The sequence below is a fragment of the Aeromonas sp. 603404 genome (assembly GCF_049171775.1).
GTDB classification, from domain to species: domain Bacteria; phylum Pseudomonadota; class Gammaproteobacteria; order Enterobacterales; family Aeromonadaceae; genus Aeromonas; species Aeromonas veronii_A.
The window spans coordinates 749,730-807,400 of the sequence record NZ_JAAKPE010000001.1 but is presented as its reverse complement, the minus strand read 5'-3'; the positions used below and the strand labels follow the sequence as shown (position 1 = coordinate 807,400).

Here is a 57,671-nt window from a genome sequence, read left to right as displayed (position 1 = left end):
CCCCATCAACCCGGAGCTGGCCCTCGGCCAGATCTACGGGGCGACCATGCGGGCCATCGGCCACACCATGAGCGAGGAGATCTGCTACGACAGCAAGGGCATCCCGCTGACCCGGGATCTGAAGAGCTATGGCGCGCCCAAGATTGGCGACATTCCGCGCGACTTCCGGGCCTTCCTGGTACCGAGTGATGACAAGGTTGGCCCTTACGGCGCCAAGTCCATCTCGGAGATCGGGGTGAACGGCGCGGCGCCCGCCATCGCTACCGCCATCCACGACGCCTGCGGTGTCTGGCTGCGCAAGTGGCACTTCACGCCGGAGCAGATCCTGCGCGAACTGGGCAAGCTGGAGCAAAAAGTGTCGGCATAACAAAAGAAAAGGTGAGGGGCGGGCGCCAGCTCGCCCCCAGCGCCTGACGGCGGAATGAGTACTCCGCCTACATTCTGTGTGATGGGACAAACACGATGTCTAAAACAACACGCAAGCACTCGGATCTCATTTACGAGCTGGAAGACAAACCCCCGTTTTATCAAACCCTGATGGGTGCAGTGACCCATCTGCTGGCCATTTTTGTTCCCATGGTGACCCCGGCGCTGATCGTCGGCGGCGCCCTGGGTCTCTCCACCGAGACCACCGCCTATCTGGTCTCCATGGCGATGATCGCCTCCGGTATCGGCACCTGGCTGCAGGTAAACCGTTATGGCCCCATCGGTTCGGGGCTGCTCTCCATCCAGTCGGTCAACTTCTCCTTCGTGACCGTGATGATCGCCCTGGGCGGCGCCATGAAAAAAGATGGCATCCATGAGGAGCTGATCGTCTCGACCCTGCTCGGGGTCTCTTTTGTCGGCGCCTTTCTGGTGATGGGCTCCTCCTTCGTGCTGCCCTACCTCAAGCGGGTGATCACCCCGACCGTGAGCGGGGTAGTGGTGCTGATGATTGGTCTGAGCCTTATCAAGGTAGGGATCATCGACTTTGGCGGCGGCTTCTCCGCCATGAGCAGCGGCACCTTTGGCAAATACGAGCACATCGGGCTGGGGCTCTTGGTGCTCTGCGTCATCGTCGCCTTCAACTGCAGTCGAAGCCCGCTGCTGCGGATGAGCGGGATCGCCATCGGCCTGCTGGTGGGTTACGCAGTGGCTTTGATGCTCGGCATGGTGGATTTCTCCGCCCTTGAGAACCTGCCGCTTATCACTGTGCCGATCCCGTTCAAGTACGGTTTCTCCTTCGATTTTCACGCCTTTATGTTAGCGGGCACCATCTATCTGTTGAGCGTGCTGGAGGCGGTGGGGGACATCACCGCCACCGCCATGGTCTCCCACCGGGATATTCAGGGCCCCGAGTTTCAAAAACGGCTCTCCGGCGGTGTGCTGGCGGACGGGTTGGTCTCGGTGATCGCCTCGGCCCTCGGCTCTTTGCCACTCACCACCTTTGCCCAGAACAACGGGGTGATCCAGATGACCGGGGTGGCGTCACGCCATGTGGGCAAGTTTATTGCCGTCATTCTGGTGCTGCTGGGGCTCTTCCCGGTTGTGGGGCGCTTCTTTACCACCATACCGTCACCTGTGATGGGGGGCGCCATGGTCATCATGTTCTCCATGATCGCCATCGCCGGTGGTCGCATCATCATCAGCCACGGTTTCGATCGGCGGGAGACCCTGATTGTCGCCACCTCGCTGGGCCTTGGGCTCGGCGTTTCCTACGACCCGAACGTCTTCAAGGTGCTGCCGGCGGGTATCTACATGCTGGTGGAGAACCCCATCTGCGCCGGCGGCATCACCGCCATCATCATGAATCTGGTGCTGCCGCAAAGCCGCAAGCGCAAGTCGGCCGTCAGGGATGCCGAGGCGGTTGAAGTGATCCAGCTGAGCGACAAACCGGATGTGATCTTTACCGCCCGCAGTGCGGGCCAGCCATTGGCCAGCAAGGTTGAGGGGTCACCAGAGCCAGTGCCCGGCCAGACGGTGGCGCCACAAGTGGAACGGATCTGACGGTTAAACCGGCAAAAAACGTCAACAGAACAAGAAAAACAGGGAAATGGTTATGAAAAACGACAACTCTGTCAAAGCGGTACGCGGCAGCTTCTTCGACATCACCCGGGTGGTGGATCAGCCCGAGGAGATTGAGTCCAACGCGCGCCTTATCGAGGATGGCCTGCTGATCATTCGCAACGGCTGCATCGACTGGTTTGGTGAGTGGGAGGAGGGGAAAGATCGCATTCCGGCCGAAGTGCGGGTGCGCGATTATCGCGGCAAGATGATAGTGCCGGGCTTTGTCGATACCCACATTCACTATCCCCAGAGCGAGATGGTAGGGGCCTATGGCGAGCAGCTGCTGGAGTGGCTCAACCGCCACACCTTCCCGGCCGAGCGGCGCTACAACGATCTCGAGTATGCCCGCGAGATGTCCACCTTCTTTATCAAACAGCTGCTGCGCAACGGCACCACCACGGCGCTGGTGTTCGGCACAGTGCACCCCGAGTCGGTAGACGCCCTGTTCGAGGCGGCGAGCCGCATCAATATGCGGATGATCGCCGGCAAGGTGATGATGGATCGCAATGCACCCGATTATTTGCTCGATACCGCCGAGAGCAGCTATGTGCAGAGCAAGCAGCTTATCGAGCGCTGGCACGGCAACGGTCGACTGCTCTATGCCATCACACCACGATTTGTACCCACTTCGACACCCGAGCAGCTGGCGATGGCGCGGCGACTGCGCGAAGAGTTTCCCACCACCTATCTGCACACCCATCTGTGCGAAAACAAGGACGAGATCGCCTGGGTAAAATCCCTCTTCCCGGCGCACAAGGGGTATCTCGATGTCTATCACCAGCATGGGCTGACCGGCCACAACTGCGTCTTTGCCCACTGCGTCCATCTGGAAGAGCAGGAGTGGGATTGCCTGAAGGAGACCGGCTCCACCATCGCGTTTTGTCCCACCTCGAATCTTTATCTCGGCAGTGGTCTGTTCAAGTTGCACAAGGCGTGGCGCAAGCAGGTGAAGGTGGGGATGGGCACCGACATCGGCGCCGGCACCACCTTCAACATGCTGCAGACCCTCAACGAGGCCTACAAGGTGATGCAACTGCAGGGCGAGCGGCTCTCGGCCTATCAGGCCTTCTATCTGGCGACCCTGGGCGGCGCCCATTCGCTGGGGCTGGACGAGAAGATCGGCAGCTTTGCGGTGGGCAAGGAGGCGGACTTCGTGGTGCTCGACCCGGTCGCCACCCCGCTGCAGCAACTGCGTTATGACAACTCCACCACCCTGCGGGACAAGCTCTTTGTACTGTTGACCCTGGGGGATGACAGATCCATCTACCGCACCTATGTGGATGGCCAACTGGTGCATGAACGGGGGTAGGGCTTGTAGTGGGCTGCCGCGGCGCAGCCCCAACGAATACGGCGGCTGGCGTGCTCCACAGGGGCGCCAGTCTTGCCGCACCACAGGGGATCTCCCCGCATAGAACGTGAAATGGCCCGGTTTTTTTGACCAGCAAGGCAAACGTTTGAGTCAAGGCCGCCAGCCCTGGTCTGTCTGTCGCATCCTCTGCCGCCATCGCCTGTTTCTCATCAGACTGGCGCGAGGCAGATCCGCAGATCCTGTCGCCATTTCGTCATGGAACATTCAGGCGCGTGTGAAGGAGTTGGGTATGACCCAAGCAAACAGCAGGACAAACAGCGTGGAACAGCTGGCCAATGATGACGCCAGCCAGAGCGCAGCAAAGCAACAGCCGCTCACGGCTCTTGATCGCTACTTTATGATCAGCGAGCGGGGCAGCAACGTCAGACAGGAGGTGCTGGCGGGCCTCACCACCTTCCTTGCCATGGTCTACTCGGTGATCGTGGTGCCGAGCATGCTCGGCAAGGCGGGCTTTCCTCCCGGCGCCGTGTTTGTCGCCACCTGTCTGGTGGCGGGGTTCGGTTCGCTCTTGATGGGGCTCTGGGCCAAGCTGCCGATGGCCATCGGTTGCGCTATTTCCCTCACGGCGTTTACTGCATTCAGTCTGGTGCTGGGGCAGCAGATCCCCATTCCGGTGGCGTTGGGGGCCGTCTTCCTGATGGGGGTGCTGTTTACCGCCATCTCGGTGACCGGGGTGCGTAGCTGGATCCTCGACAACCTGCCGATGGGAATTGCCCACGGTACCGGCATCGGGATTGGTCTCTTCTTGCTGCTTATCGCCGCCAACGGGGTGGGGCTGGTGATCAAGAACCCGCTGGAGGGGCTGCCGGTGGCGCTGGGGGCCTTCACCTCCATGCCGGTCATCATGTCCCTGATCGGCCTTGCGGTGATCTTCGGGCTGGAGAAGCTGAGAGTACCGGGGGGGATCCTGCTGGTGATCATCGCCATCTCCATCTTCGGCCTGATTTTCGATCCGGCGGTTAAGTATCAGGGGCTGTTCGCCCTGCCGAGCCTGTCGGACGAGCAGGGTCAGTCCCTGATCTTCAGTCTGGATATCATGGGGGCCCTCTCGCCGCTGGTGTTGCCCAGCGTGCTGGCGCTGGTGATGACCGCGGTATTTGATGCCACCGGCACCATTCGCGCCGTGGCGGGGCAGGCCAACCTGCTCGATAAGGAGGGTCACATTATCAACAGCGGCAAGGCGCTCAGTGCCGACTCGGTCAGCAGCATCTTCTCCGGCCTTGTGGGGGCGGCACCGGCTGCCGTTTATATCGAATCGGCAGCGGGCACGGCGGCGGGGGGAAAAACCGGTCTCACCGCGACCGTGGTCGGTGGTCTTTTCCTTCTGATGCTGTTCCTCTCGCCGCTTTCCTATCTGGTGCCCGCCTATGCCACCGCACCAGCCCTGATGTATGTAGGGCTCTTGATGCTGAGCAATGTCACCAAGCTCGATTTCAACGATTCGGTCGGTGCCATGTCCGGGTTGGTGTGCGCGGTCTTTATCGTGCTCACCTGCAATATCGTGACCGGCATCATGCTTGGCTTCAGCTCGCTGGTGATCGGCCGCATCTGTTCGAAGGAGTGGCACAAGCTCAACGTCGGCACCGTGATCATCGCCCTGGCACTGGTACTCTTTTATGCTGGGGGGTGGGCTATTTAGGGATAACCCGCCCGTTTGGGGCCGCACTGGCGGCCCCATTTTTATATCTGCTTATGTTTGCGGCGCTCAGCCCGCCCACGCTGGCTATCACGCCTCGGCCGTCTCCGCAGTTGGGGGGCATCGCGATACCATTTTGATAAATCCTCCTACCAGATTGATAGGCTCCCACCCTTGCTCTCCTCGCTCTGCCGCTTTTTTCACCGCTGATGTGCCCCACTTGCTCAGGGGCTGCCCTTGGCTTGTCGCTTCGGGCCAACAAAAGCGGGCTAGATGGGATCCCCTTCACACTTCTCCCCATTCTCCTGACGATGGCGGGAAACAGGCGCATATCTTGCTGTTTTTTATGCCGGTTCCAGATTTTTCCATTCGAATAAGGACTTGCATATGTCCATAGGATTACCGCTCAAGCGGGTGGATGCCGAGGCCAAGGTGACCGGCAGCGCCCGCTATACCGATGACAACATCATGCTCGGGATGCGCCACGCCAAGTATGTGCGCAGCAATATTGCCCACGGCAAGGTGCTCGCCATCGACGCGACCGAGGCGCTGGCCCTGCACGGGGTTGAAGCCGTGTTTACCCATGAAGATGTCCCTACCACCTGTTTTCGCACCGCCGGTCACGCTTGGTCCCTTGATGAGGCGAAACGGGATGTGAAAGACCGCCGTTTGCTCACCGACCATGTGCGTCACTTTGGTGATGGGGTCGCCATCGTGGTGGCGCGCGATCCGCTGGTCGCCGAGAAGGCTGCCGCCCTGGTCAAGGTGACCTACGAACCGCTGCCGGTGATGACGGATGCCGAAAGCGCGCTGGCCGACGATGCCTATCCCATTCACCCGAGCGGCAATCTGCTGCGCCAAAGCCAGCTTCGCGCCAATGACCCGGAGCAGGCCATCGTGGCGGCCGATCTGCAGTTTCAGGGGCACTACCGGACGCCGGTTGTGCAGCACTGCCATCTGGAGACGGTGACCTGCTACGCCTACATGGATCAGCCGGACCACATCATCGTCGTCAGCAGTACCCAGATCCCCCAGATAGTGCGCAGCCGGGTGGCCAAGTCCCTCGGCCTGCCCTGGTCGAGCGTGCGGGTGATCAAACCCTATATGGGCGGCGGTTTTGGCAACAAGCAGGATGTGCTGGAAGAGCCGATGGCGGCGTTTTTGAGCTACAAGCTCGGCGGCGTGCCGGTCAAGGTGACTCTGAGCCGGGAGGAGTGCTTCTTTGCCTCCCGTACCCGCCACGGCTTTGCCATCGACGGCAAGATGGGCCTCAACCGCGACGGCACCCTCAAGGGCTATCAGCTCGACGTGCTCTCCAACACCGGCGGCTATGCCTCTCACGGCCACTCCATCGCCAGCGCAGGGGGCAACAAGATCAGCTACCTCTATCCGCGCAGCGCCTTCGGTTATGACGCCAAAACCTTCTACAGCAACCTGCCCACCGCCGGTGCCATGCGCGGTTACGGCGCGCCGCAGGTGATTTTTGCCCTCGAATGCATGCTGGATGATGCCTGCGCGGAGTTGGGTCTGGATCCGCTCGAAGTACGCATCGCCAACGTGGCGCGCGAGGGGGATGTCAATCAGGTCAACCAGAAGACCATCTACAGCGCAGGGCTCCCTGAGTGTCTGCGCCGGGGCGGCGAGCAGTTCCAGTGGGAACGGCTCAAGGCCGAATGTCTGGCGCAGGATCCGGCAAGTCGGGTACGCCGTGGCATCGGGGTGGCGTGTTTTAGCTACGGCTCCAACACCTACCCAGTGGGGGTCGAAATTGCCGGCGCCCGCATGCTGCTCAATCAGGATGGCACCGTCAATCTGCAGATCGGCGCTACCGAGATAGGACAGGGGTCGGATACCGTCTTTGCCCAGATGGCGGCCCAGACTTTGGGCATTCCGTTTGATCAGATCCGGGTCATTTCGACTCAGGATACCGACATTACCGCCTACGATCCGGGCTCGTTCGCCTCGCGCCAGAGCTATGTGGCAGCCCCTGCCATTCATCAGGCGGCGCTGCAGCTGCGGGCGCGCATTTTGTCGCTGGCAGCCCAGCTCTGCCATCAGGATGTGGGATCGCTCACCCTGATCGACGGCTACGTGGTGCTGGCTGGTGCGCCGGAGAAGGTGCTGATCAGCGTCGCCGAGGTGTCGGTCAACGCCTATTACCATCTCACCATCGGCGGCCAGATCACCTCGGAAGTCTCCCACAAGACCACCACCAATCCGCCGAGCTTTGGCTGCACCTTTGTCGATCTCAGCGTCGATATCGATCTCTGCAAGGTGACCATCAATCGCATTCTCAACCTGCACGATGCGGGCAAGATCCTCAACCCGCAGTTGGCTGAGGGGCAGGTGCACGGCGGCATGGGAATGGGGATCGGCTGGTCGCTGTTCGAGGAGATGATCATCGACGCCAAGAGCGGCGTGGTGCGCAACCCCAACCTGCTCGACTACAAGTTCCCCACTATGCTGGATTTGCCAGAGCTTGAGTGCGATTTCGTGCAGACCTACGAGCCCCAGTCGGTCTATGGCCACAAATCACTGGGGGAACCGCCCATCATCTCGCCGGGCCCAGCGATCCGTAACGCCATCCGCATGGCGACTGGCGTCGCCATCAACGAGCTGCCCATCACCCCCAAGACCCTGTTCCGGGAGTTTGTCGCGGCGGGTTTGATTGGCGAGGGAGCAGGGGAGGAGCAACACCATGTTTGATATTGCCCGTTACTACAAGGCGCACAGTGTCGCCGAGGCGGTCGCCCTGAGTCAGGCTGACCCCGAGGCGCGTCTCCTGGCCGGTGGCACCGATGTGATGATCCAGCTCCATCACCTCAACGCCGCCTATCGCCATATCGTCGATATTCACGACTTGCCCGAGCTCAAAGGGGTGAGCGAGCTGCCTGATGGGTCGATCCGTATCGGCTCCGGTACCACCTTTACCGAGCTCATCGAAAACGAGCTGGTGCAGCGCCGCCTGCCGATGCTGGTGGAGGCCGCTGCCACCATCGCTGGGCCGCAGATCCGCAACGTCGCCACCTATGGCGGCAACATCTGCAACGGCGCCACCAGTGCCGACTCGGCGGCGCCGACAGTCGCGCTGGAAGCTGAGCTGGAGATCGCCGGGCCCAATGGTACGCGCCGCATCCCCATAGCCGGATTTCATACCGGCCCCGGCAAGGTGGCGCTGCAACCGGCGGAGATCCTGGTGGCGTTTCACTTTGCCCCGGACGCGCACCCCCAGGTGGGCTCCCACTACTTCAAGTACGCCATGCGCGATGCCATGGATATCGCCACCATCGGCTGCGCCGCCTACTGCCAGATTGAGGATGGCCACTTCAAGAATTTGCGGCTGGCCTATGGGGTGGCGGCGCCGACCCCGGTGCGCACGCCTCACGCGGAAGCTGCGGCCGAGGGGCAACCGCTGACTCGCGCTACACTGGCAGCGATTGCCGAGGCGGTGGTAGCCGATGTGGCGCCGCGATCCTCCTGGCGGGCAGAGAAGGAGTTTCGCCTGCACCTTATCAAAACCCTGGCGCAGCGGGTGGTCGCCTGCGCAGTCGAACGTGCCGGAGGCAAGATCCTATGATGCAACCGCAAAGCTGTCCCGCAGTGGAGATCCAGTGCGAGATCAACGGCAAGCCTTACTCCTATGCAGTGCCGCCCACCATGTCGCTGCTCCACTTTCTGCGTGGGCAGGGGCTTATCAGCGTGAAAGAGGGGTGCAGTGTCGGTGAGTGCGGCGCCTGTACCGTGCGGGTGGATGGCACGGCTATCGACAGCTGCCTCTATCTGGCGGTCTGGGCCGATGGCAAATCCATTCGTACCGTGGAGGGGGAACGCAAAGGTAACGAGCTCTCTGATGTGCAGCAGGCCTTTATCGACGAGGGGGCGGTGCAGTGCGGTTTTTGCACCCCAGGCCTGGTAATGGCGAGCGCCGCCCTGCTCGACAAGACCGAGCGCCGTCCGCTGACCGATGCGGAGATCCGCCGCGGGCTATCGGGCAACCTCTGCCGCTGTACCGGTTATCAGAACGTGGTACGGGCGGTGAAGAAGTGCTGCAAAGGGTGATAGTTCGGGTGCCGTGAGTGGTGCATGCTGTTGTGTGAGAAAGGAAATCAAGCCGCCCAAAAACACAGGCCCGCCTCGAAAGAGGCGGGCCTGCTGCTGACTGGGGTCAGGAGAAATCACACTTTTGGCTGGTCGATCACCAATTTGCCATCTTTGACCGGAATGGTGGCGCCCGGGGCTTGCTTCATGCGGATCACCCCCTCCTGACCGGCGAGGCGATAGGTCACGTCATAACCAATGGTGTTGACGCTCGTATCCTGTACGGTTTTGCAGCGCTGCTCGGTGGTGGTGTAGGTATCGCCCGCCTGCATATTGCCCTGCACCTGATTACCGGCATAACCCCCCGCGACGGCCCCGGCTGCGGTGGCCACCTTCTTGCCGCTGCCGCCGCCAAACTGGTGGCCAACCACGCCACCCAGCGCCGCACCCACCACTGTGCCGAGGATCTTGTGCTCATCCTGTACCGGCTTGCGGTGGGTCACGGTGACGTTGCGACACTCCTGGCGGGGGGTCTTGATGGTCTCGGTGATCGGCTTGCTGGCGATCACCTCGGCAAAGGTGGGCTGGGGTGTAAAGAGGGAGCCGCTGGCCGCCGCCGAGAGTGCCAGGGCCGAGGCGATGCCAATACCGATACCTGCCATCATGGATCTGTTCATCTTATGGTTCTCCTGCATACCCATCCGGGCTGTTCCAATCTGGCGCCATCTTGTCATAACCGGTTGGCCGGACAAGGCGCGGGGGATGGGCCTGCGACAGGCGCTGGCAAGGTCAAAAAACAGCCACCATGAAAAAGTGTCTGGCTTTGGCGACAACGGACTAAAAGTGACCAGTTTCCGGCGCATGGCGGGCTTTGCCAGTGTGATAAGGAGCAATTCGAGTCGCAATTTGCAAGGCGGGCGGTGAGCAGAATGCCAGAGTGCTGACGGGTGCAGGTCAAGGGAGGTCTTGAACAAGGGCTCTGTTCGTTGAGATGGCCACGCAAGTGGTTGATAAATGGCTCCAGCCCCATCGGATGTTGGCCGATAAGAGATCACGGCAAGCATTTTGCTTTGATTGGGTGAAGCAGAGGGTGAACGGGTCGGCAGACAACTGCGTAAGACCTGATATGAAGATGTTCACCCGAGATCACCGGATCAACGAGGTGGAGATATGTCAATGTTACCCAGCTGGATCACCCCGGCCATCCAGGCCAACATCATTACGGTGCAGCAGGCCGAACGTCTGCTCTCATCCCTCTACCGGCCCTTGGCCGAGCAGGGAGAGGAGCTTCCCGCCGATATCGCCGACATCAGCCTAAAGCTCTACTGCTTCCGCCAGCAGGGGCGGGTGCGCCACTAAGGCTGACAAAAGAACACCCCGCGCCAGGCACGGGGTGTTGTCACTCATGTATCACAGGCCCATCAGGCCAACATCACTTGCGTCACCAGCATCAGGGCGCCAAATCCCAGCACAAAGCCCACCATGGGCAGCACGAACTTGACCCACTTGTTGAACTGGATGCCGAGCATCTGCAGAGTGACCAGCACCAGTCCGGTGGGGGCCAGGAACAGCATGGCGTATTGGCCCCAGTTGTAGGCCGACACCACGATATAGCGGGGGATCATCACAGTATCCGCCAGCGGCGCCATGATGGGCATGGAGAGCACCGCGAGCCCCGAGGAGGAGGGCACCACCAGCCCCAGCAGGGTGAACACCAGCATCTGCGCCACCGCGAACACGGCGCCGTGCATGCCGGAGACCAGATCGGAGGCGTAGGCCAGAATAGTGTCCGAGATCATCCCCTGATCCAGCACCAGATTGACCCCCCGTGCCAGCCCGATGATGAGCGAAACGGCCACCAGCTCCGACGCCCCCTGAGTAAAGGCCTCGACCGCCTCTTTCTCTTTGAGACCCGAGATAAAAATGATGATGATGGCGATGGTCAGGAAGGAGGCCGCCATCTGCGGGAACCACCAACCGGCCATGGAGACGCCCCACACCATCAGCGGGAAGGCGAGGATAAACAGGGTCAGAATAATCTTGCGGCGCAGGGTGAAGGGCACCCCTTCGTCCATAGCGCCCTCTTTGAGAAAACGGGCGCGAAAACTCTCTCTGTCCTCATAGGTGTAGGAGAAGGCTGGATTGGCCTTGATCTTCTTGCAGTACCAGTAGAGATAACCGATCACCACCAAGGTGCCCACCAGACAGCCAATGGCGCGAAAGATCAGCCCCTCGGTAAAGGGAATGCCGGCGGCATTGGAGGCGATCACCACCGAGAAGGGATTGATGGTGGAGAAGGTGGTTCCCATGGAGGCGGCGAGGAAGATGGCCCCTACGCAGACGATGGAGTCATAGCCGAGCGCCAGAAAGATGGGTACCAGTATGGGGTAGAAGGCGACCGCTTCTTCCTCCAGTCCGCAGGTAGTGCCTCCCAGCGCCATCACGAAGCAGACCAGCGCCACAAACAGGAACTCGTTGCCCCGGGTCTTGCGCGACAGCGCCACCAGCCCCGCACTGAAGGCACCTGTCTTGTTGATGACGCCGATCAGCCCCCCGAGCACCAGAATAAAGACGATGATATCCGCCCCCTCTATGGTGCCCTTGACCATGCTGACTGCTACGTCACCGAGCCCCTTGGGCGCTTGCTCCAATCGGGCATAGGTGCCGGGAATGGCGATGGGCTTGCGGATGGTGCCGTTGGTAAATTGCTCCACCGCAATGTTGATATTGAGTTTTGCCAGGGCATCCTGGGTTGCGGGAAGTCGGCTTATTTCCCCCTGTGGGCTATTGACCATCAGGCTTTCACTGGCCGGATTATAAGAGAGCTTGGCATAGGCACCCGCCGGAATTATCCAGGTCAGCGCAATGGCCAGCAACATAATAAGAAAAAGAATGGTAAATGCAGTAGGAAATTGTCTGCGTGGTGTGGTATTCGGCACGGCACACATAAAATGCTCCTTGATAAAGCAGGTTTGGGCTCGGCGGAATATCGGGTCGATAGGGTTTCTGCGTCATACATCCAAGGTACGCAAACTCACTGTGGATTGCGTAGTGATTGGCGAGAAATCTGGCCTGATATTGAACATCCGGTAGATTGTTTCACGTTGTAACCGTAACCCGTGCGCGGCTGGATGAACATCGCGCCATGCTCGCTTTATGGGATGGCTCACAGAATTTATTTGTCATGGATCTAATAGCTGATATGAAATAAAAGTCATTATGCAATAACTATTTCAGCTTTCGTTTAACGTGGCTTGTCTTAAATAAATGCCATGAAAATAGTGTGCACCGAGATGAATGGAATGACATATAAAGCAGCTTTGGCGGAATAATATTCCACTATCGTCATTTTTCGTTATTCGCCAAATCAGCCTGTGAAAAAATAGCACGCTTTCCCGTAATGAAATATTTTTTGCAACGAAAACAGGGAACCCCTGTTGGCAGCAGGCTGCCCCTGTCTAAGACGTTTTGCTAATACCTGCCGCCGCAGGCTCGCTGTTAGGCTGTCATCCCCATAAGAGACCAGTGACGGGCAGGATGCCCATGTCGCTTGCTGATCTCTGAATCATCCCGAAACTGCCCGTTTTGTGCCACCTGTGAGGAAGGAACCCGATGCCAGTGCAGAACATCTATGAGCGTGACCTTGCCAAAACCGCCGCCAATTTCGAGGCCCTGACCCCCATCAGCTTTCTGGGGCGGGCGGAGCGGGTCTATCCCGACTATCTGGCGCTGATCCACGGCCCGCTGCGCCAGAGCTGGGGCGAGACCGCCCGCCGTTGCCGCCAGCTTGCCTCGGCCCTGCGGCTTCACGGTATCGGGGAGGGGGATACCGTCTCCATCGTTGCGCCCAATATCCCTGCGATGTTTGAAGCTCACTTCGGGGTGCCCATGAGCGGCGCCGTGCTCAACACCATCAATACCCGGCTCGATGCCGAGTCGATGGCCTTTATCTTCCAGCATGCCCAGAGCAAGGTGGTGCTGGTGGACAGGGAGTTCGGCCCTGTGGTGCGCAAGGCACTGGATCTGCTGGAGTGCCAACCGCTGGTCATCGCCATCGACGATCCCCTCTACCGGGAAGGGGCGCTTGTCAGTGAACTGACCTATGAGGCTTTTATTGCCACTGGTAACGGCGATGAGCCCGGCTGGTTGCCAGAGGATGAGTGGCAGGCCATCTCCCTTAACTACACCTCCGGCACTACCGGCAATCCCAAGGGGGTGGTCTATCACCATCGCGGCGCCCACCTCAACGCCATCAACAATGTGCTCTCCTGGGAGCTGCCCAAACATCCCGTCTATCTCTGGACATTGCCGATGTTTCACTGCAATGGCTGGTGTTTCCCCTGGACCCTGGCGGCTACCGCCGGGGTGAGCGTCTGTCTGCGTCATGTGCAGGCGGCCGCCATTTATGAGGCGCTGCACGAGCACAAGGTGAGTCACTTTTGCGCAGCGCCCATCGTGCTCAATATGCTCAACAATGCCGGCCCGGCGCTCAAGCAGGGGCTGGATCTCCCCATCAAGGTGATGACCGCCGGCGCTGCGCCCCCCGCCACCGTGATCGCCGGGATGGAGGCGATGGGGATCGCCGTGACCCACGTCTATGGCCTCACCGAAACCTATGGCCCCTGCGTGTTGTGCGAGCCGCAAAGACGCTGGCAGGGGCAGGATGCCACGGCGCTCTCCCGCCTCAAGGCACGGCAGGGTGTTGCGTCGCCTCTGCAGGGGGAGATGCGGGTTATCAATCCGGTCACTGGCGAGCCGGTGGCCAAAGATGGCAAAACCATGGGGGAGATAGTGCTGCGCGGTAATGTGGTGATGAAGGGCTATCTCAAAAATCCGGCGGCCAGCGCCGAGGCGATGGCGGAGGGGTGGTTTCGCAGTGGCGATCTGGCGGTATGGCACCCGGATGGTTATGTGGAGATCAAGGACAGATCCAAGGACATCATCATCTCCGGCGGGGAGAATATCTCCAGTCTGGAGGTGGAAGATGTGCTCTATCGCCATCCCGATGTGGACGAAGCGGCGGTGATCGCCATGCCCGATGAAAAGTGGGGGGAGGTGCCCTGCGCCTTCGTGAAATTGAAAGAGGGGCGAGAGACTACCCAGGCGGAGCTGATCGCCTTTTGCCGGGAGCAGATGGCCCACTTCAAGGCCCCCAAACGCATCATCTTCACCCCGCTGCCGAAGACCTCCACCGGCAAGGTGCAAAAATTTGTGCTGCGCAAACAACTGGGTTAGGTGCTAATCGAGCGTGAGTGAAAGCAGCGTGCAATAGGATGACTAAGCTGTCGGGATAAATGCAGCAAGGGAAGTGGGAGTGCCTGACTGGCCAGCCAGCTATCGTGCCTTGCACGCGACGCAGTTGCGGCCGCTCTGTTTGGCCTGATAGAGCATCTGATCGGCGCGCGCGTAGAGGCTCTCCATCTGCTCCCCCTTGCTATTTTCCACCAGCCCGGCGCTGATGGTGATAACCAGCTCATCCCCATCGGCAAGGGGTAACGGGCTTTGCATCACCTGCTTGCGCAGCCGTTCGGCCAGTGATGCGGCGGCCGAGAGGGTGGTGTTGGGCAGCAAGATGGCAAACTCGTCACCGCCGATGCGGGCCAGCACATCTTCGCTGCGCAGCACCGATTGCATCACCCTGCCCAGATGGATCAGCGCCTGATCGCCCAGCGGGTGACCGTAGCGATCGTTGATGCATTTGAACTGATCCACATCCAGCACTATCAGCACCGAGGTGAGCTGGTGGCGCATGTTCATACTCAGGTTCTTTTCGCACACCTCGAAGAAGAAACGGCGGTTATAAAGTCCGGAGAGGCTGTCACGAACCGATTGATATTGCAGTTGTTCCTTGAGCTGGTGCAGCTCGGTGATATCGGAGGAGATACCGATCAGGGTGGGGGTACCATCAGCCAGCTTGAAGGGGACTTTGACAGACCAGTAGTAATGTTGCTTGCCTTCGGTATCGGTCAGTGACTCTTCACCGGCTTGCAGCTCACCCGTTTCGAACACCCGGTTGTCCAGCTGCCACAGCTGGTTGGCTCCGTGTGGGGAGAACAGCTCATTATCGCTGCGGTTGATGATCTGTTCGGCGGGTAAACCGAGCAGGGCACACACCTTCTGATTGACGTAGAGAAAGCGGTGCTGGCTGTCCTTCATATAGATAGGGGCATCCACGTTGGCCAGGATGATCTCCAGCAACTGATGCTGCTCGGCCATACGGGCCTCAATCAGCTTGTGTTCCGTGATATCGGTGGAGATGCCGCACAGACCGATCAGCGTGCCATCCCGGTCGTACATCGGCTTTTTCACGCTCCAGTAGACCCGTTTCTCTCCCGTGGGTTTGAGGTAGTTGATCTCCTCCCGGGCGATGGCGACCTGCTGCTCCAGCACCTGACGATCATTTCGTCTCAGATCTTCCGAGAAGTCGAGGTCAAAAAAGGCGCGATCATCCTTGCCTTGCAGTTCGGCCAGGGTACAACCAAAGAGATCCAGCACAGCCTGATTGGCATAGATATAACGGCCATCCAGATCCTTGGTAAAGAGGTAAGCCCCCATCTCGTTAAAGATGGATCTGAGGTGATCCAGCTCGTGCTGCAATCGGGTGGAGAAGGGTTCATCCTTCATGAAGTTGGCCATCCTTGGGTCGCTGTGATGGGTTGGCTGAACACGAGGCCAACGTGCATCAACTGCTTTAAATTAAGCACTCTTCACGGCATATTTCTCATTTATTTCCGCAGGTTCTGCGTTATGTCACATGGTTGTAACCTCTTAGCAAATCAAAGGAAATCAGTTGAGTTCATGGTTGTTGAGATAGCTTGCCACCATGTATCGACCCCGTATCATCGGCTCTCGACAGAGAAGTTGAACAACAGCTAAATAAACCTCCCCGAGTGGCAAAAAGGGTAACGAACAGGTCTTTAGTCAAACTATTTCCTCGGTGTCCCTGATATCATCTCCAGCAACGCAATATGGAGAGATACGAGATGGTAGTGGCACCGTTTAATTGGAATGACGCAGTTCAGTGGGACGGGCCGGGGGCCATTGCGGGTTGCGAAGAGATCTTGAGTGCCGATCGGCTGGAACGTGCCCGCTATGCCGAGTTTCTGACCAACTACCTCGCCGCCGAAGGCAAGCAGCGCAACTATGTGCTCAACCTTAATGCCGAGTGGGGGGCGGGAAAAACCTGGTTTATCAAGCGCTGGTATATGGAGCTGAAAGCGCACTATCCCACCGTCTATATCGATGCCTGGCAGCAGGACTTTTCCGATGATCCTTTATTGACTGTGATTTCATCGATTATCGACCAGTTAAAAATGATTGCGGGAAAAGAAAACCCGATTCCAGAAGGAATGCGTCAGCGGCTGCTTGGATTATTTAAGGTCGGCGGCAAACTGGCGCTGAAAGCGGCAATCAAAAAAGCCGGGTTGGAGGATGAGGATTTTTCTCTGGAAAGGGAGGAAGCCAATCAGCTGGTAGATGCCTTATGCAGTAATCAGAAAGAGCGTTATGAATCTATCCAATATCTTAAAAATGAGATCCGGCAATGGGTTGAGGGAGCTGTTGGTTTAAGTGAAGGAGAACTGGACTATCCCGCATTTATTTTGATAGATGAGCTTGATCGTTGTCGTCCTTCCTATGCTGTGGAAATGCTGGAGACTATCAAGCATATTTTTGATATTCCCAGGGTGGTATTTGTGCTGGCAACAGATACCGAGCAGTTGCAGCATTCAGTTAAAGCCATATATGGAGAAGGGTTTAACGCTCAACATTACCTAAGTAGATTTTTTCATAGAAGGTTCATTTTAAACTCAGATTCATTGAAGAATTTTATAGAAAATGAACTTGTATTACTCAGTGTTAATGTGGATGGCATATGGCCATGTTTTAAGAAAAACGCTTCACTAACTGATTTCGTTACGATGATGTTTGAGCATTTCTCGCTAAACCTGAGATTGACTACTCTTGTGTTGGATAGATTAAAAATAGTCTTATTAAGTTATTCAGATGAAAGAGAGTTAAATCTTCCGCTGTTACTTTTCTTGATCTCTTTGAATGAGGTCGATACTAACTTTTACAGTGATGTTGTAAATTTCAGACTTGATGTTGATGAATTTAAACTGAAGATCAACATGTATGGAACCAAATTACATACTTATATAATAACTGACGCTGAGTGTGTTGATGTTGAGCCCGATTATATCTCTAAAGGGGCTACAGATAAAAGATATATCTATGCTGATCACTTTTTGATTAATTCATATCATTGGATGCGCTCTATTAATCATGGGGAGATTGATATTAGGAAAATCATGGTTGATATTTTGACGGAGGAAGGTGAATATGGTTTTCAAGAAAATGATTGGGTAAGAATGATCTTGTCGGAATTAGAGGATGATATGTCTATATATAGAATTTTAGTTGAGCGTTCTTTTTATCTTAAATGAGTAAAGCCGGGATAACCCGGCTTTATTATCAGTTTATTTATTATGCCGCTTATAAAGCCGCTGAACGACATCCTGTAATCCCAGCCCTTCATTTTGTAGCAGTACGGTCAGGTGGTAGAGCAGATCGGCGGATTCGTTAATGAGCTCCTCCCGATCCTTGGCCATGGCGGCCAGCGCCACTTCCACGCCCTCTTCACCTACCTTCTGGGCGATGCGCTTGGTCCCTTTGCCGTAGAGGCTGGCGGTGTAGCTGGTGGCCGGATCGGCCCCTTTGCGGGCGGCCAGCACCTGCTCCAGCTCTGCCAGAAAACCGAGGGGTGGCAGCGGGTGGCCATTAAAGCAGGAGGTAGTGCCCTTGTGGCAGGTGGGGCCGACGGGGTTGGCGGCGATCAGCAGAGAGTCCTGATCGCAGTCGGTGCTGATGGCCACAAGTTGAAGCACATTGCCCGAGCTTTCCCCCTTGGTCCAGAGCCGCTGTTTGCTGCGGCTAAAGAAGGTGACCTGACCGGTGGTCTGGGTCTTCTCCAACGCCTCGCGGGTCATAAAGCCCTGCATCAGCACTTCGCCGCTGGCGGCATGCTGGACGATGGCGGGGATCATGCCGTCGCATTTTTCCCAGTCGAGCTGTTCAATTAATAAGTTGGAATTATGCACGGGTATCGGCTCCTCTATTATCAGACCGGCACTCAGGGCGGGGGATCATGGCGCATTTACATTTTGCCCAATCGAGCTGCTCGGCAAGGGGGCGCGCGCTGGCGGTTGTTTGTGCATTTTCAGAGAAGTTATTCACGGATGGCGACTCCTTCGGTTTTCAGCCAGCGTTTCAATTCGGGAATGGGGATAAGGCCCTTGTGGAACACAGAGGCGGCCAGCGCCCCGTCCACATCGGCGAGGGTAAAGGCATCGCGAAAGTGTGCCATGGCACCGGCGCCGCCGGAGGCGATCAGCGGCACCTTGCAGACGCTGCGTACCAGCTTGAGCTGCTCGAGATCATAACCTTGGCGCATGCCGTCCTGATTCATCACGTTCAGCACGATTTCGCCCGCGCCGCGCTTTTGCACCTCCTGCACCCAATCGAGGGTGTGCCAGGCGGTAGTGCGGGTGCGACTCTCGTCGCCGGTAAACTGTTTGACCTGATAGTGGCCCGTGTCGGCGTCGAAGTAGGAGTCAATGCCCACCACCACGCACTGTACGCCAAAGCGCTCGGCCAGTCGGCTGATGAGGGTCGGGTCGGCAAGGGCCGGGGAGTTGATGGAGACCTTGTCGGCGCCAAATTCTAGGATCTGGCGGGCATCTTCGACGCTTTTGATGCCACCGGCGACACAGAAGGGGATATCGATCACCTCCGCTACCCGGCTCACCCAGCTCTTGTCCACTACCCGCGCATCGCTGGAGGCGGTGATGTCATAGAACACCAGCTCGTCAGCACCCTCTTCGGCGTAGCGGCGCGCCAGCTCGACAATGCCGCCCATCACCTCGTGGTTGCGAAATTGCACCCCTTTGACCACCATGCCATCTTTCACGTCGAGGCAGGGGATAATGCGTCTTGCCAGCATCAGTTGCCTCCTGTGGTATCAGATGCGGGGGCTTGCCAGCAGGCGATGGCGTCACCCACCGAGAACTTGCCCTCCAGCAGGGCGCGGCCAAGGATGATCCCTTTGACGCCGGAGCCCTTGAGCGCCTCGATATCCGCGATGCCGCCAATGCCGCCGGAGGCCTGAAAGGCGACGCTCGGGTAGCGGGCGCAGAGATCCCGATAGAGCTCGACGTTGGTGCCAGCCAGGGTGCCGTCACGGCTGATGTCGGTGCAGAGCACATGCTTGAGCCCGGCGGGGAGGAAGCGCTCGATCAGCGCCTCGATGGTCACCCCGCTGTTCTCCTGCCAGCCGGCCACCGCGATATGGCGATTGCCCTGGGCATCAATGTTGACGTCCAGCGCCAGCACGATCTGCTCGGGGCCATATTTTTCCATCCAGCTGGCCACCAGATCCGGGGATTTGACGGCGGTGGAGCCAATCACCACCCGGCTGGCGCCGGCGGCCAGCAGATCTGCCACATCCTGTTCGGTGCGCACGCCGCCGCCGACCTGCACTGGCGCTTCGGTAGCCGACAGCAGTTGGGTCAGCAGGGGCAACTGGCGCGCCTTGGCATCCTTGGCACCGTCCAGATCCACCAGATGGAGCTGCACCGCCCCCTGGGAGACATATTCGTCGAAGCGGGCCTGCGGGCTGCTGCTGTATTCGGTCTTCTGGCCGTAGTCCCCCTGATAGAGGCGAACTACCTGACCGTTGATAAGGTCAATTGCGGGAATGATCATTCAAAGCTCCAGAAAATTTTGCAGCAAACGGGCACCGGCCGCGCCTGAGCGCTCCGGGTGGAATTGGGCGCCGAAGAAGTTGCTGTGCTCTGCAACCCCACCGACGATGGCGGTAAACGGCTGGCCGTAGTCGCAGGTTGCCAGCGTCGCTTCGGTTACCTCCAGCGCATAGGAGTGCACGAAGTAGAAGTAGCTGCCGCTCGGGATCCCCTTGAGCAGAGGATGGGTCTCGTCATGCTCAATCTGGTTCCAGCCCATATGGGGCAGCCGCAGATTACCGACCTCCATCAGCCGGATCTTGCCCGGCACTATGCCAAGGCAGTCGATAAGCTGCTCTGACGAGTCATCCGTACCCATGCTCTCTTCGGAGGCCTCAGCCAGCATCTGCATACCGAGGCAAAAGCCCAGCAGCGGCTGCTTGGCGGCGCGAATAAGGGGCACTAGTCCGCGCTCGTTGAGGTTTTTCATGGCGGCCACCGCGGTGCCGACACCGGGCAGGATCAGCTTGTCCGCCTGCTCGATATCGGCGGCCTGGCTGGAGACCAGCGGCTGCACGCCGAGGCGTTCGAATGCCATGCGCACCGAGGCCAGATTGGCACAGCCGGTGTCGATAATGACCAGCTTCTGCTTGCTCACATCCATCACAGCACTCCCTTGCTGGAGGGAAGCTCGCTCCCTTCCACCCGAATGGCCTGACGCAGGGCGCGGCCAAAGCCTTTGAACAGCGCTTCCACCTGATGGTGGGTGTTGCCGCTGCCCACCTTCATCTGCAATGTGATGGCCATGGCATCGGAGAGGGAGCGGAAGAAGTGGGGCACCATCTCGGTGGCCATCTCGCCCACCTTGTCACGGCCAAAGCCGCTCGGGCAGTCAAACACGAAGTAGGGGCGACCGCTGAGATCCAGCGCGGTACTCACCTCCTGCTCGGTCAGCGGGGTCTCTTCATCCGCACGCGGGCGGCCATCGATCACAGCTTGCACCTCGTCCATCGCCAGCACAAAGCCGAAACGGCCGATCCCGCGCTTGTTGCCAAGTGCCTGACGCAGCGCCTGACCCAGGGCCAGCCCGACGTCTTCCACCGTGTGGTGATCATCGATGTGCAGATCGCTGCTGACGTTCAGCTTGAGCTGGAAACCGGCGTGAGTCGCAATCTGATCCAGCATGTGATCAAAGAAGCCAATGCCGGTGGCGATCTGGTTGCCGCCGCACTTGTCTAAATCCACTGCCACCTGGATGCGGGTCTCTTTGGTGTTACGCTCAACCGAGGCTACGCGCCCCTTGGACAACAGCTGATCACGGATGGCGAGCCAGTCGTGATCCTGCGGGTGGTAGCGAATACCGCCAATGCCCATATTCTCGGCAAGCTGCTGGTCGGTCTGGCGATCGCCAATCACGAAGGAGTTGGCAAAGTCGATGCGACCGGAGGCGAGGTACTCCTTTACCAGCCCGAGGTGGGGCTTGCGGCAGTTGCAGCCGTCGGTGGGGAAGTGGGGGCAGATCAGCACCTGTTCCCAGTTCACTCCTTGCGACTCAAATAAATGCATCATCAGGTCGTGGGGCGGCTGGAAGTTCTCCAGCGGCAGGCTGGCGGTGCCCAGCCCATCCTGATTGGTCACCATCACCAGCACGTAACCGGCGGCCTGCAACTCGCGCAGCACAGGAATGACCATGGGCTCGAAGCGCAGCTTGGCGAGGCTATCCACCTGCTTGTCGGTCACCGGCTCTTCAATCAGGGTGCCGTCGCGGTCGATAAACAAATACGGGGTCTTCATCGCTACATCCTTGTCTTACAAAGTGGGAGAGGGCAGATCACGCAGTACCGCCAGCACGGCATCCATCTCGCCCTGATAGCCGATGGTGACGCGAATGCTGTTATCAAGGCCCGGCTTGCTGGAGAAATCCCGCAAGATGATGCCGGCAGCTTTCATGGCGGCAAAGACGGCGGCGCCATCCACAAAGCGCACCAGCACGAAGTTGCCCTTGTCCTCGAATACTTCCTTCACGCAGGCAAGCTTTGCCAGCTCAGCCTTGAAGGCGGCTTTTTGCTTGTTGAGCTCTGCCACTCGCTCGCGCATCAGCTCCAGCCCCATGGGGGAGAGTGCTTGCGCCGCGATCTGGGCGATAGGCTCGGGGATGGGATAGGGGGCGATCACCTTGGCCAGCATGGCGATCACCTCGGGGCTTGCCAGCGTAAAGCCGCAGCGGATCCCCGCCAGGGCAAAGGCCTTGGAGAGGGTGCGGGTCACCACCAGATTGGGGAAGCGGGCCAGCAGGTCCACCACGGACGCTTCCGGGCAGAACTCGATATAGGCCTCGTCCACCACCACGATGGCGCGATCCCTAGCTTTCTCCAGCAAAGCGATAAGGCCGTCGCGACCCACCAAATCCCCGGTGGGGTTGTTGGGGGAGCAGAGAAACACCAGTTTCACGTCGGACAGGCGATCGGCAATGGCGGGCCAGTCCGGCTGGCGGTTGGCGGTTAGCGGCTGCTCGACGATGCCGACGCCACAGGTCTCGGCGCTGATGGCGTACATGCCGTAGGTGGGAGGGCAGATGAGGATCTGATCTTCACCCGCTTCGCAGAAGGTGCGAATAAGCAGCTCGATGGCCTCGTCGGCGCCGCGGCTCACCAGCACCTGATCGGGATTGACCCCGGCGTAGGCGGCATAGCCGTTCACCACCTCTGCCGGTTGGCACTCGGGGTAGCGGTTGAGGCGGCTCCCCTCGATGGTAAAGGGATAGGCCTGCGGCGCCTCGTTGGCGTTGAGCCAGACGTGGCCCTTGCCGCCGATGCGGCGGGCGGATTGATAAGGGGTGAGGGCCCGCACCACGCGGCGCGCCAGATTGGCAATGCTCATGACAAATCCTTCTGCTGTGCTGTTGGTTGGGGCGCGGCGGCCAGGGCGTTCAACCTGAGGGTGACGGCATTTTTGTGGCCATCGAGCCCCTCGGCCTGGGCGATGCGCTCGACGATGGGACCAAGGCCGCGAATACCTTCGGCGCTCAGCTCCTGCACCGTGTAGCGGCGCTGATAATCGGCGAGGCCCAGGCTCGAGCAGGTGCGGGCATAGCCATAGGTAGGCAGAGTGTGGTTGGTGCCGCTGGCGTAATCGCCGACCGATTCCGGCGTCCATGCTCCCAGAAAGATGGAACCTGCGTTCTCGAGTTTCTCCAGCAGATCGCGGGGGGCGCGGGTCTGCACGATCAGGTGCTCCGGCGCATAGGCGTTGGAGATGGCGCACGCCTCGGCCAGATCGTCACAGAGGATCACCAGACTGCTGCCGAGCGCCTGTGCGGCGATATCGCGGCGGCTCAACTTGGCCAGCTGGCTCTTGATTTCCCCTGCGATGGCATCGGCCAACAGGGGCGAGGTGGTCACCAGTACTACCTGACTGTCTGGGCCGTGTTCGGCCTGGGAGAGCAGATCCGCCGCCACGAAGGCCGGGTTGGCGCTCTCGTCGGCAATCACTAGCACCTCGGAGGGGCCGGCTGGCATGTCGATGGCGGCGCCGCGCCAGTCGCGGGAAACCTGCCCCTTAGCTTCGGTCACATAGGCGTTGCCCGGGCCGAAGATCTTGTCCACCTTGGTAATGCTTTCGGTGCCGTAAGCCATGGCGGCGATGGCCTGGGCGCCGCCGATGGCGAACACCTTCTCGACCCCGCAGGCGCGGGCGGCAAACAGGATCTCGTCGCTGGCGGGGGACGGGGTGCAGAGCACCACTTCACGGCAACCGGCTAAGCGTGCCGGAATGGCCAGCATCATCACGGTGGAGGGGAGCGGCGCGCTGCCCCCCGGCACATAGAGGCCGACCCGACTGATGGGCTGGGTGCGCAGCTCGCACACCACACCTGGTTGGGTTTCCACTCTTACCACCGGCTGTACTTGTGCGGCATGGAAGGTTCGAATGTTGGCAATGGCCGCTTCGATGGCGCTTTTGATGTCGTCATCCAGCCGCGCGCAGGCGGCTTCAATCTCATCTTCGCTAACGCGCAGCTGTTCACGGGGGGCGCGCTCGAAGCGCTGGCTCAGCTCGCGCAGGGCCTCATCGCCACGGCTACGCACCGCGGCGATGATATCCCGCACTACGGCGCCAATATCGGCCTCGTCATTGAGGGCGGGCCGGGTCAGCACGTCGGCCTGCTGGGCGGGGGAGAGGGTCTTCCAGATCAGGGTCTGCATGATGTCCCTTCCTTATTCCATCATTTTTTCGATGGGCAGCACCAGAATGGAGCTGGCACCGAGGGCCTTGAGCTGCTCCATGGTCTCCCAGAACAGGGTCTCGCTGGAGACGACGTGCAGCGCCACCTGATTGGTGTCACCGGCCAGTTGCATGATGGTGGGGCGCTCGGCACCCGGCAGCAGATCGGTGATGGCATCGAGCTTGTCTTTGGGGGCGTGCAGCATGATGTATTTGCTCTCGCGGGCCTGCTGCATCCCCTGAATGCGGGGCAGCAGTTTGTCGATGAGCTTCTGCTTGGCATCGGACAAGGGGTTGGGGGCCTGTACCAGTACCGCCTTGGAGCGGTAGATCACCTCCACCTCTTTGAGGCCATTGGCTTCCAGGGTCGCGCCGGTGGAGACCAGATCGCAGATGGCATCGGCCAGACCCGCGCGGGGGGCTACTTCCACCGAGCCGCCCAGCATCACGCTCTTGAAGCCAAGACCCTTTTCGTCAAAGAAGCGTTTGAGCAGCCCCGGGTAGGAGGTGGCGATGCGCTTGCCCGCCAGACTTTGTGGCCCTGTGTAGGTCACATCTTCCGGCACCGCCAGCGAGAGGCGGCAGCCACCAAAGTCCAGCTGTTTGAGGGTCTTGACCTCGAAGGGTAGTCCCTGTGAAGCGCGAATAAGCTGCACCTCTTCCAGCACGTTCTCGCCGATGATGCCAAGGTCAACCACCCCTTCCATCACCAGCCCCGGGATATCGTCATCACGGACCCGCAGGATATCGATGGGCATGTTCTCGACATGGGCGATAAGGCGCTGCTCGCGCAGGTTGATCTTGAGGCCACAGCTCTTGAACAGGGCTTGGGAGTCCTGGCTCAGACGACCGGACTTTTGCATGGCGATACGCAGACGTTGTGTTTCCATTGCTCGATTTCCTTCTAGTCAAAAACGAAAAAACCCTCGGAAGTGGGTGCTTCCGAGGGTTTATGAATCTTGCGGTCCTTTTGGAAGTCACCAGTTAAGTGTCTTCCAGCAGTCAACCTCCTGAAAGACTAGTCGGGATGATGATGGTGGTGATGAGTCTTCAGGGTGGTGAACTTCATGTAATCAATCCTTTACAAAATAAGATGTCGTAATTGACGCCTGATTTAAACTACCTGCCTTGACAGAAAATGCAACCCGAAATTGTGATTTGATCGATTAAAGTGGCGAAAACGGTTTTCTGGTCGATAACTAGACAATAACCCCTGCAGGAGTCGCCATCATGCCCAGCCAGGACCTGTTGTTCCCCATTTTGCCCCGGGCGCCTGCCGCGCCCGGCAGCGAAGAGATCAAGCGGGAAGTGAACCAGATCAGCAAAAAGCACCAGCTGCGCAAGACCAGCACTGACAACAGTGACTCCCAGAAGCGCCAGCAGGCGTATAACACGCCCGCCAAGCGTGATCAGCCCAAGGCGGAGGAAGGTGATCACAAGCCGGATCCCGAGCATCAGATCGATCTGTTCGTCTAGGCAGATTATCTGTCCCGCTTTTGCCGCGCTTTTGGCATAATGGCCGCTTTTGCTGCGGGACGCCCTTTTGACCATCCAGACCCTGTTCAAGCCAGATGGCCCTCTGGCCAGCCATATCGACGGTTTCAAAGCCCGCGCTCCCCAACTGGAGATGGCCGAAGCGGTCGCGCGCGCCATCAAAAGTGGTGGCCGTCTGCTGGTGGAGGCGGGGACCGGTACCGGCAAGACCTATGCCTATCTGGTGCCTGCGCTGGAGTCCGGCAAGCGGGTGGTGATCAGTACTGGCTCCAAGAACCTGCAGGAGCAGCTCTTCTATCGGGATCTCCCGACCATCACAGGGGCGCTCTCCTACACCCCGCCGGTGGCCCTGCTCAAGGGGCGCAGCAACTATCTCTGCATCGAGCGGATGAACCGGCTCCTGAGCGAATCCCATCTGCAAAAGCCTGAAATCCTGAACGATCTGGTGAAGGTCAAATCCTGGTCCACCGCCACCGATAACGGCGATGTGGGGGATATTCCGGGATTGCAGGAGAACGCCGAGATCCTTGCCCACGTCACCAGCACCAACGACAACTGTCTCGGTCGCGACTGCCCCTATTACGACGACTGCCATCTGGTGGTGGCCCGACGCCGCGCCATGGATGCCCAGGTGGTGGTGATCAACCACCACCTCTTCTTCGCCGATATGGCGGTGAAAGACACCGGATTTGGTGAGTTGGTGCCCGAAGCGCAAGTCTATGTGTTTGACGAGGCGCACCAGCTGCCGGAGATCGCCACCAACTACTTCGGCAAGTCGGTGGGTAGCCGAACGATTCAGGATCTGGCGCAGGATATCCAGCTGGCCTATCGGGCAGAGGCTCACGACATGGCCCAGCTCGGGAAGGCGGCAGACCGGCTCGCTATCGCCAGTCAGGATCTGCGGCTCGCCTTCGGAGTGGATGGCGGTCGCGGCAATACCCGCGACATGCTGCGCCAGCCGCTCTGGGGGCAGGCTTTGGCTCGTCTTAACGATGCCATCGAGCTCTGCTACGAGGTGCTGAAACTGGCTCTCGGCCGTGGCGAGCAGCTGGATCACGCCTTCGAGCGCATCAGTGAACTGCGCACCCGCCTGGGTGAAGTGCTGGCGGTTAACCAGACCGGTTTCTCCTACTGGTACGACTGCTCACGGCTTCATTTCACCCTCAATCTGACACCGCTGTCGGTGGCCGAGCGATTCAGTGCCGAGGTGCAAAGACCGGAAGTGGCCTGGGTCTTCACCTCCGCCACCCTGACGGTGGATATGCGCTTTGATCACTTCAAGGCCGAGCTGGGGCTGGCAGGCAGCGCCGAGCTTATTCTCGACAGCCCGTTCGACTATGGCGAGCAGGCGCGGCTCTGTGTGCCCCGCTATCTGCCGGAACCCAACGCCTTTGGCCGTGGCGAGCTGCTGGCCAATCTGATGATCCCGCTTATCAACAAGACGCCGGGGGGCTGTTTCTTCCTCTGCACCAGCCATCAGGTGATGCGCCAGGTGGCCGAGGTGCTGCGCCGGGAGATTGGCCGCACCGTCTTGTTGCAGGGGGAGGACAACAAGCAACGGTTGCTCAAGGAGTTTGTCGAGAATGGCCGTGCCGTGCTGGTGGCGACCAGCAGCTTCTGGGAGGGGATCGACGTGAGAGGGGCGGCGTTGTCGTGTGTTATCATCGACAAACTGCCGTTTGCCAGCCCCGATGATCCGCTGCTCAAGGCGCGGGTGGATGATTGCAAGCTCAAGGGGGGGGATCCCTTCGCCGAGCTGCAGTTGCCCAAGGCGGTGATTGCCCTCAAACAGGGGGTGGGGCGGCTTATTCGTGATCGCAGTGATCACGGGGTGCTGGTGATATGTGATCCCCGAATGGTCAACAAACCTTATGGCGCCACTTTTATCAAGAGTCTGCCCGCCATCCCTCGCACCCGGGAGTTAGGAACGCTGGGGAGTTTTTTCGATCGCACTGAACGCGGTGAATAAGTGTGCCGCGAGCTAACAGATTTGAACAACGGGTGAGCATATCTCGCTTGCCGGTTATGTAATTGACTGATTTTATAGAGATTGGAAAGCATGAACGAGTTGAAGATCCTGGCCGTTGATACCGCCACCGAAGCCTGCTCCGCCGCCTTGCTGGTGGGTGACAAGCTGTTCTCCCGCTGGGAGGAGGCGCCACGGGATCACACCCGAAAAATCCTGCCCATGGTTCAGGCTGTGTTAGAGGATGCCGGGATAAGTTTGAGTGACCTCGATGCCATCGCGTTTGGCCGCGGCCCTGGCTCCTTTACCGGCGTGCGGATCGGTATCAGTGTGGCGCAAGGTCTGGCGTTTGGTGCGGGTGTGCCTCTGATTGGCATCTCGACCCTGGCCGCCATGGCGCAAGGCGCCTATCGACTGGATGGCGCCGAGCAGGTGCTGACCGCCATCGATGCGCGGATGAACGAGGTCTATTTCGGCCGCTATGAGCTGATTGATGGCCGCATGCAGTTGGTGGGGGACGAGGTGGTGAGCGAGCCCGCGGCACTGGTTGACGTCCGTGGCAAGCTGGCGGGTCGGGTGACCTGCGTCGGCACCGGTTTTGAAACCTATGGCGAGACCCTGAGTGGTTTGGCCGATGAGCTGGCGGTGAGTCAGGTGCGTTTCCCGGCGGCAGAGGACATGCTGCCGCTGGCCCGCGCCGCCTGGCTGGCGGGAGAGGCGGTGCCGGTGGAGCAGGCGACGCCGGTCTATTTGCGTGACAAGGTGACCTGGAAAAAACTGCCGGGTCGCGAATAAGGGCAGGAGCACTGACGTCATGTCGCTCTTGCCGCTCATCAGCTGCAACACAAGCGGATGGCCCGACGGGCCACGCTTGCAACAGGAGAGTGACATGATGCGTAATACCAGAAGCGACATGATGAAGCGCGGGATGGTGGTCGGGGCGCTGGCCCTGCTGCTCGGGGCCTGCAGCTCGGTTCCCAAGGAGCTGGCCTATGAGCCAGAAAACCAGCTGGTGGCCTATCAACCCGCCCTTGGCGGAATGGAGGGCAAACCGGCGCGCTGGAGCGGCGTTATCTCGGCGGTGCACAACAAGGCGGATCAGAGTGTTATTGAAGTGGTCTATCTGCCGCTTAAATCCAACGGTGTGCCGGAGCAGACCGAGCAGAGCCCGGGCCGTTTTCTGGCCATCATGAAGGGTTTTGTCGAGCCGACCCTCTACGCCAAGGGGCGCAGCCTGACGGTGCTTGGCACCATAGGCCAACCGGTGGATAGCCAGATTGGCGAGCACAAGTACCGCTTCTCTGTGCTCAATGTGACGGGCAGCAAGCTGTGGCCGCCAGTCAAGGAGGTGGAGGTGCGCTATATGGACCCCTACTTCTACGACCCCTTCTATGATCCCTTCTGGCCGAGACGGCCGCTACGTCGCTAAGGCTTGCCATGATCAAGAGCATCAAAAGCACTCTGCACGAACGTCTGCTCACCTTGGCAGATGGTCGGCAGGTGGCCCTGCTTGAGAATCAACTCGCGGATCAGGCTCAGCAGGGCAAACCCCTGCTGATTGCCCTGCACGGCTGGCTCGACAACAGTGCCAGCTTCTTGCCGCTGGCGCCGCATCTGGGTGATTTTCACCTCATCTGTGTCGATCTGCCGGGACATGGTCACTCCGATCACAAAACCACCCCTTATGTCTTTGTCGACTGGCTGGACGATCTCTACCAGGTCGTGCTGGCGGCAGGGTGGTCGCGCTTCACTCTGCTCGGTCACTCCCTCGGGGCGTTGATCGCCTCCGCCTATGCCGGGGTGTTCCCCGAACAGGTGGAGCGGTTGATCATGCTGGAGGGGTTGGGCCCGCTGAGCCAGCCCGATGAGGAGGTACCTGCCCAGCTGCGACGTGCGATTTTAAACCGCAGTCGCACCCGGGAGCGCAGTGCCAACGGCTTTGCCTCCATCGATGAGGCTGTCGCCGCCCGTTGCAAAGTGGCGGATATCACGCCGCAGGCGGCGCACCTTATCTGTGAACGGCAGCTTGAGATGAAGGCAGGGCGCTGGCACTGGCGCAGCGACCCCCGTTTGCGGGATCTGTCGCCCCTGAGAATGAGCGAAGGGCAGGCCCGGGCATTGATGGCGGCTATCCGTTGTCCTGTGCTGTTGATTCAGGGGGAGCAGGGATTTGTTGCGCTTGAAGCCCAATGGCAGGCCCGTCAGGATGCCTTCCAGCAGATCGAGCGGGTCATATTGGGTGGAAACCACCATTTTCATATGGAAAATTCGGTTGATACGGCCGTTTGTATCGTAAAGTTTTGTCAAGTTCGGTAGAATCGCCAGCTTTCAATAATTCCAGGTTTGTTTTCTCCCTCACATTTTTCTGTTGTTAATTTGCTGTTAATTGATGTTGCGCTGTGTAAATATGTGCGGCATTAGAGCATCAGCTTAAAACAACCGATTAAAATGGATGTGAACCGGGACGGAGGCAACAAAGTGAGCGCACAGGTGCTAGTTATGCAGGAGAAGTTTGTGGAAAAAGTCTGGCTGAAACGTTATCCGGAAGGGGTCCCCGCCGAGATCAATCCAGACCAATACAGCTCCCTGGTCGAGATGTTCGAATCATCGGTGACCCAGTTTGCCGATCAGCCCGCCTTCGTCAACATGGGCCAAACCATCACCTACCGCCGACTGGAAGAGCAGTCCCGCGCCTTTGCTGCCTACCTGCAAAACGAGCTGAAGCTGGAGAAAGGGGATCGGGTTGCGGTGATGATGCCGAACCTGCTGCAATACCCCATCGCCGTGTTCGGCATCCTGCGCGCCGGCATGATCGTGGTCAACGTCAACCCGCTCTATACCCCGCGCGAGCTGGAGCATCAGCTCAAAGATTCCGGTGCCAAGGCCATCGTCATCGTCTCCAACTTCGCCCATACCCTGGAAAAAGTGGTCTACGACACCCCGATCAAGCACGTTATCCTGACCCGGATGGGGGACAATCTGGGGCTGGCCAAGGGCACCCTGGTCAACTTCGTGGTCAAGTACGTCAAGAAGCTGGTGCCGAAATACAATCTGCCCCACGCTACCACCATGCGTCAGGCCCTCTCCAAGGGGCGTTTCCTGCAGTACATCAAGCCGGAGATCACCAACGACGATCTCGCCTTCCTGCAGTACACCGGTGGCACCACCGGCCTCTCCAAAGGGGCCATGCTGACCCATCGCAACATGATTGCCAACGTCGAGCAGTGCCTCGGCGTCTACGGCCCCATGCTGGAGCGTGGCAAGGAGTTCGTGGTCACCGCATTGCCCCTCTATCACGTCTTCGCCCTGACCGTGAACTGCCTGCTCTTTATGCGTATCGGCGGTTACAATCTGCTGATCAGCAACCCGCGCGACATCCCGGGGTTTGTCAAAGAGATCAAGAAGTATCCCTTCACCTGCATTACCGGGGTCAACACCCTGTTCAATGCGCTGGTCAACAATGAAGAGTTTCAGGGGATCGCCTTTGACAAGCTCAAGCTCACCATCGGCGGCGGCATGGCAGTGCAGCGCGCGGTTGCGGAGAAGTGGAAGACACTGACCGACACTCCGCTGCTGGAAGGCTATGGCCTGACCGAGTGTTCGCCACTGGTGAGCGTCTGCCCCTACGATCTGACCGATTACAACGGCTCCATCGGTCTGCCGGTCTGCTCTACCGAGATCCGTCTGGTAGATGACAACGGTCAGGTGATTCACGCCCTCGGCACCCCGGGCGAGATGCAGGTGCGCGGCCCGCAGGTGATGGTGGGCTACTGGCAGCGCCCGGAGGCCACTGCCGAAGTGATGCAGGATGGCTGGCTCTGTACCGGTGATATCGCGGTGTGCGACGAACAGGGCTTCTTCAAGATCGTTGACCGCAAGAAGGACATGATCCTGGTCTCCGGTTTCAACGTCTATCCGAACGAGATCGAAGATGTCGTTGCCCTGCACCCGAAAGTGTTGGAAGTGGCCGCGGTCGGTGTGCCACACAAGGTTTCCGGCGAGCTGGTGAAGATCTTTGTGGTCAAGAAAGATGCAAAATTGCAGGAGGACGAGATTATTGCCCACTGCCGCAAACATCTGACTGCCTATAAGGTGCCGAAACTGGTAGAATTTCGTGACGAACTTCCCAAGACCAATGTGGGCAAGATCCTGCGCCGCGTACTGCGCGACGAGGAGATTGCCAAGCAATAACCGGACTGCAGCTGCAGAACCCTCTGCAAACCAGCACCGTCGTTATGCAAAACCGTGGGTCATCCCACGGTTTTTTCTTTTTGGCCCTGATCAACCGCGCAGGCACAGATGCACTATCAACTTATCACTCAGCAAGACGAACTTGAGCAGTATCTCGCTTCTCTGGCCGACGTTCCCCTGGCTATCGATACTGAATTCGTTCGCACCCGTACCTACTATCCCCAGCTTGGCCTGTTCCAGATCTATGACGGCGAGCATCTGGCGCTGCTGGATCCGCTTACCCTGGATCTCTCCGCCCTCTGGCAACGACTGGGCAGGGAAGGGCAGATCGCCATCCTGCACGCCTCTGGCGAAGATCTGGAGCTTATCCAGCATCAGGCTGGCCACCTGCCCAACCAGATGCACGACACCCAGCTTGCTACCGCCTTTCTCGGTTACGGCGTTTCGGTCGGCTTTGGTGCGCTGGTGAATGAATTCCTCGGGGTCGAGCTGGAAAAAGATCAGGCGCGCACCGACTGGCTGGCACGCCCGCTTACACCGCGTCAGCTCGAATACGCGGCGGCGGATGTCTTCTACCTGATGCCGCTCTACGAGAAGGTGATGGCCAAACTGCGGGAAAGCGGCAAGTTTGCCTGGTTCGAGCAGGAGTGCCAGAACCACTCCGCCCGCAAGACCCAGGGTAGCGATCCCCGTCAGGCATATCTTGACATCGTCAACGCCTGGCAACTGGGTCGCCGCGAGCTCGCCATTCTGCGCGAGCTGGCCGCCTGGCGCCAGCAAGAGGCGGTGCGCCGGGATCTGGCCCTCAATTTTGTGGTGAAAGAGCTGCACCTGTTCAAGGTGGCGGAGCGTCGTCCTGCCTCCCTGCGGGATCTCAACGAGCTCGGCCTCTCGCCCATCGAGATCAAGATCCACGGCAAGCGGATGCTCGATATTGTCGCCAAGGCGCAGCAGAGCGATCCTGACAGCTGGCCCGAGCCCATTCGCCGGCTCGTGGACTTTCCCCAGTACAAGGCCGAGCTCAAGCGCATCAAGGCCATGGTGGAAGAGAAGGCCAAGGCGAGCAATATTCCGCCCGAGCTGATTGCCAGCAAGAAGATCATTCACCAGTACTTCACCTGGAGCTGGCGGATGAACGACGAAGAGCGGGCTCGCAGCGACAAGCCGATGCTGCTGCAAGGGTGGCGTCATGAGCTGGTAGGTCACCTGCTGGCACAATAAGCCACCAGACGGTTGCACCTATAAATCAATCCTCACCCTCGGGTGGGGATTTTTATTGGGCGAAAGAGACAAATGGGCATGCCGAAATGGGAAACGCTGGTGGGACGTGGCTGGCCGGATGGCAGGAGTCGAGAGTGAAAAAGAGAGCAGAGAAGAAAAGGCAGCGGCTAACACCGCTGCCATTTTTGATCACCAGATAGGCTGGGTCAGGTAGGGGTTGCTCGCCTTCTCGCGGCCGAAGGTTGAGCTGGGGCCATGGCCCGGGATAAAGACGATCTCATCGCCAAGGGGCAGCAGGGTCTCGGTGATCGACTTAATCAGCGTACCGTGATCCCCACGGGGGAAGTCGGTGCGGCCGATGCTGCCGGCAAACAGCACATCGCCAACCCAAGCGAGTTTTTCGGCCTGGTTCAGCAGCACAATATGGCCCGGGGTGTGGCCGGGGCAGAAGTAGACATCCAGCTCGCACTGGCCAAGCTGCACCTTGTCACCCTGCTCAAGCCAGCGATCCGGCGTGAAGGCGGGGGTATGGGCGAAGCCGAACATCTGGCTCTGCTGGGGCAGCATGTCGAGCCAGAAGGCGTCCTCCTTGTGGGGGCCGGTAATGGCGACGCCGGTGTTTTCCCGCAGCTCGGCGGCGGCACCCACATGATCCAGATGACCGTGGGTCAGCAGGATGTGGGTTAGGGTCAGGCCGCGCTTGGCGATGGCCGCCAGCAGTTTGTCCGCTTCGCCGCCCGGATCGATCAGGGCCGCCTGATGGGTCTCGTCACACCAGATGAGGGAGCAGTTCTGGGCGAACTGGGTGACCGGGATCACCTCGAATTTCAACATAGAGTTCCTCTCTTGGGATGGGTCAGCCGCGCAGCGCGCTGGCATGCTGCTCGGCGAAATAGTCGAGACAGGCCTGCTTGTCACCGCGAAACACGATGCGCTCCTGCTTGTTGCCAAGCTGATAGAGATACATGGGGTCGTAGTAGCGGGTCAGCAGCAACGTGATCCAGGCCAGATGCAGCGCGGTATCACCGCTCTTTTCCTGCTCGGTGAGGGCGGTCTGCATCAGGGCATCCAGCTCGCGGTGGGCCTGATCGCCAAGACGGCGCTTGAGGCGGGCCAGCGCATCGGTGAGATAGGCGGCAAACAGCGGCCATCCCTCTTCTTGGCCATACATGGCTTGATAGCGCAGCCAGAGATCGTGCACGTAATCTTCGCGGATCTGCTCGGCCCGATCGATTTGCGGTACATCAACCACCACCAGCGGTGCCTGACTCATGGCCTCATGGAGGGAGAGGGGCAGGCAGCAGCGGCCGATCAGGCGACTCTCATCTTCCACCACGAAGGCATGCTCGCCCTGATGGCGGCGCTTGAGCAGCTCGATGGCCATGTTGTTTTCAAAATTGATGTTGCTGGGCTGGCCGCCGGGCAGTTGACCAAACGACGAGCCCCTGTGATGGGCGTGTCCTTCCAGATCGAGCGCCTGGGCCACGTGGTCCAGCATATGGGTCTTGCCGGAACCGGTCATGCCGGTCAGCACAGTCCAGTGGCACTCGGCAGAGGCCTTGTCCTGGGTGTCGATCAGGAAGCGGCGCAGCTCCTTGTAGCCACCGGCGACGCGGGGGCGAGTCACCCCCGCTTCAGCCAGCCACTGTTGTACGGTTTGCGAGCGCAGGCCGCCGCGAAAGCAGTAGAGCATGGCATCGGGCTGCTTGCGCAACTGCGCCAGCCAGCCTTCGAGTCGCTCGGCCCGTACTGCTCCCCCCACCAGCTTGTGTCCAAGCTCAATGGCGGCGGCCTGCCCCTGCTTCTTGAAGCAGGTCCCCACCTGGGCGCGCTCATCGTCTGTCATCAAGGGCAGGCTGGTCGAGCAGGGGAAGGCCCCCTCCTTGAACTCGATGGGGGCGCGCACATCAATCAACGGCACATCGCCTAAAAAAATCTGGGCGTAGTCCGTGGCCAGTGGCAATTCACTCATTGGACAATCTCGATAAAGCGGGAGCCCTCAAGGGGCTTGATCTGACCGATGGGCGAGAGTTTTAGCCCAGCGTCTTGCGCGATGGCGAGCAGCTCGGCTTCGCTCTCTTTACCCACGGCGACCAGCAGGCCGCCGCTGGTTTGCGGGTCGCACATGATGTTGCGGGTGCGATCGTCCATGGCATCCAGCTTGTGGCCGTAGGAGTCGTGGTTGCGCAGAGTCCCGCCCGGTACGCAGCCCTCGGCGAGGTAGTAATCTACCTCGTCCAGTAGCGGCAGCGCCTTGAAGTCGAGGCGGGCGCTGACATTGGATCCTTCACACATCTCCAGCAGATGGCCAGCCAGACCAAAACCGGTGACGTCGGTCATGGCGTGCACACCCGGCAGCTCGGCAAAACGCTGGCCAATCTTGTTGAGGGTGCACATGGCGTTGGGGGCCAGCTGCTCGTGTTCAGGCTTCAGCTTGCCCTTCTTCTGGGCTGTGGTGAGGATGCCGATACCAAGGGGCTTGGTCAGATAGAGGGTGTCACCCACCTTGGCGGTGTCGTTCTGCTTGATGGCATCCAGAGGCACGATACCGGTCACCGCAAGACCGAAGATGGGCTCGGGGGCATCGATACTGTGACCACCGGCCAGTGAAATCCCCGCTTCGTGGCACACCTGACGGCCACCGTCGATCACCTGCTGGGCCACTTCTGCGGGCAGGGTATTGATGGGCCAGCCGAGGATGGCGATGGCAACGATAGGCTTGCCGCCCATGGCGTAGATATCGCTGATGGCGTTGGTGGCGGCGATGCGGCCAAAGGTGAAGGGATCATCGACGATGGGCATGAAGAAGTCGGTGGTGGAGACAATGCCCTGACCGTTGCCGATATCGACCACGGCCGCGTCATCCTTGCTGCTGTTGCCAACGATCAGGGTCGGGTCGTTGAAGCCCGGGATCTGGCTCTTGAGAATGGTGTCGAGCACCTTGGGAGAGATTTTGCAGCCACAGCCAGCGCCGTGGCTGTATTGGGTCAGACGAATGGAAGACATACTTACCCCTTGTTTGTGCACCGTGTGCAGAGGCTCTGCGGGAGCCATCTTGGTCAATGCGCGGCCATCTACCGTCATGTAAAGAGCCGCAAAAATAGGTGGCCTTGGCTGCTTCTGGAAGCAGTGATGTCAGGCAGTCACGCAGGGCTGCCGGGTAGGGCGGGGAAGAAGAGGCGAAAGATGCGCCAACACAGCCCCGCCAAGGGCCACAGGACAGGGCATTATGCCATAAATGCCCCCTCCGGTTCGAACAGGAATTCACACAAAGCGAAGGGGATTGGCGGGTGAAAGGTAAGGGAGGAGGGCGCTGGCATGAGCCGCTCAGTTATCGGCAGGGGTGAAGAGAAATCGTGGACTTGCCCCGCAGAGGTTGGCTTAACCTCTGCGGGGCAATCAGCTGGCGAATGCAGATTAGCCGGCTTGCTCCAGCACCGGTTGGCGAGCCTTGCCCCAGCGGCGCAGGCACCGTTGCAGTGGCCGCTCCAGCAGGTTGTAGCTCAACGCCGAGAGCCCGATCAGCACCGCCAGCATCAGCAAGGTTGCCACTACCCCCAGCAGCGGGTTGGTCTGGCCATACCACCACTCGGTGATCCCCGGCGCCAGATAGTGGATGAGCTCGCAGCCAGTGAGCAGTACCAGCGCATGGAGCAGGTAGATGGAGTAGGAGAGATCCCCCAGCCAGTTGGTGAAGCGGTTATCCAGGAGGTGCAGCAGCGGGCTTTGGCGATCGCCTTGACAGGCGGCAATCCAGATCAGCAGCACGTAGGAGCTGATCAGCAGCAGTGTCAGTGGTGGCGTCATGGTGAACTGCATCAGCGCGAAGGGCAGCATAAAGGCGACCAGCAGCGGCAGATCATGCTTCATCATGGGGAAGTTTTTCGCGGCCTTGACCCTCGGCAGTAGCCAGAGGCCGAGCACAAATTCACTCACCCCGCGCCCCACCGCCAGCGCGCCGCTGGTGACATCCAGAGTGCCGCGACTGTGCACGATAAAGGCCAGCACCGTCAGCGCCAGCAGGGGGGCGAGATGGCTCCAGCGACTGCGGGTGACCGCCAGCGGGATCAGCAGCGGGAACAGCAGGTAGCTGATCCACTCCACGCTGAGCGACCAGGCTGCGAAGTTCCAGGTCAATCCGTGATCGGTTACCACCTGTAGCAGTAGGAAGGCGCTCGGCAACGCCTCGGCCGGGGTGAAGGGGGAGCCGAAGGGGGGCATCCCTTCCCACTCCCACATCTTGAACAAGGGGCCGGCGTAGAAGCCCACCCCGTGCTGCGCCTTGTAAAGCTCCCAGCCGACCAGCAGCAGCAGGGTGACGAGGTAGAGGGGGTAGACACGGGTCAGCCGCAGCCAGAGAAAACGGCCATAGCTCACGGTGCGGGGCGTGCGGGTGAAGGCCTCGCCATAGACATGGGCCAGCACCACGCCGCTCAAAATAAAGAACAGGTCGACCCAGAGGTAGCCATTCTCGATGAGTTGGGTGTGGCCTGCGATCGACTCCATCCACTGGGGAAAGAGCAGCAAGCGGGCATGGAACAGCACCACCATCAGGGCAGCGATGCCCCGCAGCGGCGTTAACAGCGGCAATGATTGATTCATAACGGGATCCCTTGTGATGTTCAGCTTGGCCTGACATCGATTTTTGTTGTTGTACCGTCCATCACTCCTGATAGGACGGTTGCTCCGGCTTGGCTGCCGCAGGCGGGATCACACTACGGAAAAGAGAGTCATACGGGTGTGATTTAAATCATAAATGTGCAGTTATTGTGCAAAAAAATTTAAACAGATAAAGACGTGGGACGCAGGCAGGGAAAGAGGAGGAGAGAGAACACCAATAAAGCAGAGAGGGTGGTCAACGGGGCGAGGGGCAGGTCTATAGGCGTTAAGCAAAACAATCAGGCCCGCAAGGGGCCTGATTGATCACAAGGGGAGGGTGGTTGCCGATCAGCGGGCGCGTACCACCAGACCCTTGAGGTAGAAGCCTTCCGGATAGGCGGTACCGATGGGGTGATCGGAGGCCTGGGAGAGCAGCTCCAGGATCTGGGCATCGCGACCGGCATCGAGCGCTGCATCGGCAACGATCTTCTGGAACAGACTCTGCTCCATCAGGCCGGAGCAGGAGTAGGTCAAGAGCACGCCACCCGGCGCCAGCAGCTGGAATGCCAGCATGTTGATGTCCTTGTAGCCGCGGCAGGCACCCAGCAGCTGGGCTTTGCTCTCGGCGAACTTGGGTGGATCCAGCACGATGACGTCGAACTTCTCGCCCTTTTCGCGATATTCACGCAGCAGCTTGAACACGTCGTGACGGACAAACTGGGTGTTGCTGATATCCAGCCCGTTCAGCTCGGCATTCTGGCGGGCGATATCCAGCGCATTCTGGGAGAGATCGACGTTGACCACTTCCTTGGCGCCGCCCTTGAGGGCATAAACGCCAAACCCGCCGGTGTAGCAGAAGCAGTTGAGGACGCGCTTGCCTTCGGTGTATTTGGCGGCAGCCTGACGGTTGTCCCGCTGATCCAGATAGAAGCCGGTTTTATGGCCGTTGCGAATATCCACCAGGATCTTGACGCCACCGTTCTCCTCGATGACCACCGGCTCGTTCGGGGTCTCGCCATAGATGACGCCGGTGCGCTCTTTCAGCCCTTCCTTCTTGCGCACTGCCACATCGGAGCGCTCATAGATGCTGCACTCTGGATAGAGGGTACGCAGTGCTTGCGTTATCAGCTCACGCTGGAACTCGGCACCGGCAGAGAGGATCTGGCACACCAGAAAATCGGCATAACGGTCGATGGTCAGACCCGGTAGGCCGTCGGATTCGGCGGCGCAGAGGCGATAGCCGGTGAGACCCTGACGCTTGATCAGCGGATCGCGAGACTCCTGCGCATATTTGAGACGACGGATAAAGAAGTCGAGATCGACGGTCTCATCCTTGTCGAAGGTCCAGACTCGGGCACGGATCTGGGAACTGCCTGACCAGGCGCCACGGGCGAGCCACTTGCCATCGTTGGCATAGATCTCGACGGTATCGCCGTCAATGGGGTTGCCCTGAACCCGCTCAATCCCCTTGGAGAAGATCCAGGGGTGGCGACGCAGCAGGGATTTTTCGCGGCCTTTGACGAGATAGATGGAAGCGCTCATGGATGTTTGCCGATGGTAGAAAGAAAAGGGGCCACATTCTATGTGGCCCGCAGGTAAAACTCAAACAACCCTGTGTAATGGATGGGGTTGCCCTGATCTGACACCTCATACGGTCAGAGCTTAATCCCCTTGAGTGCCTGGGTCAGCTCGCTGGCGGTGGCTTTGAGCCCCTGCGTACCGGCTACCGAGGCGCTGGCGGACTCTTCCACCTGCGCCGCTTCATGGCGTACCTGATCCAGATTGTGGGTGATCTCGGCGGCGACCGAGCTTTGCTCTTCGCTCGAGGTAGCGATCTGGGTGCTCATCTCCAGCACCGCATCGCTGTGGTTGCTCAGCTTCTCGATATCGAGCCCCACTTCGCTGATGAGCTGCTGGCTGCTGGCGGCGCGCCCTACAGTCTTTTCCATGATCTCGTTCAGCGCGCCGGTACCGGTCTGCAGCTCTTCGATCATCTGCTGGATCTCCACCGTAGCCTGCTGGGTACGGCTGGCGAGGGTACGCACTTCATCCGCCACCACCGCAAAGCCGCGACCCTGCTCACCGGCACGGGCCGCTTCGATGGCGGCGTTGAGGGCCAGCAGGTTGGTCTGCTGGGAGATGGCGTTGATGACGTTGACCACCTCGTTGATCCGGTTGGCGTTGTGGGTGAGCCGCTCGACTGCACCGGAGGCGTTGCCAATCTCGTCGGCCAGGGTGCGGATTGCCTCTATGGTACGTGCCACCCGGTTGGCGCCATTGGCCGCCTCTTCGCTCGATTGACGGGTCTGCTGCAGGGTGTCGTTGGCATTGCGCGCTACTTCGCGGATCGCTGCCGACATCTGCTCCATGGCGGTGGCCAGTGAATCCATGTGTTGGCGCTGGGAACGGGCCATGGTCTCGCCTTCGCGGGCATGGTCACGAAACTCATCGGCGGCCATGGTCAACGCTTCGGCAGACTCTTCCACCAGTTTGACGATCTGGTGCTGGCGGTCGGTAAAGCGGTCGATGCTGCCCGCCAGGGTGGAGAACTCGTCGCGTACCGGGAAGAAGTTGAGACGGAAGGTGAGATCGCCGTCCGCCACGGTTTGCAGCGCCTTGTTGGTGGAGTAAAGCGCTCCGGAGACAAAGGTCATCATGTAGTGGATCACCAGCGCCATCAGGGCGGCCAGCGCGCCGATCAGAAGCAGGGTCGAGCCCTGACCCTCCCACATGGAGAGGTTGCCGGTATCGAGATCACCGGTGACGTAGCCCGCCTGACCTGCTGGCGCGGTAAAGAGGTAGTGCTCCCCTTGCTGTTGCAACCCGCTGCTGCCTTGCCGGGTCAGACGCAGATCAGCAGGCAACACCAGAGTGGGCTGCTGGCTGACCAGCTGCGCTGTGGTCTCGACCCGTTGCTGCAACTGCGCTACCCGCTGGGAGATCTCCTGCTGATGGCTGGCCGCCAGCATATACCAGCTGAGAAAGGCGATGATGAAGAGAGGTAACCAGAACGCGATATGGAATTTTTCACTGATGGTGAGGTGAATGAGATAGCGGTCAACCCACCGGAATTTAACTTCTTTCATAATGGAGCTGCATCCTGCAGAGATAGAGTGTCGGGCACATTATCGTCTCGGTAATTTTTTTCTTAAGCGGAAGGTGTGAGAAATGGGAGAGCAATCGTTTGTCATTCGGGTGTGGGGGCAGGTGCAGGGGGTGGGATTTCGCTATTTCACCCGTGAGCGGGCGCTGCAACTGGGTTTGCGGGGCCATGCCTACAACCTGGAGGATGGCTCGGTGGAGATCCTCATCAGCGGCCCCGCGCAGGGGGTGCAGATGATGCTGGGTTGGCTGGAGCATGGCCCGCGCACCGCCAGGGTGACCCGGATGGAGTATGAAGAGGCGCTGCCGCCCACCGGCCAGGGCTTTCACACCAACTGAAGGGGCGGGGACGAGATGGACGCTGACAAGGAAAGTCTGTTGCTGACTCAGGCAACAAGCTGGGTCGCCCGTTATCAGGAGGCGGCGCGAGCGGTGCGCGAAGAGGCCAGCGAACCGGCCGTGCATGGCTACCGTATCGCGGCGCGCCGCTTGCTGGCACTGCTCGCCCTGTGGCGACCACTCGCCTATCATCCCGAGCTGGAGCAGCGTCTGCTGCGCTCGGTCGGGCAGCTCTCGGCGCTGCGGGATGCTCAGGTCTACGCCGAGCGTTTTGGCAAGCCGCCTGCCAGCACGGGCAATACCCACAAATCGGCCTGTCGAGTGCCCCTGTTGTCGAGGCGACTGGCCCGCTGGCTTGCGGCGGTGGCACAGGTGCAGGTGCAGGATGCGCGGGCATTGGCGTTCCTCTATCAGCAGCATCTGGCCCTGTGCCTTGATGAGGCGCAGAGCGCTCTCGATGAACCTATACCCTGCGTTGGGAAATCGGCCTGCTCCCGTCAGCAACAGTTGCGCCGCTGGCATCGGCTGCGCCTCGAGATCAAGCAGGCCCGTTATGGCGTGGAATTGTTGCTGGATCTGGGGAGTGGAGATCCGGGCTGGTTGAGCACCCTGACTCACTGGCAGGAGCGACTCGGCCAGTTGCAGGATTGGCGTCAATGGCGGCGGAGGTTGCGAGCAGAGCAGGGGAACACCCGCAAGCAGACGAAACTGCGGCAGCAGTTGAAGCAAAAGATCACTGTCCGTTTGCGTCAACTGGACTGCCAGCAGGCGGAGCTGGTAGCGCTCAAACTGGCGATGCAGGCAGGTCACAACATGGAAGACATGGCAAGTCGGCTGGTAAGGTATTCAGAACAAAATGTATCGTCCACCAAGTCAAGCGGTGGATAGCCTCGAGGCCGCAATCTACGAAAGTAATCCGCGACCAGCATCTACAAAAACTAACCAAGCCAAACAGGTGAGACAAAAAAAGAGAGACCGTTTGGCCTCTCTTCTCTATCTGGCTGTGATCGCAGTCAGCGATGTGCTTACTTGACGCGCATCCCTGGCTGGGCGCCTTCCTGCGGCTCCAGGATCCAGAGATCCTTGCCGCCCGGGCCTGCGGCCAGCACCATGCCTTCGGACATGCCGAAACGCATCTTGCGCGGAGCCAGGTTGGCCACCATCACGGTCAGCTTGCCTTCCAGATCTTCCGGGTTGTAGGCGGACTTGATACCGGCAAACACCTGACGGGTTTCACCGCCGATATCCAGTTGCAGCTTGAGCAGCTTCTCGGCTTCCGGTACCGCTTCGGCCTTCTTAATCAGCGCGACGCGCAGGTCAATCTTGGCAAAATCGTCATAGGTGATGGTTTCGCTGATGGGGTCATCAGCCAGCGGGCCGCTCACTTTCGGTGCCTGCTCTTTGGCCAAGTCTTCCTTGGATGCCTCGATCATGGCTTCAATCTTCGCCGGCTCGATGCGGGAGAAGAGGGCTTTGAACGGTGCCACGGTGTGATCGACCAGCGGCATCTCGATGCCATCCCAGCTGAGGGTTTCGGCCAGGAAGGCTTCGGCGCGCTCGGCCAAGAGCGGCATGACGGGCTTGAGGTAGGCCATCAGCACGCGGAACAGGTTGATGCCGACGGAGCAGACAGCTTGCAGCTCGGCATCAGCGCCTTCCTGCTTGGCGATAACCCAGGGAGCCTTGTCGTCCACGTAGCGGTTGGCCTTGTCGGCCAGCGCCATGATTTCGCGGATGGCGCGGCTGAATTCGCGGCTCTCATAAGCCTCGGCAATGGCGGTACGAGCATTGGCGAATTCGGCGTAGAGCTCGGGTTCGGCGCAGGTTGCCGCCAGCTTGCCGCCAAAACGCTTGGCGATAAAACCGGCGTTGCGGGAGGCAAGGTTGACCAGCTTGTTGACCACGTCGGTATTGACGCGCTGCACGAAATCTTCGAGGTTCAGGTCCAGATCATCGATGCGGCTGTTGAGCTTGGCGGCGTAGTAGTAACGCAGGCACTCCGGATCCAGGTGGTTCAGGTAGGTAGATGCCTTGATAAAGGTGCCCTTGGACTTGGACATCTTGGCGCCGTTGACGGTCACATAACCGTGCACGTTGACCTTGGTCGGCTTGCGGAAGTTGGCACCTTCTAGCATGGACGGCCAGAACAGGCAGTGGAAGTAGGCGATGTCCTTGCCGATGAAGTGGTAGAGCTCGGCGTCGGAGTCCGCTTTCCAGTAGCTGTCAAAGTCGATGTCGCCACGCTTGTTGCACAGGTTCTTGAAGGAAGCTATGTAACCGATGGGGGCATCCAGCCAGACGTAGAAGTACTTGCCCGGCGCGCCGGGAATTTCGAACCCGAAGTAGGGGGCATCACGGGTGATGTCCCACTGTTGCAAGCCGCTTTCGAACCACTCCTGCATCTTGTTGGCCATCTCTTCCTGAATGGCGCCGGAGCCACGCACCCACTCAGAGAGCCATTTTTCAAACTGCGGCAGGTCGAAGAAGAAGTGCTCGGAGTCCTTCATTACCGGAGTGGCGCCGGAGACGGCAGATTTCGGATCGATAAGCTCAGTCGGGCTGTAGGTAGCGCCGCAGCTGTCGCAGTTGTCGCCATACTGCTCCGGAGATTTGCACTTGGGGCAGGTCCCCTTGACGAAACGGTCCGGCAGGAACATGGATTTTTCCGGATCGAACAGCTGGGAGATGGTGCGGCTCTTGATAAAGCCACCATTTTTCAGGCGGCCATAGATCAGCTCCGCCAGCTCGCGGTTTTCGTCGCTGTGGGTGGAGTGATAGTTGTCAAAGCTGATGTTGAACCCGGCGAAGTCGGCCTGGTGCTCCTTAGAGACCGCGGCAATCATCTCTTCCGGGGTGATCCCCATCTGCTGAGCCTTGAGCATGATCGGGGTGCCGTGGGCATCATCGGCACAGATGAAGTGCACCTGATGACCGCGCATTCGCTGATAACGAACCCAGATATCGGCCTGGATATGTTCCAGCATGTGGCCAAGATGGATGGAGCCATTGGCATAGGGGAGGGCGCAGGTTACCAGCATTTTACGAGGATCAGTTGCCATATTACGTTCTTGATGTGCTTGTTGGGATGATAGAGTGCCGTGCATGTTACCCGAATTGGGGGTAGCCTGCCTAGGGTTGTGGCTATGCCAACCTTGGCAGCACCTGCTGTTACGATGGCAGGCAAGCCACTGATTTGTGTGCGGTAACCGTTCACCTCAAGATAATGACAAGATAATGAGGAGTTAATGGTGATTGATTCAGTAAAACAGATCCTCGCCGAATTTAAGCCAGCTGGCTGGCACAAGGATCTGGTGGATGCCGGCTTCGTTCGCGAGATCATCAATCAGGGTCAGGGGCTCACTATCCGGCTGGTATTGCCGTTTGCCGGTCTCTCGCTACTCGATCAGCTCAAAGAGAACTACGATGCCAGGCTGCGCAGCGCCACCGGCGCCTCCCGTATCGACTGGGCACTGGAGATTGACGTCGCCAGCATGCCGCGGGCGCAGGGCCTCAATGCCGTGCAGGGCATTCGCAACATCATCGTGGTCGCCTCCGGCAAGGGGGGGGTGGGCAAATCCACCACTGCAGTCAACCTGGCGCTGGCCCTGCAAAAAGAGGGCGCGCGGGTCGCTATTCTCGATGCCGATATCTATGGTCCTTCCATTCCCACCATGATGGGCACCCTCACAGAGCGCCCGGTCAGCCATGACGGCAAGCTGATGGAGCCGGTGATGGCCTGCGGCCTAAAGAGCAACAGCATCGGCTATCTGGTCTCTGAGCAGGATGCCACCATCTGGCGCGGCCCGATGGCGAGCAAGGCGCTGGCGCAGATCCTTCATGAGACCCGCTGGGGCGAGGTGGATTATCTGGTGGTAGACATGCCGCCAGGCACTGGCGATATCCAGCTCACCATGGCCCAGCAGGTGCCGACTTCGGCGGCAGTGATCGTCACCACCCCGCAGGATGTGGCGCTGGCCGATGCCCGCAAGGGGATCGCCATGTTCAACAAGGTCAATGTGCCGGTGCTCGGCATCATCGAGAACATGAGTTATCACGTCTGCAGCGCCTGCGGTCATCATGAGCCGCTGTTCGGTACCGGTGGCGGTCAGAAGATGGCAGAGCAGTATCAAGTGGCGCTGCTTGGCCAGTTGCCGCTGCACATCGACATCCGCCAACACATGGATGATGGCTGCCCGACGGTGTTCGGCGCACCGGAAGGGAGCCTCGCTCAGGCCTATTTGAAGCTGGCGCGTAGGGTAGGGGCTGAACTCTTTTTCAGCGCAAAACCGATTGCGACCCCCCTCTATGCCATGGCGCTGGATGAATAATCGGCGGTCGGTCACTTGAAAGGGAATTGAGGGTGGGCATGACCCACCCTTTTTTATATAATGGATCGGTTTAAACCATCCCCACTGCTCTTCTCTTTTAGGTATTTGTCATGTCTGATACTCAACATTCGTGTGTGATCATCGGTATTGCGGGCGCATCTGCGTCTGGCAAAAGTCTTATAGCCCAGACCATTTATGAAGAGCTGGTGGCCGAACTGGGCGCAGGTCAGATTGGTGTGATCACCGAAGATTGCTACTACCGTGATCAGACCCACCTGACCATGGAAGAGCGGGTCAAGACCAACTATGACCACCCCAACGCGCTGGATCACGACTTGCTGGTACAGCACCTGAGCCAGCTGGTTAAAGGTGACGCGGTTGCCATTCCCCAGTACTCCTACACCGAACACACCCGGATGAGCGAAGTGACCCCGTTTGCGCCGCGCCGGGTGATCATTCTGGAAGGGATCCTGCTGCTGACCGACAGCCGTCTGCGGGATCTGATGGATGCCTCCATCTTTATGGATACCCCGCTCGACATCTGCCTGCTTCGCCGTCTGGTGCGTGATGTGCAGGAGCGTGGCCGAACCATGGACTCCGTGCTCAAGCAGTACCAGAAGACAGTGCGTCCGATGTTCCTGCAGTTTATCGAGCCGTCCAAACAGTATGCCGATGTGATCGTGCCCCGTGGTGGCAAGAACCGCATCGCCATCGACATGCTCAAGGCGCGTATTCGCCACATGTTGATTGGTTAAGATGAAACAAGCCGGGTGATGCCCGGCTTTTTTAAAAGCACAATTTGTCAGGAGAGTCGCCCAATGCGTCTGTGTGATACCGATATTGAACGCCATCTGGATGAAGGCAAGATCGTCATTGAGCCACGGCCCGGGGTAGAGCGGATCAGTGGTGTCAGTGTCGATGTGCTGCTGGGTAACGAGTTTCGGGTGTTTCGCGATCATACCGCGCCCTATATCGACCTGAGCGGCCCGAGCAGCGAGATGGCCGATGCCATCGATCGGGTGATGAGTGACGAGATCCACATCCCCGATGGCGAAGCCTTCTACCTTCACCCGGGTCAGCTGGCGCTGGCGGTGACCTACGAATCCGTCACCCTGCCTGCCGATATCGTCGGCTGGCTGGATGGCCGCTCTTCACTGGCGCGCCTGGGTTTGATGGTGCACGTGACCGCGCACCGCATCGATCCGGGTTGGTCCGGTCGCATCGTGCTGGAGTTCTACAACGGCGGCAAACTGCCGCTGGCACTGCGCCCGAAGATGAAAATTGGCGCCTTGAACTTCGAGATGCTCTCCGGCGTCGCGGCCCGTCCCTACAACAAGCGGGAAAATGCCAAGTACAAGAGCCAACAGGGCGCCGTTGCCAGCCGCATCAATCAGGACTGATAACTGGCAACACGGCAACTATTCAAGGGAGCACAAGGTGCTCCCTTTTTGCATCTGGAATCAAACGGATATGGGATTGATGGTGCTGGTCGGATGAGATTGGTGGGGTAGGGGCGTTTTATCACCAATTTTGCCTGTTTTTATGTCATAAAAACGTCATAAAAATGAAATCATTGGCTTAATTGTCAGCTAATTTTGCCATTTTCTGCAATCATTGATGGCTTTAATTAATCGATGGCAAGCCGCATGAAGACTGGCTCTAGGATATTTTTTTCCAAAAAGCTCTTTTTTTTTATGGCTGAAATATTTCAATGGTGGCTATGGTGTTGGCCGCCATCTGGCATAATCCGCCGCAACTCATAAACAGGCTTTTTTTTATGTTTGAAATGTTTAGTGGTTTGGGTTTGTGGTGGTCAATCGGTTTGGTATTGGCCGTTTTTTTTGTGCTTGCCTATGAATTTATCAACGGCTTTCACGATACCGCCAACGCGGTAGCAACGGTTATCTATACCAAGGCGATGCCAGCTCACCTGGCGGTCGTCGCATCGGGGATCTTCAACTTTTTTGGCGTGATGTTTGGTGGACTGGGTGTGGCCTATGCCATTGTCCATCTGTTGCCCATCGACCTGCTGCTTGGGATGGACTCCACCCAAGGGTTGATCATGGTCTTCTCCTTGCTGTTTTCCGCCATCGTGTGGAACCTGGGCACCTGGTTCTTCGGGATCCCGGCCTCCAGTTCACATACCTTGATCGGTTCCATTCTGGGGGTAGGCGGCGCCTATGCCTGGATCACCCATAAACCGGTGACAGAAGGGATCAACGTGGGCAAAGCGATCGACATCATGCTTTCCCTCATCATCTCTCCCACCATCGGCTTCATCATCGCGGCGCTGCTGCTGCTGGCGATGAAACGCATCTGGACCAGCAACAAGATCCACAAAACGCCGGAAGAGCGTCAGCTGGTGGATGGCAAGAAGCACCCGCCATTCTGGGCACGTCTGACCCTGGTGGCCTCGGCCATGGGCGTCAGCTTCGTACACGGCTCCAACGATGGCCAGAAGGGCATCGGTCTGGTGATGCTTGTGCTGATCTGTATGGCGCCAGCCTATTTCGCACTGGACATGAACAGCCGCGCCTATGATCTGGACCGGACCCAGGATGCCAACCAGCGCATCATGGAGATCTACCAGCGCAACCAGTCTGCCCTCTCTGGTGTCATCAACTTCTCTGCACCGGCAACGGCTCAGGAAGAGCTGATGACTCACTGCTCCGCCGATGGCGTGCTGCAGGCGATGGCCACTCTGGATGCCCGTCTGGGGGCCGTGCGTACTTATGATCAGATGAGCCTGACCGACCGCCGCGAAGTGCGTCGTCTGCTGCTCTGTATCGATGACACCGCCCGCAAGGCTGCCAAGCTGCCGCTGCCAGCCAAGGAGCTGACCGATCTGGCCAAATGGCGCAAGGATCTGACCGCGACCGCTGAATACGCACCGACCTGGGTGATCGTCTCCATCGCGCTGGCGCTCGGTTGCGGCACCATGGTGGGCTGGCGTCGTATCGTTCATACCGTGGGCGAGAAGATCGGCACTACCGGCATGACCTATAGCCAGGGCATTGCGGCCCAGATCACGGCTGCTACCTCCATCGGGGTCGCCAGTCTGACCGGTATGCCGGTGTCCACCACCCACATCCTCTCTTCTGCGGTGGCGGGTACCATGGTAGCCAACAAATCCGGCCTGCAGAGCCAGACCATCAAGACCATCCTGATGGCCTGGGTGCTGACCCTGCCGCTGACCATGCTGCTCTCCGGCGGCCTGTTCATCGTCAGCCATCATCTGTTTGGCTAAATGCCAATACCATATTCGATAAAGGGCCTGCGGGCCCTTTTTTGTGTTTCCTGTCCTCTCCTGAATACGGTTTACACCTTTCCCCCCAATAAATGAACAGTCCTATGGGATAAGGTGTGAAACGGACACCGCGCGATGACTCGCTGACGTTTAAACTGGCGTTGGTCGAACAGATTGAAAAAGGCGAGCTCAGCTGCCTGCAAGCACAAGCCCGATATGGCATTCAGGGCAATTCGACCATTCTGGTGTGGTTTGCGTAAACATGGTTGGCAAGATTGGAGCCTGAGGTATCTGTACCCGCCGGCAATAGCATCACCATGCCTGACCCCGACAAACAGACGCACCAACAATGTATCAAAGAGCTCGAGCAGCTGGCGCTGATAAGCCTGAAGGCCCAAGTCGTCGATGTGCTGAAGAACGACTAGGCGTTTCCATCGTAAAAAAGCGACCCGACAAGTCCTCTCGCAGCGGCAGGCCGAGAGGCTGACCATTGTCAGGGCTTGCCTGTTTCTGGGAATAAGCCGGCAGGCTTTCTACAAGCGCAATCGGGTTGCGGACGGACATCTAAGCTCAGGGGCTGCAGGTGGTGCGATTTGTGCGTCAGGTTCAGCTGCGACAACTGCAGGTCGGCACTAGCAAGCTGCATTATCTGCTTCAGGGTCAGGATGATGCCTAGTTCAAGGTCGGGCGGGACAGGCTGTTTCGGATATTGGCCGAGTACCGCTAGGTGCAGCCCAGTCTAGGGTTTCCTCGTCGCGCAGTAATGCCGATTAATCCCTGTTTGTATTGTGTATGCACTGAGCGATGCTTTGCTGTTATATGCCAACAGACTAGAAATCGAATATCATTTTTAACGAGTCGGAAGATAGAATGAAAATCTTGAGCCGGTTTAGCAAACCTTTACGACACAGACACAGTTTGCTGTCGCCAAGCTCCCGGTTCAAACAGAGGAGAGAGTCATGAGCCAGTCTGTGGCTTGGTCAATGCCATGCGGCGTATCGGTAGCGGATTTGTTTGTCCATATCCGAGGTATTACTGACCGGAGTCGGGTGTTCAAGAGGATATTTGCATTAGGTTCCTCATCCAAACTCCTTATCGATGAAGCTCGAGCAATCTATGTCATGAAGATAAAAAAAGAGCCACACAATGGTGTGGCTCTCGATTTAGTCGTTACCGGTGGATATCAGGGGCGGCCGGCCGGGCAGGTGGCCACGTTGACGGCGGCAGTGCTGCCACCATGGCGACCTGATGTGTTCACTTCGTTGCGTACCAGCGGCGGGTAGTTAACCGGCTCACGAGCAGGCAGGGCAGGGGCTACGGCAGGGGTTGCCATCGGTGCGGATGCCTTGCGAGCACGAGCCAGCAGGCCAGCACCGTGAGCTACCTGTTTGGTAACGACCGGAGTCTCTTCCACTACAACCGCAGCCACGGTAGCCGGGGTTTCGATGACAGCAGCAGGAGTTTGTGGTTCAACAACAGCTGCGACAGGTGCGGCTTCCACAACAGGGGCTGTTACGGCAGGTGTTTCTTCAACAACCGGAGCGGTTTCAACCATGGTAGCGGCAGCCACGTCGACAGCCGGAGCGGCGACAACGGCAACTTCCTGCTCTGCTGCAACCACGACCTCTTCGACAGCTGCAACAACCGGGCTTGCAGCCACATCGGCTTGAGTTGCTTCAACCTGAACAGCAGCCTGCTCGGCAGCTTCTTCAGCAATGGCTTCGACAACCACATGCTCGGTCAGTGCCGCAGAGGCTTGCAGGGCAGCAGCGACGGCTTCAGCGCTCGGGATGGTAACAACAGGCACTACCGGCTCTTCAACCTGCGCTTTGGCAATATCTGCCTGGGCTGCGGTGGTCAGAGTGGTGGTATCTTGCTGTTCTTCGTCACGCTGGCTGCGGGCATCTTCGTTGATGCGCTTGCGGCGCTGACCTTCGATACGCTGGCTGCGCGGAGTGCGGCGTGAACGGCGCTGGCCTTCACTCTGCTCTTCCTGCTCGTTACCCACGGTGGCATCGATCACTTCAGCTTGCGCTGGTACTTCGTCAACCGGCAGGGCAGGGGTGTCAGCAGCGGCGACATCGACGCGGATCTGCTTGCGCAGTTGGCGACGTTCGCGGCGCTCGGCCACTTTCTGCTCTTTCTCCTGACGTGGCTGGACGGCAGTTGCATCAACGGCGTCTACCGCTTCAACAACGACTTCGGTGCGCGGCTCACGGGGAGCACGAGGTTCACGGGCAGGACGTGGCGCACGTTCCTGACGCGGTTCGCGAGGTTCGCGCTCCTGACGGGGTTCACGTTCAATGCGCTGTTCGCTACGCACCTCACCACGGGCTTCACGCTCCTGACGAGGCTCGCGCTCTTTGCGGGGACGGCGATTGCGGTTTTCACCGGCTTCGCGGTTGCCACCTTCACGCTTCTCGCCAGCTTCCGCATTGTTGCGGTTGCCACGATTGTCGTCACGACGAGGACGCTGACCACGGCCACGACCTTCTTCGCGCTGGTGACGTTGACCTTCATCCTTGCGTGCTTCACGAGCAGCAGGTTTCTCGGCGGGCGCTTTCACGTCGGCAGGTGCTGCATCGCTGCTGAACAGGCCGGTAATGCCTTTGATCAGCTTGCTGAAGAAACCTGCTTCGGCAGGTGCAGCGGCAACGGCCGGGGCTGTCTGCTGCTGTGCTGCAACTGGCGCGGGTTGAGTCGGCTGGGCAAAGCCTTGCAGCAGCGGTTGCTCACGCTCGATCACCTGAGCTTGCTTCGGCTGGTAGACCGGCTTGGCAATCTCGGTTTTCAGCTCATAGCTGGCCGCTTCCGGGATCTCGTTCTGACGAATGCGGGTCACTTCGTAGTGCGGGGTTTCCAGATGCTGGTTCGGAATGATGTAAACACGCACATCATTGCGCTGCTCCAGACTGGCGATGGCGGCACGCTTCTCGTTAAGCAGATAGGCTGCAACATCCACCGGCACTTGGCCGTGAACCTGCTCGGTGTTGTCCTTCATGGCCTCTTCTTCGATGAGACGCAGGATGGAAAGGGCGAGGGATTCGTTGTCACGGATCACGCCTTGACCCTGGCAACGGGGGCAGATGTGGCTGCTGGACTCGTTGAGGGAAGGACGCAGACGCTGGCGAGACATCTCCAGCAGACCGAAACGGGAGATACGGCCCAGCTGGATGCGGGCGCGATCCTGATGAACCGCTTCACGCAGACGGTTTTCTACTTCGCGCTGATGGCGAACCGGCGTCATGTCGATGAAGTCGATAACGATCAGTCCCCCTAAGTCGCGCAGACGCAATTGACGGGCAATTTCGTCGGCCGCTTCCAGGTTGGTTTGCAGCGCAGTCTCTTCGATATCGCCGCCCTTGGTGGCGCGGGAGGAGTTGATATCGATGGAGGTCAGTGCTTCGGTCGGATCGATAACGATGCTGCCGCCGGAGGGGAGGCGCACTTCACGCTGGAAAGCTGATTCAATCTGGCTCTCAATCTGGAAGTGGTTGAACAGGGCAACTTCACCCTTGTACAGCTTTACACGGTTGAGGAAATCGGGACGTACCAGCTCGATATGAGCCTTGGCGCGTTCGAAAATCACCGGATTGTCGATCAGGATCTCGCCCACATCGCGACGCAGATAGTCACGGATGGCACGCACGATGACGTTGCTTTCCTGGTGGATCAGCACCGGCGCGGCGCGCTCCTGAGAGGCCTTGTGGATGGAGTCCCAGTGGTTGAGCAGAACGTTCAGATCCCACTCCAGCTCTTCTGGCGACTTGCCCACACCTGCGGTACGTACTATCAGGCCCATGCCTTCCGGCACGGTCAATCCGCTCAGGGCCTCTTTCAGTTCAGTCCGCTCATCACCCTCGATACGGCGGGAGATACCACCGGCACGGGGGTTGTTGGGCATCAGTACCAGGTAGCTACCTGCCAGGCTGATAAAGGTGGTGAGGGCTGCACCCTTGGTGCCACGCTCTTCCTTGTCGATCTGGACGATAACTTCCTGACCTTCGCGAACCACTTCTTTGATGTTGGGACGACCCTGATAGGAGTAACCGGAGGGGAAGTAATTGCGGGCGATCTCCTTCAACGGCAGGAAACCGTGGCGCTCGGCGCCGTAGTCGACAAAAGCAGCTTCAAGGCTGGGTTCTACGCGGGTGATCTTACCCTTGTAAATGTTCGCTTTCTTCTGCTCGTGTCCCGGACTTTCAATATCCAAATCGTAGAGCTGTTGTCCGTCAACCAGCGCTACGCGCAACTCCTCTTCTTGAGTTGCGTTGATAAGCATTCTTTTCATTGAGTTCTCATTATTGTGTCATTTTGATTTCCTCCATCTGGGTCCTGCCAGCGCCGGCCTCGGGTCTTCAGCATACTGGGGCAACCTCCCGGTTGGGGTATGCATGAGGCGCAAACTAAGGGCGTTCTGGTCATCACTTCTCGAGAAGGAATGAATAAGGATGCCGAAATGGAGACAAATAAACGGTGATGTTTGTGTTCTCCATGCGTTGTACCTCGCACCCGGGAACCGTCATGTTCTTGTATACACGGTGTTTCGGGATTGGGTGGCATACTTTTTGGCCACTTAGTACAAGGCTTGAACACAATGACAAAACCTTGTTTATTATCCCATTTAAACCTCTTTTATAGCAAGGCGCCATTTTTCAACAAACCATGCAGCCAAGGGGCGCTGGCAGTGTTAAAATCCGCGCCATGACACAGATACAACAACAAGTGCAGCTGCTCACCATCGAAGCTGAGCATGACGGGCAGCGCATCGACAATTTTCTCAAGACTCAGCTAAAGGGCGTCCCCAAGAGCCTGATCTATCGCATCCTTCGCAAAGGTGAAGTGCGAGTAAACAAAAAGCGCATCAAACCGGAGTACAAACTCTGCGCAGGTGACGAGGTGCGGGTGCCCCCCGTGCGCGTTGCCGAGAAGAATGAGCTGCCTTCAGCCAACCTCGGTGTTATCCAGCGTCTGGAGAGCCAGATCCTGTTTGAAGACGATGCCATGATCGTGCTGAACAAGCCCTCCGGCATGGCAGTACACGGTGGCAGCGGCTTGAGTTTTGGCGTTATTGAGGGGCTGCGCGCCCTGCGTCCGGAAGCCCGCTTCCTCGAACTGGTTCATCGACTGGATCGCGACACCTCTGGGGTATTGCTGGTTGCCAAAAAACGCAGCGCCCTGCGCAGCCTGCATGAGCAGTTGCGCGCCAAGACCATGCGCAAGCAGTATCTGGCGCTGGTGCGTGGCAAATGGCAGGCTCACGTCAAGGTGGTTAATGCGCCGCTGCGCAAAAACGATCTGCAATCCGGTGAACGGGTAGTGCGGGTCAGTGCCGATGGCAAGCCCTCCGAAACCCGCTTTCGCATCGTGCGTCAATTTGCCGAAGCGACTCTGGTCGAGTGCAGCCCCATCACAGGCCGAACTCACCAGATCCGCGTGCACACCCTGCATGCCGGTCACCCGATCGCCTGTGACGATAAGTACGGTGAAGCGGCGTTTGACGAGAAAATGCGCAGCCAAGGTCTGAAACGGCTCTTTTTGCATGCCTGGAAGCTCAGCTTCACCCATCCGGCCGATGGTCGCGAAATGCAGGTAGAAGCGCCGCTGGCACCTGAGCTCGACAACTTCCTCAACGGCTTGCCACGCTGATGCAGGATATCCGGCTCGCCATTTTCGATTGGGACGGCACCCTGATGGATTCGGTAGGCCGGATTGTTGCCTGTGTGCAAGGGGCCGCCAGAGATTGTGAGCTGGCGGTACCTGCTCCAGCCCAGATCCGGCAGATCATCGGATTGAGCCTTGATGTCGCCATGTCCCGTCTGTTCCCTTTAAGTAGTGGCAGTGGCAGTGGCAGTGGTAGTGCCTTTGATGAGCGCCAGATTGCCGCACTCATCGATCGCTATCGTCATCACTATCTGCACGATGCCACCCCCAGCCCGCTGTTTGCCGGGGCAGGAGCGTTGCTGCATGATTGGCGGTCACGAGGGGTGCAACTGGCCGTCGCGACCGGCAAATCACGCCGTGGGCTGGATCGGGTATTGGATGAGACCGGACTGCGCCCGTTGTTTGTAACCAGTCGCGGGGCCGATGAGGCTCGCTCCAAGCCTGATCCGCTGATGCTTGAGCAGATCCTGGATGAGCTGGGGCTGTCAACCCGGCAGGCGGTAATGATCGGCGACTCTGTTCACGATATGGCGATGGCCGAGGCGATCGCCATGCCGCGTATTGGTGCCACCTGGGGGGTGGATAGCCGCGATGCCCTCAGTCGTCACGGGCCAGTGGCGGTGGTGGATTCTATGGCGGCTCTTCGCGGGCTGTTATAGATGCCTCTCTTTAAGAGACATCAATCTGATTGATAACAGAAGCCCGGTCTATTGATCGGGCTTTTTATATGCTCGATCTAGCTTATCTATTCGTCTCGTCCGCAATCAGGGCAGGGCAATACCGTGGCGCTCCAGCAGTTCGATCAGGCCGATCAGTGGCAGACCGATCAAGGCGTTAGGATCGCGCCCTTCCAGCCCCTTGAACAGTACGATGCCCATACCTTCGCATTTGAAGCTGCCAGCACAATCGAGGGGCAGTTCAGCCTCTACATAGCGGCGAATGGCGGCTTCGTCGAGATCGCGAAAGTGAACCGTAAACGGTTCAATCAATTGATGAATCTCATTGGTTGCAGCGTTAAGTACGCACAGGCCGGTGTAAAAGGTGACGCTGCGCCCCTGAGCCGCCATCAGCTGGGCGATGGCATTGTCTATGGTGCCCGGTTTGCCGAGGATGTGGCCATTGCAGACACACACCTGATCAGAGCCGATGATCAAGCCGTGATCACGATATTGGGCGATGGCATCAGCCTTGGCACGAGCCAGTCTGGCCACCAGCGCCTCGGCGTATTCGCCAGCCAGCGGTCGCTCATCCACATCGGGGGCGGCACATTCAAAGGGGAGACCAAGCTTCTCCAGCAGGGCTTTGCGATAGCGAGAAGTTGAGGCGAGGATCAGATTCTGTGGCATAATCGAGTTACCGATGAAAGCAGGTACCGGCATTCTAGGGACTTGTGACGTTAAAATCATCGGCGGTAAGGACTTTTTCCTTTGACTATCAGTTGTTGGACCTATATTATTTGCGCCCTATGCAAAAGGTGAAGTTGCCCGTTAAGGTTGATCCAGTCCGTAGTGCCTTGAAGCTGCTCGACTATGTCGGGATAGTGGAAAAGTCGCAGATGCCCAGGCTGGAGGAATCAACCGCTGGCTTGCTGAGTGATATCGAGGTATCGCTGCACTTTGGCAAAGATGTCCAGAAGTTGACCGTTATGAAAGGCACTGCCCATGCCAAGGTCGACCTGGTTTGCCAACGTTGCGGAGAGACTTTCGAGCATCTCTGTGAAGCTGAATTTATCTACACTCCGCTGTTCGAAAGAACAAACGAGGAAGAACTGCCGGAAGCTTATGAGCCCATTGAGTTGGACGAAAACGGCGAGATAGACCTTCATCAAATCCTGGAGGATGAACTCATCCTCTCGTTGCCTCAGGTAGCCATGCATTCTTTGGATGCGTGTCCCCGCGGTAACATGGAGATGACCTGGGGTGAAATCGAACCTGCTGATGAGCGGCCGAATCCCTTTGCAGTTCTTGAAGAGCTTAAACGTAAGTGAATTTAGGAGTTAGCCTACAATGGCCGTACAACAGAACCGTAAAACCCGTGCCAAGCGTGGCATGCGTCGTTCCCACGATGCGCTGACCACCGCTGCCCTGACTGTTGATCAGACCAGTGGCGAAATTCATCGTCGTCACCACGTGACTGCCGATGGTTTCTACCGCGGTAAAAAGGTAATCGCTTAAGGATTGCCTTTGTCTACGCAAACTGTCGCGCTAGACATCATGGGGGGAGATATTGGCCCCTCGGAAACAGTGCCTGCCGCCGTGCAGGCACTGTCTCTTTTACCCCAGCTAAAACTGATCCTGGTCGGCGACCAGCACCAGACCTCTTCTCTGCTGCAGCAACATGGCTTGCTGAATAATCCCCGCGTTCGTTTCGTACATGCATCCCAGGTGGTTGGCATGGGCGATAAACCGATCGTGGCGCTGCGTACTCTGAAAGACTCCTCCATGCGGGTGGTACTCAATCTGGTGAAAGCCGGTGAGGCCGATGCTTGCGTCAGTGCTGGCAATACCGGTGCGTTGATGGCGATGGCCAAGTGCGTGCTCAAATCCCTGCCCGGGGTAGACAGACCTGCCCTTATCAAGGCGCTGCCGACATTGAGCGGCAAACGCACCGTGATGCTGGATCTTGGCGCCAACGTCAGTTGCGATGCCGATACCCTATTGCAGTTTGCGGTGATGGGCTCCGTCGTGGCCGAAAAGGTAGAAGGCATTGCATCACCCCGTGTTGCCTTGCTCAACATCGGCGAGGAGGAGATCAAGGGCAACGATCTGGTGCGTCACAGTGCCGAATTGCTGCGTCAGTGCCACGCGCTCAATTATGTCGGGTTCGTCGAAGGGGATCGCATCTTCAGCGGCGACAGCGACGTGATCGTCTGCGACGGTTTTGTCGGCAATGTCGCCCTCAAGACGGCAGAAGGGGTGGTGCGGATGATGGCTCAGCTGGCCGGATATCCCCGCAAGAAACGCACTTTTCTTGGCCGGATCGCCGGATTTATGTTCAAACGGCGTTTTTCTTACCTGAACCCCGACCAGTATAACGGAGCAAGTCTGTTAGGATTGCGCGGCATTGTGGTAAAAAGTCATGGGCGGGCCGAACGGCGCGCTCTGTGTAATGCGATCCTGCTGGCCGCACAAGAGGCCAAACATCAACTTCCACTGCAAATAGCAGATCGCCTTGAAGCTGTCTTCTCTGACAGGGATCTATAAGAACTCTATGCATAGCAAAATTCTGGGTACTGGCAGCTACCTGCCGAGTTCAGTGCGTACCAACGCCGATCTCGAGCAGATGGTTGAGACCAGTGATGAGTGGATCGTGGAACGCACCGGTATCCGTGAGCGCCGTATTGCCGGGGCTGACGAAACCGTTGCCACCCTCTCTTACCAGGCCGCCCTGCGCGCCCTGGATGCAGCCGGTCTGACCGCTGCCGATCTCGATATGATAGTGCTGGCCACTACCAGTGCTGAAAATGCCTTC

Annotated in this window: 50 protein-coding genes, 1 pseudogene and 1 other annotated feature (2 of these 52 cut by a window edge); of the genes and pseudogenes, 31 read left to right on the top strand and 20 right to left on the bottom strand. The window is 58.7% G+C overall.

Annotated elements, in window-relative coordinates; all coding sequences use genetic code 11:
* The 7 genes from G5306_RS03520 to xdhC all read left to right on the top strand — a co-directional run.
* On the top strand, positions 1 to 367 hold the 3' portion of the coding sequence (locus G5306_RS03520; protein WP_421312397.1) for a molybdopterin-dependent oxidoreductase Mo/Fe-S-binding subunit. 2,531 nt of this gene lie to the left of the window's left edge; 367 of the gene's 2,898 nt are visible here — the last part of the coding sequence; its start codon lies off the left edge, out of view; the stop codon is at positions 365 to 367.
* 95 nt (positions 368 to 462) lie between these two features.
* Positions 463 to 1,986 (top strand): nucleobase:cation symporter-2 family protein, encoded by a 1,524-nt coding sequence (locus G5306_RS03515; RefSeq protein WP_421312396.1) that lies wholly within the window; start codon positions 463 to 465, stop codon positions 1,984 to 1,986.
* 52 nt (positions 1,987 to 2,038) lie between these two features.
* The gene (guaD, locus tag G5306_RS03510; protein WP_421312395.1) at positions 2,039 to 3,355 is read left to right on the top strand and encodes a guanine deaminase; all 1,317 of its coding nucleotides are present in this window, start codon (positions 2,039 to 2,041) and stop codon (positions 3,353 to 3,355) included.
* Positions 3,356 to 3,752: 397 nt separating this feature from the next.
* Positions 3,753 to 5,054 (top strand): NCS2 family permease, encoded by a 1,302-nt coding sequence (locus tag G5306_RS03505; protein ID WP_421312427.1) that lies wholly within the window; start codon positions 3,753 to 3,755, stop codon positions 5,052 to 5,054.
* Between the two features lie 384 nt (positions 5,055 to 5,438).
* The gene (xdhA, locus tag G5306_RS03500) at positions 5,439 to 7,757 is read left to right on the top strand and encodes a xanthine dehydrogenase molybdenum-binding subunit XdhA (RefSeq protein WP_421312394.1); all 2,319 of its coding nucleotides are present in this window, start codon (positions 5,439 to 5,441) and stop codon (positions 7,755 to 7,757) included.
* Entirely contained in the window at positions 7,750 to 8,628 is an 879-nt protein-coding gene (xdhB, locus tag G5306_RS03495; RefSeq protein WP_421312393.1) for a xanthine dehydrogenase FAD-binding subunit XdhB, read from the top strand. Before xdhA ends, xdhB begins: the two co-directional genes overlap by 8 nt.
* The gene (gene xdhC / locus G5306_RS03490) at positions 8,625 to 9,110 is read left to right on the top strand and encodes a xanthine dehydrogenase iron sulfur-binding subunit XdhC (protein WP_005336775.1); all 486 of its coding nucleotides are present in this window, start codon (positions 8,625 to 8,627) and stop codon (positions 9,108 to 9,110) included. The genes xdhB and xdhC overlap by 4 nt, the downstream gene beginning before the upstream one ends.
* Positions 9,111 to 9,226: 116 nt before the next feature.
* Here xdhC and G5306_RS03485 read toward each other — a convergent pair whose 3' ends face one another.
* Complete coding sequence (locus G5306_RS03485) at positions 9,227 to 9,766, bottom strand: glycine zipper 2TM domain-containing protein (RefSeq protein ID WP_026035120.1); 540 nt, start codon at positions 9,764 to 9,766, stop codon at positions 9,227 to 9,229.
* Here G5306_RS03485 and G5306_RS03480 point away from each other — a divergent pair.
* Positions 9,753 to 10,013: a hypothetical protein gene (locus G5306_RS03480; protein ID WP_139408252.1), complete on the top strand. Its 261-nt coding sequence runs from the start codon at positions 9,753 to 9,755 to the stop codon at positions 10,011 to 10,013. The genes G5306_RS03485 and G5306_RS03480 overlap by 14 nt on opposite strands.
* A gap of 246 nt (positions 10,014 to 10,259) precedes the next feature.
* Positions 10,260 to 10,448, top strand: a complete 189-nt coding sequence (locus G5306_RS03475) for a hypothetical protein (protein ID WP_005345660.1) — start codon at positions 10,260 to 10,262, stop codon at positions 10,446 to 10,448.
* Positions 10,449 to 10,510: 62 nt separating this feature from the next.
* Here G5306_RS03475 and G5306_RS03470 read toward each other — a convergent pair whose 3' ends face one another.
* On the bottom strand, positions 10,511 to 12,037 hold the full coding sequence (locus G5306_RS03470) for a YfcC family protein (RefSeq protein ID WP_421312392.1): 1,527 nt from the start codon (positions 12,035 to 12,037) through the stop codon (positions 10,511 to 10,513).
* A gap of 664 nt (positions 12,038 to 12,701) precedes the next feature.
* Between G5306_RS03470 and G5306_RS03465 the strand changes: the two genes are divergently transcribed.
* Positions 12,702 to 14,324, top strand: a complete 1,623-nt coding sequence (locus G5306_RS03465; RefSeq protein WP_421312391.1) for an acyl-CoA synthetase — start codon at positions 12,702 to 12,704, stop codon at positions 14,322 to 14,324.
* A 99-nt stretch (positions 14,325 to 14,423) separates the two neighbouring features.
* On the opposite strand, the gene G5306_RS03460 is transcribed toward G5306_RS03465, so the two are convergent.
* Positions 14,424 to 15,713: a sensor domain-containing diguanylate cyclase gene (locus G5306_RS03460; protein WP_421312390.1), complete on the bottom strand. Its 1,290-nt coding sequence runs from the start codon at positions 15,711 to 15,713 to the stop codon at positions 14,424 to 14,426.
* A gap of 359 nt (positions 15,714 to 16,072) precedes the next feature.
* Between G5306_RS03460 and G5306_RS03455 the strand changes: the two genes are divergently transcribed.
* Positions 16,073 to 17,533: a KAP family P-loop NTPase fold protein gene (locus G5306_RS03455; RefSeq protein WP_421312389.1), complete on the top strand. Its 1,461-nt coding sequence runs from the start codon at positions 16,073 to 16,075 to the stop codon at positions 17,531 to 17,533.
* A gap of 33 nt (positions 17,534 to 17,566) precedes the next feature.
* Here the strand turns inward: G5306_RS03455 and hisIE are convergent, their stop codons facing one another.
* The 8 genes from hisIE to hisG form a co-directional block, all read right to left on the bottom strand.
* Positions 17,567 to 18,133, bottom strand: a complete 567-nt coding sequence (gene hisIE / locus G5306_RS03450) for a bifunctional phosphoribosyl-AMP cyclohydrolase/phosphoribosyl-ATP diphosphatase HisIE (protein ID WP_234915360.1) — start codon at positions 18,131 to 18,133, stop codon at positions 17,567 to 17,569.
* A gap of 182 nt (positions 18,134 to 18,315) precedes the next feature.
* Positions 18,316 to 19,089, bottom strand: coding sequence for an imidazole glycerol phosphate synthase subunit HisF (hisF, locus tag G5306_RS03445; RefSeq protein WP_421311062.1), 774 nt, complete (start codon positions 19,087 to 19,089; stop codon positions 18,316 to 18,318).
* Positions 19,089 to 19,850 carry a 1-(5-phosphoribosyl)-5-[(5-phosphoribosylamino)methylideneamino]imidazole-4-carboxamide isomerase gene (gene hisA, locus G5306_RS03440; protein ID WP_421312388.1) on the bottom strand — a complete coding sequence of 254 codons (762 nt, stop codon included), beginning with the start codon at positions 19,848 to 19,850 and terminating at the stop codon, positions 19,089 to 19,091. The genes hisF and hisA overlap by 1 nt, the downstream gene beginning before the upstream one ends.
* Positions 19,851 to 20,492, bottom strand: coding sequence for an imidazole glycerol phosphate synthase subunit HisH (gene hisH, locus G5306_RS03435; RefSeq protein WP_156852745.1), 642 nt, complete (start codon positions 20,490 to 20,492; stop codon positions 19,851 to 19,853).
* Positions 20,492 to 21,622: a bifunctional histidinol-phosphatase/imidazoleglycerol-phosphate dehydratase HisB gene (gene hisB, locus G5306_RS03430; protein WP_421312387.1), complete on the bottom strand. Its 1,131-nt coding sequence runs from the start codon at positions 21,620 to 21,622 to the stop codon at positions 20,492 to 20,494. The genes hisH and hisB overlap by 1 nt, the downstream gene beginning before the upstream one ends.
* Positions 21,623 to 21,637: 15 nt before the next feature.
* Complete coding sequence (gene hisC / locus G5306_RS03425; RefSeq protein WP_319920239.1) at positions 21,638 to 22,708, bottom strand: histidinol-phosphate transaminase; 1,071 nt, start codon at positions 22,706 to 22,708, stop codon at positions 21,638 to 21,640.
* Positions 22,705 to 24,030 carry a histidinol dehydrogenase gene (gene hisD, locus G5306_RS03420; RefSeq protein ID WP_319920240.1) on the bottom strand — a complete coding sequence of 442 codons (1,326 nt, stop codon included), beginning with the start codon at positions 24,028 to 24,030 and terminating at the stop codon, positions 22,705 to 22,707. The genes hisC and hisD overlap by 4 nt, the downstream gene beginning before the upstream one ends.
* A 12-nt stretch (positions 24,031 to 24,042) precedes the next feature.
* Positions 24,043 to 24,939 (bottom strand): ATP phosphoribosyltransferase, encoded by an 897-nt coding sequence (gene hisG / locus G5306_RS03415; RefSeq protein ID WP_005352174.1) that lies wholly within the window; start codon positions 24,937 to 24,939, stop codon positions 24,043 to 24,045.
* 28 nt (positions 24,940 to 24,967) lie between these two features.
* Positions 24,968 to 25,092: a sequence feature (His leader region), on the bottom strand.
* Positions 25,093 to 25,279: 187 nt separating this feature from the next.
* On the opposite strand from hisG, the gene G5306_RS03410 reads away from it, so the two are divergent.
* The 7 genes from G5306_RS03410 to rnd all read left to right on the top strand — a co-directional run bounded on the left by G5306_RS03410 (position 25,280) and on the right by rnd (position 32,921).
* Positions 25,280 to 25,525 (top strand): hypothetical protein, encoded by a 246-nt coding sequence (locus tag G5306_RS03410; protein ID WP_421212346.1) that lies wholly within the window; start codon positions 25,280 to 25,282, stop codon positions 25,523 to 25,525.
* Positions 25,526 to 25,592: 67 nt separating this feature from the next.
* Positions 25,593 to 27,512, top strand: coding sequence for an ATP-dependent DNA helicase (locus G5306_RS03405; protein ID WP_421312386.1), 1,920 nt, complete (start codon positions 25,593 to 25,595; stop codon positions 27,510 to 27,512).
* 90 nt (positions 27,513 to 27,602) lie between these two features.
* Positions 27,603 to 28,304, top strand: coding sequence for a tRNA (adenosine(37)-N6)-threonylcarbamoyltransferase complex dimerization subunit type 1 TsaB (gene tsaB / locus G5306_RS03400; RefSeq protein WP_069556447.1), 702 nt, complete (start codon positions 27,603 to 27,605; stop codon positions 28,302 to 28,304).
* 118 nt (positions 28,305 to 28,422) lie between these two features.
* Complete coding sequence (locus G5306_RS03395; protein WP_421312426.1) at positions 28,423 to 28,938, top strand: Slp family lipoprotein; 516 nt, start codon at positions 28,423 to 28,425, stop codon at positions 28,936 to 28,938.
* Between the two features lie 8 nt (positions 28,939 to 28,946).
* The gene (locus G5306_RS03390) at positions 28,947 to 29,825 is read left to right on the top strand and encodes an alpha/beta fold hydrolase (RefSeq protein ID WP_421312385.1); all 879 of its coding nucleotides are present in this window, start codon (positions 28,947 to 28,949) and stop codon (positions 29,823 to 29,825) included.
* Positions 29,826 to 30,023: 198 nt separating this feature from the next.
* Positions 30,024 to 31,700, top strand: coding sequence for a long-chain-fatty-acid--CoA ligase FadD (gene fadD, locus G5306_RS03385; protein WP_085942148.1), 1,677 nt, complete (start codon positions 30,024 to 30,026; stop codon positions 31,698 to 31,700).
* 108 nt (positions 31,701 to 31,808) lie between these two features.
* Positions 31,809 to 32,921 carry a ribonuclease D gene (rnd, locus tag G5306_RS03380; RefSeq protein WP_058059758.1) on the top strand — a complete coding sequence of 371 codons (1,113 nt, stop codon included), beginning with the start codon at positions 31,809 to 31,811 and terminating at the stop codon, positions 32,919 to 32,921.
* A 189-nt stretch (positions 32,922 to 33,110) separates the two neighbouring features.
* On the opposite strand, the gene G5306_RS03375 is transcribed toward rnd, so the two are convergent.
* From G5306_RS03375 to G5306_RS03350, 6 genes are all read right to left on the bottom strand, one after another.
* Entirely contained in the window at positions 33,111 to 33,755 is a 645-nt protein-coding gene (locus tag G5306_RS03375) for an MBL fold metallo-hydrolase (protein WP_421221707.1), read from the bottom strand.
* 22 nt (positions 33,756 to 33,777) lie between these two features.
* Complete coding sequence (mnmH, locus tag G5306_RS03370; RefSeq protein WP_421312384.1) at positions 33,778 to 34,893, bottom strand: tRNA 2-selenouridine(34) synthase MnmH; 1,116 nt, start codon at positions 34,891 to 34,893, stop codon at positions 33,778 to 33,780.
* A complete protein-coding gene (gene selD / locus G5306_RS03365; RefSeq protein WP_421221711.1) occupies positions 34,890 to 35,927 on the bottom strand; it encodes a selenide, water dikinase SelD in 1,038 nt (345 codons plus the stop codon). Before selD ends, mnmH begins: the two co-directional genes overlap by 4 nt.
* 411 nt (positions 35,928 to 36,338) lie before the next feature.
* The gene (locus G5306_RS03360; RefSeq protein WP_421221713.1) at positions 36,339 to 37,523 is read right to left on the bottom strand and encodes an acyltransferase family protein; all 1,185 of its coding nucleotides are present in this window, start codon (positions 37,521 to 37,523) and stop codon (positions 36,339 to 36,341) included.
* Between the two features lie 345 nt (positions 37,524 to 37,868).
* Positions 37,869 to 39,062: a class I SAM-dependent methyltransferase gene (locus G5306_RS03355; protein ID WP_421221715.1), complete on the bottom strand. Its 1,194-nt coding sequence runs from the start codon at positions 39,060 to 39,062 to the stop codon at positions 37,869 to 37,871.
* Positions 39,063 to 39,175: 113 nt separating this feature from the next.
* Entirely contained in the window at positions 39,176 to 40,606 is a 1,431-nt protein-coding gene (locus G5306_RS03350) for a methyl-accepting chemotaxis protein (RefSeq protein WP_421312383.1), read from the bottom strand.
* An 82-nt stretch (positions 40,607 to 40,688) separates the two neighbouring features.
* On the opposite strand from G5306_RS03350, the gene G5306_RS03345 reads away from it, so the two are divergent.
* On the top strand, positions 40,689 to 40,961 hold the full coding sequence (locus tag G5306_RS03345; protein WP_005345583.1) for an acylphosphatase: 273 nt from the start codon (positions 40,689 to 40,691) through the stop codon (positions 40,959 to 40,961).
* 15 nt (positions 40,962 to 40,976) lie between these two features.
* Positions 40,977 to 41,849, top strand: a complete 873-nt coding sequence (locus G5306_RS03340) for a CHAD domain-containing protein (RefSeq protein ID WP_421312382.1) — start codon at positions 40,977 to 40,979, stop codon at positions 41,847 to 41,849.
* Between the two features lie 137 nt (positions 41,850 to 41,986).
* Here the strand turns inward: G5306_RS03340 and metG are convergent, their stop codons facing one another.
* Entirely contained in the window at positions 41,987 to 44,020 is a 2,034-nt protein-coding gene (metG, locus tag G5306_RS03335; protein ID WP_421312381.1) for a methionine--tRNA ligase, read from the bottom strand.
* A 186-nt stretch (positions 44,021 to 44,206) separates the two neighbouring features.
* Between metG and apbC the strand changes: the two genes are divergently transcribed.
* The 5 genes and pseudogenes from apbC to G5306_RS03310 all read left to right on the top strand — a co-directional run.
* Complete coding sequence (apbC, locus tag G5306_RS03330) at positions 44,207 to 45,289, top strand: iron-sulfur cluster carrier protein ApbC (RefSeq protein ID WP_139441687.1); 1,083 nt, start codon at positions 44,207 to 44,209, stop codon at positions 45,287 to 45,289.
* A 110-nt stretch (positions 45,290 to 45,399) separates the two neighbouring features.
* A complete protein-coding gene (gene udk, locus G5306_RS03325) occupies positions 45,400 to 46,044 on the top strand; it encodes a uridine kinase (protein ID WP_005345570.1) in 645 nt (214 codons plus the stop codon).
* A gap of 63 nt (positions 46,045 to 46,107) precedes the next feature.
* On the top strand, positions 46,108 to 46,689 hold the full coding sequence (gene dcd, locus G5306_RS03320; protein WP_005336719.1) for a dCTP deaminase: 582 nt from the start codon (positions 46,108 to 46,110) through the stop codon (positions 46,687 to 46,689).
* 377 nt (positions 46,690 to 47,066) lie between these two features.
* The gene (locus G5306_RS03315; RefSeq protein ID WP_005336717.1) at positions 47,067 to 48,536 is read left to right on the top strand and encodes an inorganic phosphate transporter; all 1,470 of its coding nucleotides are present in this window, start codon (positions 47,067 to 47,069) and stop codon (positions 48,534 to 48,536) included.
* Positions 48,537 to 48,652: 116 nt separating this feature from the next.
* A pseudogene (locus G5306_RS03310) lies at positions 48,653 to 49,209 on the top strand (IS3 family transposase); the annotation flags it as partial.
* Between the two features lie 510 nt (positions 49,210 to 49,719).
* Here the strand turns inward: G5306_RS03310 and rne are convergent.
* Positions 49,720 to 52,827, bottom strand: coding sequence for a ribonuclease E (rne, locus tag G5306_RS03305; protein ID WP_421312380.1), 3,108 nt, complete (start codon positions 52,825 to 52,827; stop codon positions 49,720 to 49,722).
* Between the two features lie 413 nt (positions 52,828 to 53,240).
* On the opposite strand from rne, the gene rluC reads away from it, so the two are divergent.
* Positions 53,241 to 54,185, top strand: coding sequence for a 23S rRNA pseudouridine(955/2504/2580) synthase RluC (gene rluC, locus G5306_RS03300; protein ID WP_421312379.1), 945 nt, complete (start codon positions 53,241 to 53,243; stop codon positions 54,183 to 54,185).
* Complete coding sequence (locus tag G5306_RS03295) at positions 54,185 to 54,859, top strand: HAD-IA family hydrolase (RefSeq protein ID WP_421312378.1); 675 nt, start codon at positions 54,185 to 54,187, stop codon at positions 54,857 to 54,859. Before rluC ends, G5306_RS03295 begins: the two co-directional genes overlap by 1 nt.
* Before the next feature lie 105 nt (positions 54,860 to 54,964).
* Here the strand turns inward: G5306_RS03295 and G5306_RS03290 are convergent, their stop codons facing one another.
* Complete coding sequence (locus G5306_RS03290) at positions 54,965 to 55,546, bottom strand: Maf family protein (protein ID WP_216953600.1); 582 nt, start codon at positions 55,544 to 55,546, stop codon at positions 54,965 to 54,967.
* 119 nt (positions 55,547 to 55,665) lie between these two features.
* Here G5306_RS03290 and yceD point away from each other — a divergent pair, with 119 nt between their 5' ends.
* The 4 genes in view from yceD to G5306_RS03270 are tightly spaced (at most 19 nt apart) and all read left to right on the top strand, a layout consistent with a single transcriptional unit that may run on beyond the window.
* A complete protein-coding gene (yceD, locus tag G5306_RS03285; RefSeq protein ID WP_337072246.1) occupies positions 55,666 to 56,187 on the top strand; it encodes a 23S rRNA accumulation protein YceD in 522 nt (173 codons plus the stop codon).
* 19 nt (positions 56,188 to 56,206) lie between these two features.
* A complete protein-coding gene (gene rpmF / locus G5306_RS03280) occupies positions 56,207 to 56,374 on the top strand; it encodes a 50S ribosomal protein L32 (RefSeq protein WP_005300935.1) in 168 nt (55 codons plus the stop codon).
* Positions 56,375 to 56,383: 9 nt separating this feature from the next.
* On the top strand, positions 56,384 to 57,403 hold the full coding sequence (gene plsX / locus G5306_RS03275; protein WP_337072245.1) for a phosphate acyltransferase PlsX: 1,020 nt from the start codon (positions 56,384 to 56,386) through the stop codon (positions 57,401 to 57,403).
* 7 nt (positions 57,404 to 57,410) lie between these two features.
* A protein-coding gene (locus G5306_RS03270; protein WP_421312377.1) for a beta-ketoacyl-ACP synthase III crosses the window boundary here: on the top strand, positions 57,411 to 57,671 show its beginning. 699 nt of this gene lie beyond the right edge of the window; the window shows 261 of its 960 coding nt (coding positions 1-261); its start codon is at positions 57,411 to 57,413; its stop codon lies off the right edge, out of view.

Coding starts and splice junctions, on each gene's coding strand:
- rluC (WP_421312379.1), top strand. CDS start 53,241: ATGACACAGATACAACAACAAGTGCAGCTGCTCACCATCGAAGCTGAG.
- G5306_RS03465 (WP_421312391.1), top strand. CDS start 12,702: ATGCCAGTGCAGAACATCTATGAGCGTGACCTTGCCAAAACCGCCGCC.
- G5306_RS03485 (WP_026035120.1), bottom strand. CDS start 9,766: ATGAACAGATCCATGATGGCAGGTATCGGTATTGGCATCGCCTCGGCC.
- G5306_RS03375 (WP_421221707.1), bottom strand. CDS start 33,755: ATGTTGAAATTCGAGGTGATCCCGGTCACCCAGTTCGCCCAGAACTGC.
- hisB (WP_421312387.1), bottom strand. CDS start 21,622: ATGAAGACCCCGTATTTGTTTATCGACCGCGACGGCACCCTGATTGAA.
- G5306_RS03460 (WP_421312390.1), bottom strand. CDS start 15,713: ATGAAGGATGAACCCTTCTCCACCCGATTGCAGCACGAGCTGGATCAC.
- G5306_RS03350 (WP_421312383.1), bottom strand. CDS start 40,606: ATGAAAGAAGTTAAATTCCGGTGGGTTGACCGCTATCTCATTCACCTC.
- dcd (WP_005336719.1), top strand. CDS start 46,108: ATGCGTCTGTGTGATACCGATATTGAACGCCATCTGGATGAAGGCAAG.
- G5306_RS03470 (WP_421312392.1), bottom strand. CDS start 12,037: ATGTGTGCCGTGCCGAATACCACACCACGCAGACAATTTCCTACTGCA.
- G5306_RS03290 (WP_216953600.1), bottom strand. CDS start 55,546: ATGCCACAGAATCTGATCCTCGCCTCAACTTCTCGCTATCGCAAAGCC.
- mnmH (WP_421312384.1), bottom strand. CDS start 34,893: ATGAGTGAATTGCCACTGGCCACGGACTACGCCCAGATTTTTTTAGGC.
- G5306_RS03345 (WP_005345583.1), top strand. CDS start 40,689: ATGGGAGAGCAATCGTTTGTCATTCGGGTGTGGGGGCAGGTGCAGGGG.
- yceD (WP_337072246.1), top strand. CDS start 55,666: ATGCAAAAGGTGAAGTTGCCCGTTAAGGTTGATCCAGTCCGTAGTGCC.
- rpmF (WP_005300935.1), top strand. CDS start 56,207: ATGGCCGTACAACAGAACCGTAAAACCCGTGCCAAGCGTGGCATGCGT.
- xdhB (WP_421312393.1), top strand. CDS start 7,750: ATGTTTGATATTGCCCGTTACTACAAGGCGCACAGTGTCGCCGAGGCG.
- xdhC (WP_005336775.1), top strand. CDS start 8,625: ATGATGCAACCGCAAAGCTGTCCCGCAGTGGAGATCCAGTGCGAGATC.
- G5306_RS03395 (WP_421312426.1), top strand. CDS start 28,423: ATGATGAAGCGCGGGATGGTGGTCGGGGCGCTGGCCCTGCTGCTCGGG.
- G5306_RS03390 (WP_421312385.1), top strand. CDS start 28,947: ATGATCAAGAGCATCAAAAGCACTCTGCACGAACGTCTGCTCACCTTG.
- hisH (WP_156852745.1), bottom strand. CDS start 20,492: ATGGATGTGAGCAAGCAGAAGCTGGTCATTATCGACACCGGCTGTGCC.
- G5306_RS03515 (WP_421312396.1), top strand. CDS start 463: ATGTCTAAAACAACACGCAAGCACTCGGATCTCATTTACGAGCTGGAA.
- hisA (WP_421312388.1), bottom strand. CDS start 19,850: ATGATCATTCCCGCAATTGACCTTATCAACGGTCAGGTAGTTCGCCTC.
- apbC (WP_139441687.1), top strand. CDS start 44,207: ATGGTGATTGATTCAGTAAAACAGATCCTCGCCGAATTTAAGCCAGCT.
- G5306_RS03295 (WP_421312378.1), top strand. CDS start 54,185: ATGCAGGATATCCGGCTCGCCATTTTCGATTGGGACGGCACCCTGATG.
- xdhA (WP_421312394.1), top strand. CDS start 5,439: ATGTCCATAGGATTACCGCTCAAGCGGGTGGATGCCGAGGCCAAGGTG.
- rnd (WP_058059758.1), top strand. CDS start 31,809: ATGCACTATCAACTTATCACTCAGCAAGACGAACTTGAGCAGTATCTC.
- hisF (WP_421311062.1), bottom strand. CDS start 19,089: ATGCTGGCAAGACGCATTATCCCCTGCCTCGACGTGAAAGATGGCATG.
- G5306_RS03315 (WP_005336717.1), top strand. CDS start 47,067: ATGTTTGAAATGTTTAGTGGTTTGGGTTTGTGGTGGTCAATCGGTTTG.
- G5306_RS03340 (WP_421312382.1), top strand. CDS start 40,977: ATGGACGCTGACAAGGAAAGTCTGTTGCTGACTCAGGCAACAAGCTGG.
- metG (WP_421312381.1), bottom strand. CDS start 44,020: ATGGCAACTGATCCTCGTAAAATGCTGGTAACCTGCGCCCTCCCCTAT.
- udk (WP_005345570.1), top strand. CDS start 45,400: ATGTCTGATACTCAACATTCGTGTGTGATCATCGGTATTGCGGGCGCA.
- hisD (WP_319920240.1), bottom strand. CDS start 24,030: ATGCAGACCCTGATCTGGAAGACCCTCTCCCCCGCCCAGCAGGCCGAC.
- G5306_RS03355 (WP_421221715.1), bottom strand. CDS start 39,062: ATGAGCGCTTCCATCTATCTCGTCAAAGGCCGCGAAAAATCCCTGCTG.
- G5306_RS03455 (WP_421312389.1), top strand. CDS start 16,073: ATGGTAGTGGCACCGTTTAATTGGAATGACGCAGTTCAGTGGGACGGG.
- hisIE (WP_234915360.1), bottom strand. CDS start 18,133: ATGATCCCCGCCATCGTCCAGCATGCCGCCAGCGGCGAAGTGCTGATG.
- G5306_RS03505 (WP_421312427.1), top strand. CDS start 3,753: ATGATCAGCGAGCGGGGCAGCAACGTCAGACAGGAGGTGCTGGCGGGC.
- hisG (WP_005352174.1), bottom strand. CDS start 24,939: ATGGAAACACAACGTCTGCGTATCGCCATGCAAAAGTCCGGTCGTCTG.
- tsaB (WP_069556447.1), top strand. CDS start 27,603: ATGAACGAGTTGAAGATCCTGGCCGTTGATACCGCCACCGAAGCCTGC.
- G5306_RS03410 (WP_421212346.1), top strand. CDS start 25,280: ATGCCCAGCCAGGACCTGTTGTTCCCCATTTTGCCCCGGGCGCCTGCC.
- G5306_RS03475 (WP_005345660.1), top strand. CDS start 10,260: ATGTCAATGTTACCCAGCTGGATCACCCCGGCCATCCAGGCCAACATC.
- G5306_RS03360 (WP_421221713.1), bottom strand. CDS start 37,523: ATGAATCAATCATTGCCGCTGTTAACGCCGCTGCGGGGCATCGCTGCC.
- guaD (WP_421312395.1), top strand. CDS start 2,039: ATGAAAAACGACAACTCTGTCAAAGCGGTACGCGGCAGCTTCTTCGAC.
- rne (WP_421312380.1), bottom strand. CDS start 52,827: ATGAAAAGAATGCTTATCAACGCAACTCAAGAAGAGGAGTTGCGCGTA.
- selD (WP_421221711.1), bottom strand. CDS start 35,927: ATGTCTTCCATTCGTCTGACCCAATACAGCCACGGCGCTGGCTGTGGC.
- G5306_RS03480 (WP_139408252.1), top strand. CDS start 9,753: ATGGATCTGTTCATCTTATGGTTCTCCTGCATACCCATCCGGGCTGTT.
- hisC (WP_319920239.1), bottom strand. CDS start 22,708: ATGAGCATTGCCAATCTGGCGCGCCGCGTGGTGCGGGCCCTCACCCCT.